This is a genomic window from Massilia sp. H6 (genome assembly GCF_024802625.1).
GTDB lineage: Bacteria > Pseudomonadota > Gammaproteobacteria > Burkholderiales > Burkholderiaceae_D > Telluria.
On sequence record NZ_CP103371.1, the window covers coordinates 3426314 to 3483984 of the forward strand.

The following is a 57671-nucleotide window of genomic DNA, read 5'->3' on the forward strand; positions in this document are numbered from 1 at the left end:
CGACATCGAAGCGATGAAGCGCGCCGCCGAACAGCCGTCAACGGCCAGCCTGAGCTACAGCAAGTGCACTACTTCGCAGCAGAGCACCATCGCCTCGGCAATGGCGGCCGGCACCAACATGGCCAACAGCAGCGACACCTATATGCAGAACGGCGTCATTGGCACCCGCTACACCAAGTGGTTCGGCGCCAACAACAGCAGCCGCGTAGCCACCGTCAAGGCGCACTTCGCCGCCATCAAGGATGCCTTCGCCAACAAGCCGGTGGTGGTCGATTGCGGCTGCAACCAGAATTACTATGCCTACGTGTATCCAACCCAGCCGTACAAGATCTACGTATGCAAGGCGTTCTGGACCGCGCCGATGACCGGCACCGATTCCAAGGGCGGCACGCTGGTGCACGAGATGAGCCACTTCAACGTGGTGGCCGGCACCGATGACCACGTGTATGGCCAGACCGGCGCGGCCAACCTGGCGATCAGCAATCCGGCCCAGGCCGTGGACAACGCCGACTCGCACGAGTATTTTGCGGAAAATACGCCGGCATTGAATTAAGCATGGACCACCCCGTGGTGCGGTGAACCTTGCCGCACCACGGGCGGACGCATCGACTTGCGTCGATATTCCGTATCAACGGCTGAAACCAAAGCGCACCGGCGGCGCCGGACTGTGCTGCACCGCGTCCAGCTGCGCCAGGTCGGCCAGCCACGGCCCGTCGTAGTCGATCTGATAGTTGCCCCGGCCCTGCCTGAAGGCATAGCTTGGGGTGATGTCGATGGTATTCGTGTGCATCGTGTGCGGCGCCACTGGATGGTAATCCTGCGCCGTGAGCGCGCCGCGCTTGACCATCATGCCGGTGTAGTCGAGCGGCTTGCCCGCTTTGCCGCCGACGACTTCGCGCACCTCGAAGCGGCGCCCGGTGAGCTCGTCGCCGGCGGCGACTTCGCGCGGCACGTAGATCGTGCTCTCGCCACCGTTCTCGACCGTCAGCCGCACCTGCACCTTGCCGCCGGTGGTCTCGACCTCGAGCCGGTGGCGTACTGCCGCGTCTTTTTCGACCGCGCCGACGGCACTCACCAGGCCACCGAGTACGAGAAAGGACAGCGGAAGGAAGCGTTTGACATGCATTCGTACTCCTTGAAAGAATATTTCAAACAGACGGCAAAAACGAAATTTTATTTCATGCGCCTATTGCAGGCCTGGCGCCAGGGGTTCCGGCGCCGAGGCCAGGATCATGACAGCAACGCGCCGGTTGCGCGCCTGGTTGACCGGGCTGTCGTTGGGCGCCACCGGCCGCGTCGAGCCATGCCCGATGGCAGACAGCCGTGGCGCCGCAACACCGCCCTCGATGAACAAGCGTACCACGCTGGCCGCGCGCACTGCCGACAGTTCCCAGTTCGACGGATACTGCGGCGTCGCGATCGGCAGGTCGTCGGCGTGACCTTCGACCTCGATCCGGTGCGGATGGTCCTTGAGCAGGTCTGCCACCTGGCGCAGCACCTCGCGCGCGTCGCGGTGCAGCACCGCTTCGCCCTGTTCGAACAGCACGCTGGCATTGATCTCGATGCCGATGCCGCGCGCATTTTGCGTTACCCGCACCTGCCCCGATTTCATTAGCGGCAGCAAGGTGGCCGACAGGTTCTCGGCCAGCGCCTGCAAGCGTTCGCGCTCGCGCCGCGCCGCTTCCGCGCGCTTGCGGTTGACGATGTGCGACAGCGGCAGCACCGGCTCCACGTGGGTATTGACCTGCTGCGCCGCGCCGCGTCCGCCAAAGGCGTTGCCCAGCGCGTCGGACAGCACCGCATACTTGCCCTCGTTGACGATCGAGATGGCGTACATGACGACGAAGAACGCGAACAGCAGCGTGATGAAGTCGGCGTACGAGATCAGCCAGCGCTCATGGTGCTCGCCGGCGCCGGAGGATTCATCGTAGCGTTTGCGCGCCATGGGATCAGCCGCGCGCTAGTGGCGCGCGAGCAGCGACGCTACCCGCTCGTCGACTACGCGGGTGTGGTCGCCGCTGGCCAGGTCATGGAAGACTTCGGCCAGGATTTCGTACTGCGTCACCTTGTCCGTGACGATGGCCTTGAGCTTGTTTCCGACCGGGTAGAAGAACAGATTGGCCAATCCCACGCCGTACACGGTCGACACGAAAGCGACCGCGATGCCCGAGCCCAGGCGCGCCGGATCCGACAGGTTTTCCATTACATGAATCAGGCCCAGCACGGCGCCCAGGATGCCGATGGTCGGCGCGTAGCCGGCCGCTGATTCCCAGATGCGCGCGGCCTGGCGCTGAGAAAATTCGTAGGCGTTGATCTCGCTCTCGAGCAGGCTGCGGATCTTGTCCGGATTGATGCCGTCCACTACCAGGCGCAAGCCTTTCTGGATGAACTTGTCCTTGGTCCCCATGTACTGCTCGAGCGAGAGCAGGCCATCGCGGCGCGCCGTCAGGCTCCACAAGGCGATCTCGCGCGAGAGCTTGTCGCGGCCCGACTTGGGCGGAAAGAACACCCAGCGCAGCATGCGCAGGCCTTGCAGGAAGCTGCGGGTTTCGCTTTGCAGCAGCACCGCGCCAAAGGTGCCGACCACCACAATGGCGAAGGCGGCCGGCTGGACCAGCGACGCAAAGCGTCCGCCATCGAGCGTGTGGCCAACCAGGATGCCCGCGAGCGCGAGCGCGAGCCCGGCTACGCTGGCCCAGTCCACAATTGCTCCTTGAGTGAGGCACGCAGCCGCGACACCGCCTGGGTGTGCAGCTGCGACACGCGCGATTCGCTCACGCCCATGACCGCGCCGATTTCCTTCAGGTTGAGTTCTTCTTCGTAGTACAGGCCCATCAGCATTTTCTCGCGCGGCGGCAGCCGGTCGATGGCGTCGATGACGGCCTGGCGGAAGTCGGTATCGAGCAGCGCCCGCAGCGGATCGGCATCGTCCACCGCATAGCGGTCGAGGAAGTTGTCGCTGCCCTCGTCGGCATGGAAGTCTTCGTAGTACAGCAGCTGGTGGCCGCCGCCGTCGCCCAGGATGTCCTGGTAGTCCTCGAGCGACATCTTGAGCGACTTGGCGATCTCGGATTCGCTGGCCGGGCGCCCGAGGCGCTGCTGCAGCGCTTCCATCGCGGCTTCTACCTTGCGCATGTTCTGGCGCGTACTGCGCGGCATCCAGTCGCTGCTGCGCAGTTCGTCGAGCATGGCGCCGCGAATACGCAGCACCGCATAGGTCTCGAACTGGGCGCCGTGGTTGTCCTCGTAGCGGTTGATCGCGTCGAGCAGGCCGATCATCCCGGCCTGTATCAGGTCATCAACTTCCACCGAAGGCGGCAGCTTGGCCTTCATGTGGTGGGCAAGACGCTTCACCAACGGCATGTGCTCCGTCAGTAGATGGTTCTTGTCCGTTATTCCCTTGACCGTGTACATGCGCTCGCTGTCTATTCTTTTGTCTATTCTTCTTTACGGGGCTGGTGAGCCAGGGGTTACAAGCCGGACTAGGCCCCGAACTGCGTACCGCCTCCCCGGACCGCCTGCGGCAGCGCGTGCAGCGCGAACTTGCCAGCCAGCTGGCGAAACGCCACCGATGCACCCGCCAGCGGGAAGGCATCGACCACCGACCGTCCCAGGCGCGCGGCGCGGTGCAGGTATTCGTCGGCCGGGAGCGCGCCCATCGAATTGAGCGTCACCGCCAGGTAGCGTGTTGCCGCGGTTGACATATTATCGTATACCACCTTGGCTTCCGCCTCGGTCGCACCGGTCACCAGGATGCCGAACGGGCGGCGGCCGAGCTGTTGCGACAAATGCTTGATCAGCGCGTAGGCATTCGTGATCGAGGTGGCGGACGTCCCGACCTGGACCACGATCTCCGAGGCCGCCATCAGCGGCAGCGGCAATTCGCCGTCCGGCCCGAGCTCGCCGTCTACCATCACGATGCCGGCCTGCTTGACCAGCACGTCGAAGGTCTTGGCCAGGCGGCGCGCATCGGCATCGCCTTCCGAGCGCTGGGCCAGGCCGAGCGAGGCGACCGAGAAGCCCTGCGGGACCGCGTGCAGCACCTGGTTCAGGCCGCACTCCTGGCGCGCCACGTGCGCCAGCGTGGCGGCGCGCTGGATGCCGAGGCGGCGCGCAACGCCATATTCGCGTTCGCAGGCATCGACGATGAGCACCTCGTTGCCCAGCTGGGCCAGCGAGGCGCCCAGGTTGACCAGCATTGCGCCCTTGTCGTCTTCGGGGGTGGCAGAAAGAAAAGTGACGATGCGCGGGCGCGGGCCCTGCAGCATGCGGCGCAGGCCTTCGGCCTGGTCGAAATCGAAACTAGCCAAGGGACACCTCGCGCAGGCTGCGGTCGTTATGCAGGTTGCCCGCGTTGGCGCCGGCAGCGGCCAGCACCAGCGGCAGGTCGGCGTCGGCCAGGGTGTTGCCAGCGGCCTTGCCGCGGAAGGCGCGATCGACCAGCATGGCGCGGTCGGCCAGGTGCAGGTCTTCCGGCACGCGCTGGCCGTTCGAGATGTAGTGCAGGTTCAGCTTCTGGCGGATCACGACGTCGAGCACGTTGCCGATCGAGGCGGCTTCGTCGAGCTTGGTCATGATGCAGCCGGCCAGGCCGCTGCCCTGGTAGGCGCGCACCACTTCGTTGAGGGTCTCGTGGGTCGAGGTCGCGTTCAGGCACAGCAGGCGTTTGACGTCGGCGCCCGATCCGCTGAGCATGGCCACCTGCTCGGTCACCATCTGGTCGCGCTGCGACATGCCGATGGTGTCGATCAGCACGGTGTGCTTGTTCTTGAGCTCTTTCAGGGCAATGCGCAGGTCGGCTTCGTCCTTCACCGAGTGCACCATCACGCCCAGGATCTTGCCGTAGATGCGCAGCTGCTCGTGGCCGCCGATACGGTAGGCATCGGTGGTGATCAGGGCCAGCTTGTCGGCGCCATGGCGCATCACGCAGCGCGCGGCCAGCTTGGCGGTGGTGGTGGTCTTGCCCACGCCGGTCGGGCCGACCAGGGCGAACACGCCGCCACGCGAGAGCAGGTCGTCTTCGTTGGCGATGGTGGTCAGGTTGCGGGCAAGGACGGTCTTGATCCAGCGCAGTGCCTCGGCGGCGTCTTTCGTGGCCGGCATCTTGTCGACCAGGTAGCGCGCCAGCGTCGCCGAGAAACCGGCAGCCAGCATGTCGCGCAGCACCGCTGTCTTGTGCGGCTCGCGCTGGGTGGTGCTGTTCCACGACAGCTCGGCCAGCTGCGATTCCATCATGCCGCGCATGGCGCGGATCTCGCTCATCATGCCGCTCATCTCGGCGGCCGCCGATTCCTTGGCCTGCGAGATCGCGGCGCTCATCATCGACGTCATGGCGGCCATGTCGATGGTGGCTTCCGGGGCCGGGGCGCGGCGGTTGGCGTAGGTAGGCGGAACGACCTCGGCGGCAGCGGCGCGGCGCTCGGGCGCGGCAAACGCAGGGGCAAACGCCGCCGCGGCGCGGGAGAACACCGGCTCCGGGTCGAAATCGTTGTCGAAGGCGCCGAACGGCGGCGGCGTGTCTTCGACGCTCGGAGCAGACAACGAGGCAACGTCATCGTTGTCCAGCGCCAGGATCTCGACCACGCCGTCGACCGGGCGGTTGGACAGGATGACCGCGTCCGGGCCGAGCGCCTCGCGCACCTTGCGCAACGCCTCCCGGGAACTAGCCGCTGTAAATTTCTTCACGTTCATCTTATTCTCCGCACTTCACTGGTCTGTTCTAGGTCTGCTGCAGGCGAAAGCGCCCGTCCATAGTCAGTATTATTGGCGATGCCGTGCGGAAACCATCAGCGGAGGAACGAGGGGAAATGGGTCTATTTCAAATTACAACGAGAGGGGTGGCGCGCCGCCCCGCCACGGCTTACATTGGCACACCCACCAGGCTGGTCACCCGAATCGTCTTGGTTTCGGGAATCTCGTTATGCGACAGCACCTTTAGCTGCGGCACAGCGCGGCGCAGGAAGCGCGCCAGCAGCACCCGCAGCGGGGCCGGCACCAGGAGCACCGGGGACAGGCCCAGCTCTTCCTGCTGCTGGGCGGCGCTGGCTGCCTGCTGGGCGATGGTGTCGGCCAGGCCGGGCTCGATGCCGGCGCCGTCGCCGCCAGTGCCCATGGCTTGCATCAGCAGGCGCTCGAGGCGGTTGTCGAGCGTCATGACGGACAATTCGTTCATGCCCGGGAACAGCTGCTGCACGATCGCACGGCCCAGGCCCACGCGCACCATGGCGGTCAGCTCGTTCGGGTCCTGGGTCTGGGTCGAAAATTCCGACAGCGCCTCGATGATGGTGCGCATGTCGCGGATGTGCACCCCTTCTTGCAGCAGGTTCTGCAGCACCTTCTGCAGGGTCGACAGCGACACCACCTTGGGCACCAGGTCTTCCACCAGCTTCGGGGTTTCCTTGCCCAGATGGTCGAGCAGCGCCTGCACTTCCATGCGGCCCAGCAGCTCCGAGGCGTGGGTCGTAATCAGATGGTTCAGGTGGGTCGCGACCACGGTGCCGGCATCGACCACGGTATAGCCCATGCTCTGCGCCTCGTCGCGCAGGCTGGCGTCGATCCAGGTAGCCGGCAGGCCAAAGGCCGGGTCCACCGTCACCAGGCCCGGCAGCGTGCCGCTGGCCATGCCGGGGTTGATCGCCAAAAACTGCCCGTTCATGGCCTCGCCGGCGCCTACTTCTACCCCCTTGAGCGTGATGCGGTAGGCCGAGGGCTTTAGCTCCAGGTTGTCGCGGATGTGGACCGGCGGCGCCAAGAAGCCGACTTCCTGGGCGAACTTCTTGCGGATGCCCTTGATGCGCTTGAGCAGCTCGCCGCCCTGGGTCTTGTCCACCAGCGGAATCAGGCGGTAGCCGACTTCCAGGCCGAGCGTATCGACCGCCATGACATCCTGCCAGGTTGCTTCTTCGGACTCGGCCGGCGCGCCGGCGCCACCGGCGCCGCCGCCATTGGCCGCGGCTGCCGCTTCCGCCGCCGCGGCCGCCTCCAGGGCCGGTGCTTCCTTGCGGCGCTTGGCGATCAGGTAGCCGCCGCCGAGCAAGATGGCGCCCAGCAACAGGAACACCAGGTTCGGCATGCCCGGGATCATGCCCAGTGCCAGGATGATGCCGCCGGTGATGTAGAGCGCTTCCGGACGGGCCAGCAGCTGGGTGGTCAGCTGGGTGCTGATGTCGTCGTCGTTGGCCACCCGCGAGACCACCATACCGGCCGCGATCGAGATGATCAGCGACGGCAGCTGGGCCACCAGGCCATCGCCGATGGCCAGCAGCGTATAGACCTCGGCCGACTTGGCCACGCTCATGTCGTGCTGCACGACACCAATGATCAGGCCGCCGATGATGTTGATCACGGTGATCATGATGCCGGCAATGGCATCGCCCTTGACGTATTTCGAGGCACCGTCCATCGCGCCGTAGAACTCGGCTTCTTGCGACACTTCCCGGCGCCGCTTGCGGGCATCTTCTTCTCCGATCAGGCCGGCATTGAGGTCGGCGTCGATCGCCATCTGCTTGCCCGGCATCGCGTCGAGCGCGAAGCGCGCACCGACTTCGGCGATACGGCCGGCACCCTTGGTAACCACCGAGAAGTTAATGATGGTCAGGATGATGAACACGACGATACCGACCGTGTAGTTGCCGCCGATCAGGAAGTGGCCGAAGGCCTCGATTACCTTGCCGGCCGCCGCGCCGCCGGTGTGACCCTCGGTCAGCACGATGCGGGTGGATGCGACGTTGAGCGACAGGCGCAGCATCGTCGAGACCAGCAAGATTGCCGGAAACGCCATGAAGTCGAGCGGCTTGACCGTGTACAGCGCGGTTAGCAGCACGATCACGGACAGCGCGATGTTAAAGCTGAAGAACACATCGAGGGCGAAGGCCGGCAGCGGCAGGATCATCATCGCCAGCAGCACGATGATCAGCAAAGGCGCGGCCAGCGCGTTGCCGCTCTTGCTCAGTCCGTTCATCCATGCCGGCAGTCTGATGCTGTTCATTAGTGCAGTGCTCCGTTATTGCTACCTGGCGACGCTGCGCCTGGGCCCTGGTAGGCCGGGTCGTTGGGGTCCATCTCCGGCGGCACCGCCAGCTTGCGCGGACGATCCGGGTACTCGCCGTCGCCGGTCTTGTAGGCGCGCAGCTGGTAGACATAGGCCAGCACTTCGGCCACCGCCGAGAACAGTTTTTCCGGGATTTCTTCGTCGATGTCGGTGTGCTTGTAGAGCGCACGGGCCAGTGCCGGGGCTTCCAGCAGGGTCACCTTGTGTTCAAGACCGAGTTCGCGGATCTTCGCCGCCACCTCGTCGATACCCTTGGCCACCACGCGCGGCGCGCCCTTCTGGCCGTCGGCATACTTCAGCGCCACCGCATAGTGGGTCGGGTTGGTGACGATCACATCCGCGGTAGGGACATTCTGCATCATGCGACCGCGTGCCATTTCGCGCTGGAGCTGGCGAATCCTGCCCTTCATCTCGGGATTGCCGTCCGATTCCTTGGATTCCTGGATCATTTCCTGGCGCGTCATCTTGAGCTTGTCGCCGTAGTGCCACAGCTGCCACGGGCCGTCGATGGCCGCGATCACGCCCAGCGCGCCGGTGATGAACAAGAAGGCCTTGCCCACCATTTCACCCACGTGGGCGCTGCCGGCATTGAGCGGCTCGACCGCCAGGCCCAGCACCGCATCTTTCTGGCCCATGATCACCACCCAGGCCACGGCGCCCACCACCAGGGTCTTGGCGACGGCCTTGAGCAGCTCGACCAGGGCATTGGTGGAAAACATGTTGCCGATTCCCTTGGCCGGGTTGAGCTTGCCGAAATTGGGCATGAAGGCCTTGGCCGAGAACAGCCAGCCGCCGATCAGCAGCGGCGAGGCCAGCGCGACGAGCATGATCAGGCCGGCCAGTGGCAGGCAGGCCAGCAGCACGCCCACCAGGTCGGTCGTGATGCGTTCGATCAGCACTTGCGGGTTAAATACCTGCTCGCGGTCGAGCGAGAGGCCGGAATGCAGGGTTTCGCCGAGCTTGCCGGCCAGGGTGCCGCCGGTGATGTACAGGCCGGCGCCCGCGGTCATCAGGACGGTAAAGGTCGCCAGTTCGCGCGAGCGGGGAACGTCGCCATCCTCACGGGCTTTCTCGAGCCTCCTGGGTGAAGCCGGTTCAGTTTTCTCCGCATCGCTGTCTTCCGACATCCACCGCTCCTGTTGATTACCACCAAGTACAGGATTATCGCAGGTGTTGCCGTACGGCTAGACGTGAAACAGGCGATGAAACACCCTCTATTTACGTGCTTGTCGGCGCAAGCTACGAGCGTCCCTTGCGTGGGCCGGCCGCGAATTCTTCGATCTTGCGGGTTGGCCCCGACACGATCAGCAGGTCGGCACCGCGGATGCGGGTATCGGGCAGCGCATGCTGGAAGTCTTCGTTGGCGCGCTTGACGCCCACGATCGTGACGCCAAAGCGCGAGCGCACGTGCGCTTCGGCCAGCGTCTTGTCGTGCGTGTCGGCCGGCGCGTGGATCTTGGCAATCGCGAAGCCGTCTTCGAACTCGATGAAATCCATCATGCGACCCGTGATCAGGTGGGCTACCCGGGCGCCCATGTCGGCCTCGGGATAGACCACATGGTGGGCGCCGATGCGCTGGGCGATCTGGCCGTGCTCGGGCGTCATGGCCTTGACCCAGATATCCTTGATGCCCAGTTCGGTCAACACCATCAGCGTCATCAGGCTGGCGGCAAGGTCCGAGCCGATCGCGACGATGGCGTGGGAAAAATCGGCCACGCCGAGCTGCAACATGACGTTCTCGTTGGTCGAGTCGGCCTGTACCGCATGGGTCAGGCGGTCGCCCCAGACCTGCACCAGCTCTTCCTTGTGGTCGATGCCCATGACGTCGTGTCCCAGCCGCACCAGCGACTGGGCGACGGCGCCCCCGAAGCGGCCAAGGCCGATGACGACCACACTGTCGCTTGCCGAGAACGCAAACTGCTCTGTGAAAATTCTACCCAACAATTGGATGCTCCTCCGGATAACGATAAGGCATGCGTCTCGCCCCCATGACCAGGGACGTCGCCAGCGTGATCGTCCCTACCCTGCCAAAAAACATCAACAACAGCAGCACCAGCTGCGCCGCCACCGGCAATTGCGCGGTAATACCTGTCGACAAGCCTGCCGTGCTGAACGCCGCGATCACCTCGAAAATCACCTGATCGGTCGGAAAATCGGTCAGGCGCAGCAGCGTCAGCGTGCCGAGCACCACCAGCACGCTGCCGATCACCAGCACCGTGATGGCCTGGCGCTGGGCCGAGGCGCCAACGCGGCGGCCGAAGGCCTCGGTATCGCTGTGGCCCTTCGCTTCGGCCACCACCAGCAGGAACAGCACCACGACGGTGGCGACCTTGACGCCGCCGGCGGTACTGGCGCTGCCGCCGCCAATGAACATCAAGAAGTAGTGCAAGGCCCAGGTTTCTTGGGTCAGGGCCGCGATGTCCACGGTATTGAAGCCCGAGGTACGGGCCGCGGCCGACATGAAGAAACTGTTGAGCAGTTTTTCGCCGACGGCCAGCGGTCCGAGCGTATTGGCATTGTCCCATTCGAACAGCAAGATCCCGAAGAATCCGCCCACCAGCAGCACCAGCGTACCGGCGAGCGTGAGCTTGGTGTGTAGCGACCAGTGGCGGGGATCGCGCAGCCGTAGCCGCAAGTCGTGCAAGATAGGGAAACCGATGCCGCCAACGAGAAAGCCCAGCAGGATCGGGACCAGGATCAGGGCATCGCCCGCATAGCGCGTCAGGCTGTCGGCATGGATCGAAAAGCCGGCATTATTGAATGCCGAGACCGCGTGGAACAACCCGGACCAGGCCGCCTCTTGCCAGTCGAGTCCGTGCCCGAAGCGCAGGCGCAGGCAGAGCAAGGCTGCGATCACGCACTGGCACAGCAGGGTCATGGCCAGCACCACCTTGGCCACGCTGCGCACGTCGCCCAGCCCGAGCGAGCGCGTTTCGGTCTGCGTCATCAGGCGCGTGCGCAAGCGTGGCGAGCGATTCACCATCAGGCCGAGCAAGGTGGCGGCCGTCATCATGCCGAAGCCGCCCATCTGGAACAGCACCATGATGGTCGCCTGGCCGAAGGTGCTCCAGTAGGTGCCGGTGTCGACCGTCACCATGCCGGTGACGCATACCGCCGACACCGCGGTGAAAAACGCCACCATCGGGGGCGCGCCGCTGCCGCCGGCATGCGCCGCTGGCAGCATCAACACGATGGTGCCGAGCAGGATCACGGACAGGAAGGCAAGTGTCACCGCCCTGGCCGGATGCAGGATCGCCTTCATGTCAATGCATGTCCAGCTTGTGCTTCTTGGGCAGTGGTTCGTCGTCGAAGTCCATGGTGTCGGTATCCAGATCGGATGCCAGCGGCGCACCGAACAGTTTCAGCCAGGTAAAGCCGAGCACGCCAGCCACGAGCGACGCGAGCAGAATCGCCATCTTCGATGCATTGATCACCCCCGCTTCGCCCGGGTATGCCAGGTTGGTGATGAAGATCGACATGGTAAAGCCGATACCGCCGAGCAAGCCAGCACCCAGGACGTGCTTCCACGCAAGGTCAAGCGGCAGGCGGCAAATGCCGGCCACGACCGCTGCGTAGCTGAACAGGAAAATGCCGACCGGCTTGCCAAGTACCAGGCCCAGCAGGATACCGGCACTGTTGTCAGACAACAATTCCTGGGCCCAGCCGGCGCCGATCACAATGCCCGTGTTGGCCAGTGCAAATATCGGCAAGATCAGGAACGCAACCGGCTTGTGCAAGGCGTGTTCCAGCCGGTGCGAAGCCGACGTCGGATCGTCTTCTTTCACCGAGTACGGAATCGTGAACGCCAGCAGCACGCCGGCAATCGTGGCATGGACCCCGGATTTGAGCATCAGGAACCACATCAGCGCGCCGCCCACCAGGTAGGGCAACAGCGGCATGACCCGCAGCACCCGGTTCATCGCCAGCAGCGCCGCGAACACCCCGGCTGCCGCCATCAGGTAGACAAAAGACAGTTCTGCCGTGTAGAACACGGCGATCACGACAATCGCGCCCAGATCGTCCATCACGGCCAGCGCGGTCAGGAAAATCTTCAGCGAAGCTGGCACCCGGCTGCCGAGCAGGGCAAGCACGCCGAGGGCGAACGCGATGTCGGTAGCCATCGGGATGCCGATGCCGGCCTGGGTCGCGGTACCGCCGTTCATCAGAAAGTGGATTCCTGCCGGCACGGCGATACCGCCTGCCGCGGCCACGATCGGCAAGATCGCGTTGCGCATGTCGGACAATTCGCCGTTGTAGAGCTCGCGCTTGAGCTCCAGCCCGATGAGCAGGAAAAACACCGCCATCAAGGCATCGTTGACCCAGTGTTCAATGCTGAGGCCGGCAACATAGCTCAGCCAGAAACCGAGATAGTCCTCCCCTACCGGCGAGTTGGCGATGGACAGCGAGAGCAGCGTGCAGGCGATCAGCACGATGCCGCCAGCCTTGCCTGACTCGCTAAATTCCTTGAATGTATTTGATAGGCGTTTTTCGATACGCATGTGTTCTCCAATGGCCCGGGCGCTTGCCGCCGCCGGGCTGGTCCTGATAGAAAATCCAGTGGCAGGCATCACCTGTCGACTGCGGGAACGGGTAGAGCGTCGCGCGCCATCCGGCGCGCAGCGGTTCAAGAGGAATCAATCGAGAAAGGCGACGCCATGGCGCAGCGAGAGCCGCAGGAACCAGCCCGAAACCGGGCGCAGTGCAGACATAGCATATTCATGAGTGACGGCCGTGGAAAGAGACGCGTGGCGGCCCGACCGACGCGCATCCTGTCATGCCTGTGCGGCATGATCACCCTGCCGGCATTATACCCCTGCTGATTGTCAATTGACTACGCGATTGGCGCTGACACCGCAGGCCAAGGTCGCCGCGCAGCCGCTCACCTCTGTCAGGCGTAGACCTCGGCCAGTGCGAACGCCGTACCCTGCCCGTCGCGCGCCGACAGCGCGGGGGCGCCGGCCAGCGGCCAGGCAATCGCCAGCTGCGGGTCATCCCAGGCAATGCAGCGCTCGTGCTCGGGACAATAATAGTCGGTCGACTTGTAGACGAACTCGGCCCCTTCGGACAGCGCCAGGAAACCATGGGCGAAGCCCGGCGGGATCCACATCTGGCGCCGGTTCTCCGCGCTCAGCACATTGCCGGCCCATTGGCCGAAGGTGGGCGAGCCGCGCCGCAGGTCCACCGCAACATCGAACACGCTGCCGGCGATCACGCGCACCAGCTTGCCTTGCGGGTGCCGGATTTGATAATGCAAGCCGCGCAACACGTTTTCGGCCGACTTCGAATGGCTGTCCTGGACGAATTCGACCGGGCGTCCGAGCAGCGCCTCGAAGCGACGCGCGTTATAGCTCTCGAAGAAAAATCCGCGCTCGTCGCCGTGCACACTTGGCTCGAGCAGTAGCACGTCGGCAATGGGCTGGGGGGTGGCGATCATGGTTTGACCAGTTCTGCTATCAACAGGTTGACGTGAAGGCGCCAGTCCGGCAGCGCCAGTCCGAAGGTGGCCCGGAACTTGGCCGTATCGAGCAGCGAATTGGCGGGCCGCTGCGCCGCGGCGCGCCAGCGGCTTGCGGGTACCGCCGCAATGCGCTCCGGCGTGGCCAGCAGTTGGGCACCATGGGCCTGGGCCTGGGCCAGCACGTGGCAGGCATAGGCATGCCAGCTGGTCTGGCCGGCGGCCGCCAGGTGATAGGTGCCCGATAGCGATGGTGCCGCATCGCCCGCCGAGGCGATGCGCTGCAGCGCCAGCGCGGTGGCGTCGGCCAGCAGCTGCGCGCTGGTCGGCGCCCCCACCTGGTCGGCGACGACATCGAATGCCTGGCGTTGCCTTGCCAGCTGCAAAATGGACTTCGGGAAATTGGCGCCCTGCCGCCCGAATACCCAGCCGGTACGCAGCAGGAGGTGGCGCGCACCGCTGGCGCGGATGCGTTGCTCGCCTTCGAGCTTGGTACGGCCATAGACCGAGAGCGGATTGGCCGGGTCGGTTTCCAGATACGGCCCCCCCTTGCTGCCATCGAATACATAGTCGGTCGAATAGTGCACCAGCCAGGCACCACAGGCCTGCGCTTCTTCGGCCAGCACCCCGGGCGCCAGCGCATTGACGCTGTGCGCCAGCGCCTGCTCGGTTTCGGCGCGGTCCACCGCCGTGTAGGCGGCGGCATTGACGATAACCTCGGGCCGCCAGTCGCGCACGCAGGCGCGCAGGGCGGCCGCATCGGCCAGGTCGGCGTCGGCGCGGCCGAGCGCGCGCAACCCGCCTGGCGACGCCAGCGGCGCCAGCGAATGGCGCAGCGCGCCGCCAAGCTGGCCATCTTTACCGAATAACAGGATTCTCATGCGGCACCCGTCACGATGATGCTCATTCGCCACCCACGCCTACGACACCGGGCATCCGCCCGCTCCAGCCGGCAGGCCGTGGCCGCAGCAGCGCTCACAGGCCACGCTGGATGAACGACGAATTCGGCTGTTCGAGCACCCCATCCGGGACCGGCTCGGGATGCTTGACGCGGCCGCGGCGCGCCCACCAGGCCGAGACCACGAAGGCATACACCGACAGGTACAGCAGGAAACTTGCCAGCACGCCCTGCAGCAGGGCGTCGGGCATGTCATGGAAGCGTACCGCCAGCATCGCTGGTACGACCGCAATGATCCATGAGAATGGCGAAACGCAGGCATTGCGCAGCGCCGCGGGCAGCGCGCTGAAATAGCGCGCCGCGATCGCGGTCTTGACCAGGCTGTGCAGGTGCCAGCTGTCCGGATGGCCCGGATGGCGGCGGCACCACAGGCGGCGTCCGATGGTAAACAGGGTTTCAAAGATCGGATAGGCGCAGGCCAGCAGGGGCGCCCATGGCGACACGCCTGGATTGCGAAACACCAGCATCACCGACAGCCAGGACAGCAGGAAGCCGAGCAGATAGGCACCGCCGTCGCCCAGGAACAATTTGCCGAAAGGGAAATTAACAACAAAGAAGCCGGCGGTAACCGCGCACACGATAAAGCACAGCTGCGCCAGATCGGCGTCGCCCGTGTTTTGGGCAATCAGTCCGATCGCTGCCAGGCCGATCAGGACGGTGCCGCTGGCCAAGCCATTGAAGCCGTCGATGATATTGACTGCATTGGCCACGCCGCCAACCGCGAAGGCGGTGAACAGCACCGAAAACGGCAGCCAGGCCAGCAATGCGTCGAGCGGGGCGACGCCGCTGTGCTCGAGGCTGACGCCGGTCAGGGCCCAGCAGCACACACCGCTGGCCATGGTAGCGAGCAGGCGCGCCCGCACCGACACCTTGCCGGTCAGGTCTTCGGCCAGGCCGAACACGAAAGCGGGCATGGCGGCCACCAGCACCGGCAGCAGCAGCCCCTGCTGGCTTTCGGGAAGCGTGCCCAGCACCAGCCACAGCCCGAGCATGATGGCGGCGCCGCCCACGCGCGGCGTCGGGGTGATGTGGAATTTTTGCACGCCACGGGTCGCATCGAGCGAATAGCGCCCATGCCAGCGTGTCGTCAGGACGAGCAGCAGCGAACAGGCCAGCGTAACGGCAAAGCCAAGCTCGAGGCTGGTATAGGAAAAGTTAAAAATACTCATAGAACCACTTTGTTAACCCGTCAATTCTATCGCATTTCATATTCATCAAGGTAGCAGACTGTTACAAGTTGTTTCTCAAGCACGTTTCGCAAGTGCTTGATTGTGAAAGAACAATTAAACGATTTCCGGAGTTTTGATCCTTCGCAAGCAAGCTAGCCGACACTTCTCCTACTATTTCTTCACAAATTTCTACAATTTATTTGTGGAAATATTTTTGCCGGCAGTTCCGGCAGCCAACGAAAGCTGGTCCATGGTTTCCCTACTCCCTCCGCGTGTCGCAGGCCATCTGGTCCTGATGTTTTCCCTGCTCGCCGCGTTCGTTGCGCCCGCCTGCGCCCAGAGCGCGCCGGAACTGGCCGCGCTGCGCGCACGCGCGCTTGCAGCGCAGGCGCGCCAGGCCAGCGCCGAAGCCGAGCGTGCCGAGCTGCTGGCACGGCTGCCCTCCAGCCAGTCCAAGGCCCTGGCCGGCAGCCTCGACACTCGCCAGTTCGGCGCCGCCGGGCTGGTGCGCGCCTTCGACCTGGCACGCGAGCTCGCGACCGACCTGTGCGCCCGCCTGCCCGCAGGGCGCCGGGCCGCGCTGTATGATCCGGCCACCGCCCAGGGCATGGTGGCGGCGCGCATGGTCGACAGCGCCCTGGCCCGCCTGTCGAGCGAGATGGCGGCCAAGAACAAGGAGCTCCAGCGCTACCTCGACACCAACCGGCCACCCGGCTCCGGCCCGGCTGCACTACCGCTGGCGGTCTTCACGGTAGTACCGGCCACCGTGCGCGCCAGCGCCGATCTCGCCGCCCTGCTGCGCAGCAACGTGACCGTTGCCGGCATCGGCTATGGCGAAGGTGCGCGCAGCCTGTTCGCCAGTGCGCTCGCCCAATCCTGCCCCGCCAGCATCAGCGGGCTCGGCGCCGGCTACCTGGGAGAGCTCGACTGGGAGCGCTACGACAAGCTGCTCGGACGGGTCGGGGCGCTGGCCGCGCACCGCGCCGCCTACGCCGGCCGCATCGCCGAGCTGCAGGGCCTGGCCGATGCCGCCAAGGGCGACCAGAAAAAGCAGTTCGCCGCCGTCGTCCAGGCGGCGCTGGCCCAGCTCAAGCTGGTCGACAGCTTCACCGATTCGCTCCAGGCCGGCGAAGCCAGCGAGAAAAGCCCGCTTTTTAACACCGCCCGCCACCTTGGCTACAGCGAGCGCACCGCCGGCAGCCTGGTGCTCGATGCCGACCTGCGGCTCGAAGGCTTGACTATCGTCAAAGAAAACCTGTTCACCGGCCAGCACCTGCGCCTGTCGGGCGTGGCTTTCCTGTGGTATCGGCTGCATGAGCCCGACGGCCAATTGATCCGGGCCGAGGCGCTGCGCCGGATCACCCGGCCGCTTGAAGTCGACCTGCGCGGCTCGAACGCCGCCGACAGCTTCTGGTCCGGCAACTGAGCCGTTTCTACAGCGGCTTGACGGCCTGCTCGATCGCGCCGAACACCGACTTGCCCCTCTCGTCGAGCATCTCGATGCGGATCGTGTCGCCAAAGCGCATGAAAGGGGTACTGGCCACCCCATCGGCGATCAGCTCCAGGCAGCGCTGCTCGGCGATGCACGAATAGCCCTTCTTGCCACCCTTGTTCGAGACGGTACCCGAGCCGATGATGCTGCCGGCCCGTACGTTGCGGCTCTTGGCCAGGTGGGCCACCAGTTGCGCGAAGTTGAACACCATGTCGGTGCCGGCATCGGGTTGCCCTACCAGGTGGCCGTTCCAGCTCGAGCGCAGCGGCAGGTGCACCTTGGCGCCGCGCCAGGCCTCGCCCAGCTCGTCGGGCGTCACCGCCACTGGCGAGAAGCTGGTGGCGGGCTTGGACTGCACAAAGCCGAAACCTTTCGCCAGCTCGTCGGGAATCAGGTTGCGCAGCGAGACATCGTTGGCCAGCATCAGCAGGCGGATCTGGCCATGGGCGACGTCGGGCGTGGCCCCCATCGGCACGTCGCCAGTCACCACCGCCAGCTCGGACTCGAAGTCGATGCCCCATTCTTCGTGCGCCAAAACAATGTCGTCAGTCGGTCCCAGGAAATCGTCGCTGCCGCCCTGGTACATCAGCGGGTCTTCCCAGAACGAGGCCGGCATCTCGGCCTTGCGCGCACGCCTTACCAGTTCCACATGGTTGACATAGGCCGAGCCGTCGGCCCACTGGTAAGCGCGCGGCAGCGGCGCCATGCAGCGCGCCGGCTCGAAGTCGAACGGACGGCGCGCGCGCTCTTCGTTCAGGAGCAGGTACAGCTCGCGCAACTGGGGCGCGATGAAACCCCAGTCGTCGAGCGCGGCCTGCAGGGTTGGCGCGATACCGTCGGCAACCTGGGCAGTCTTGAGGTCGCGCGCGACCACCACCAGTTGACCGTCGCGGCTGCCGTCCTTGAGTGTGGCCAGTTTCATGACGGGCTCGACACGTGGCCGCCGGTGGCAACCCGCCCTTCTGATCTTGGGGCCGTCATGCTAGTACTTGAGAATGACCCCGGCGCCGACGCTGCGCTGGAAATAATTGTAGTCGATCAGGCTTTGGCCATATCCCGAGAATACGTTGACATAGCCCTTGAGCGGTCCGGCCAGCGGGAAACCCCAGCCGAGCTCGGTCGCTCCCTTGTCGGTGTGCAGGTTGCGACGCAACATGGCAGAGAACTCGTGCCCTTCCAGGCGATAGGTACCGCTCAGTTCGGCGTGACCCATGTAGTCGAGGATGTCCGGGTTGTTGTCGTCTTCCAGCGACTCGCTGACGCGTTTCCAGACGCGTGCACTGATGCTCAGCGGGCCGCGCTCCAGGCCGACCTGGGCATAAAAGCGGTTCCAGCTGCGCGACAGGCTCGACGACTGTCCATTCGACTGGTGACTGAAGCCCAGGTTCAGGAATTTCACGTTGGTGCCGAGAACACTGAAGTTCAGCGGCGTCACCAGCATCACTTCGGGCTGGTAATTGGTCTCGCGGAACGGGCTGGACAGTTCGCTGTTGGTGGCTTGCCAGAAGCTGTTCTGGGTATAGCCAAACCACAGGTCCACCGGCAATTCAAACGCGGTCTCGATCACTTTCATCTTGAAGCCGAGCTGGAACTCCAGTTCGGCATGCGAGAGGTCGCCAGTGAAATCCTTGGCGCGGAACGGCTTGTACGGCGCTTCGTTCGGACGGTAGCTACGGTTCGCGATCAGGTAGTTCGGATTGTGTGGACGAAACAGGAAGGTACCGCGGCGGTGCCTGTCGGTGAGTTCCCAATGGTTGTCCATCGTGTACTCAGCGGCGGCCTCGACTGTCGGGTCGATCGATGCCGACGCGTCGGGCCGGGTTTTGTCCGGGAAGGCGCTGACCGGCACCACAGGCGCAGCCACGACACCGGCGTCGGGCCCGGGCGCGGCGGCCAGGCGGTCGAAGCAGGCGAGGCGCTCGGTCGTGTCGGGAAGCTGGGCGCAGCTGCTCAGCTGTGCGGTGAGGGGCTGGGCGGTGACCGGGAGGGCGAACAGGAGCGGCAGCAATGCTGCTGGAATCGATTTCAATTGCATGGAAGTTTTCTATGAGAACAGCGGTACGGCCGTGCTGTCACCGCGCGGCAGCGGCGACATCACGGATAATCCCGGGTAGTTTCGCGGAAACGACGGTTTCGTGTCGCACGCACCACTGCGGTGCAGCAAGATCGAGTGCGCTAGTCAGGGCACCAGCAAGGCCAGCTGTTCCGGCTCCAGGAAACACCACTCCCCTTCGGCCAGGCCGAGCGATTCGAGCGTCAGGGCGCCGATCTGTGAGCGGTGCAGTGCGGCGCAATGGTTGCCGGCAGCGGCCAGCATGCGCTTGACCTGGTGATATTTACCTTGCTCGAGCACGATCTCGAGCAAGTGTTCGCCGCGCTGTACGCAAGAAACGGCCTTGAGCGGCGCCGGTTCGTCGTGCAACTGCACGCCTGCCAGCAAGGAATCGACCAGCTCCTGGGTCACCGCTTGCGCCGTCGTCGCCTGGTAGACCTTGGGTACATGCCGCTTGGGCGACGATTGCGCGTGGATGAAAGGACCATCGTCGGACATCAGCAGCAAGCCGGTGGTGTCGTGGTCGAGCCGGCCCACCGGTTGCACCTCGCGCCAGGTAAATTGCTCTGGTAGCAAGGTCAGCACGCCCGGGTGGTGGCTGGGCTTGCGCGAACACTCGAAATTGGCTGGCTTGTACAAGGCCAGGTAGAGGTGTTCGCGATAGCGCCACTCTTCGCCGAATACCGTCAGCACCAGGCCGGCGGTATCGAACGACGTCTTGTAGTTGTCTTCCAGCGTACCGTTGACCAGTACGTCGCCATCCTCGATCAGGGCACGACAGTATTTGCGGGTGCCGAATCCCTGCGATTGCAGGAGCCGGTCCAGGGAAAGTTTGCTCATGGGGCGCCACTTTACCAGAACCGGCAGGGTCGACAAAGCCTGCCCTTTACGCGTGAGAGATATAGTGGCCTGGCTGATTTTCGATGCGTCGGCACATTTGACAAACGTCAAACTTCGGAATTTTCCTATTGATAGACTTCAATACGTTAGGAATCCGCCTAACGGCCCGAGGAATCTTTACAGTAGAGCCCTCGCATCGAAGAACAGGACATGACCGTGCATACCGACGCGCAACTGACCAGTGGACCACTTCCTCCACAAAAAACAACCGTGGAACAGCTCGGCATCGCCCGCTTCCACGCTTCTGGCCTACTGGCCCAGCTCGCCCTGTCGCGCTGGCAGCACGGGGGCGACAGTCCCCACCTGCATCCGGGCGTGCCGGCCTTGCGCGCGGCCCACTACCACAGCGCCCAAAGCGATTTCCTGGCATGGCTGGAAAGCGGCGGCCTTCATGCGGCCGAGACGGCACCTGGCCGGTCGGCACCTGCAAGCCTGAGCGCCAGTGCAAAATGAAAACGACGGCCGAGGCCGTCGCTTTCATTCCCTGAACAGGAATACCACTATGAGGAATTGAATTCTCTCGAAGCCGCACGCTTGGTGCAGTTGGGGAGCGTCTGTCAGTTCAAGCGATCACCCACCTCTGGAAGTGTGTGGCCAGCCTGCGCCGCAAGTCGCTATCCACAATATAGAACAAGTAACGCCAGATGCAAGCACAATCTCAACGAAGCTGTGGCACCGCGCCGCGCAAGGTGGCACTGACCGCGCCATTGCCAACGGAAGCACCGAACTTCTTGAGCACGCGTTCGGGCAAGCCTTCGTGGGCCGTATAGTCGACGATGTCCTCGGCCTTGACGATGTCGCGCGCCACGGTATCGACCGTACCGTAGCCGTCGGCCAGGCCCATTTCGACGGCTTTCGCTCCGCTCCAGTACAGGCCCGAGAAGGTATCTTCGGTTTCCTTCAGGCGCTTGCCACGGCCGGCGCGCACCACCGTGATGAATTGCTGGTGGATTTCGTTGAGCATCGCCTGGGCGTGCGCCTTGTGCTTGTCCGACTGCGGGCTGAACGGATCGAGGAAGCCCTTGTGCTCGCCAGCCGTCATCAGGCGCCGTTCAACCCCCAGCTTATCCATGGTGCCGGTAAAGCCGAAGCTGTCCATCAGCACGCCCACCGAGCCGACGATCGATGCCTTGTTCACGAAGATGCGGTCGGCCGCGGACGCAACGTAATAGCCGCCCGAGGCGCAGATCTCGTCCACCACCACGTACAGCGGCTTGTCCGGATAACCCCGCCTGAGGCGCGCGATCTCGTCCACGATGATGCCAGCCTGCACCGGACTGCCGCCGGGGCTGTCGATACGCAGCACCACCGCGGCCGAGCCGGGATCGGAAAAGGCCTTGTTCAGCGAGGGAATCACGGTATCGGCCGCGCCGCTGCCTTCTGCTTCGATTTCGCCGTTAATTTCGATCAACGCGGTATGCCGTCCCAGGTTCTCGTCGCCCCCCAGCCCGAAGGTGGAATCGAAATAGGTCAGCAGGGCGACAATGCCCAGTATCAGGAAGCCCAGCTTGAAGAAGATGCCCCAGCGGCGCGCCGCGCGGCGTTCGCGCACGGTGGCAAATACCAGCTTTTCCAGCGTCTCGCGCTCCCAGTTACTCGCGGTCGGGTTGGCGGCAAGCCGTTTTTCGGCTGGAAGTTCGGCTTGATGATCGTGACGCGTCTGTTCGCTCATAGAATCCGTTTCAAAACTACCCTGTACGGGAAGATGCACTGTCTCCGGCCGCTTGCACCATATCGTCCGGCTGCCACCAGATGCCGCCGTCGCGCTCGATCACGCCGATCGGCCGCAGCCGCCCTCCGCGGCACGGGCCGCCGACACAGCTGCCGGTGTCCGGCGCATACATCGCGCCATGGGTCGAGCACATCAGGTACTGTCCGCCCGACTCGAAAAAATTGCCCTGTGACCAATCGAGTTCGATCGGTACATGGGCACAACGGTTCAGGTAGGCAAATGGTTTACCGCCATAACGTATCACAAAGCCGGTGGTTGGGTGCCCGTAGGCAATGACAGGAAAGCGCATGCCCTTGCCGGCATCGACCAGCGCAGCCGCTTCGCACACGAACACACCACCTTCTTGCACCATCTTTATGCGTTCTCCAGCAGCCAGTCGTGCAGCTCAGGTATCGACTTGGCCGAGAACAATGGTCGGCAGGCCTGCAATTGGTGCACCGGGTGGGCACCAAATTCGACCGCAATGCCAAAGGCACCGGCGTTTTCCGCCATCAGCAGGTCGTGGGTGGTGTCGCCGATCATGACGGTGCGGCGCAGCACCTGCCCGAGCTCGCGGGTCAATTCCTGCAGCATCGCCGGATGCGGCTTGGAGAAGGTCTCGTCGGCACAGCGGGTGGCATCGAAGGTGGACAGCAGGCCGGCCGCGTTCAGCGAGCGGTTCAGGCCGACACGGCTCTTGCCGGTGGCCACGGCCAGAAAATAGCCTTGTTGCTTCAGTCCACTGAGCATCTCGCGCACGCCCTTGAACAGCACCAGTTCGTGGTCTTTGGTCAGGTAATGATAGCGATAGCGTTCGACCATGCGCGGATACATGGCCGGCTCGATGTCCGGCATGACGGCCGCCATCGCCTCGAGCAGGCCGAGGCCGATCACATGCGACGCCGAGGCGTCGCTCGGCACTGGCAGGCCCAGGTCGCGCGCTGCCGACTGGATGCAGCGGACGATCGTTGCCGTGCTGTCCATCAGCGTACCATCCCAATCGAAGACGATCAGGTCAAATTGCTTTCTTGGCATTATTGTCGGCAGTAGGCTGCCATTTCCTTGGGTATTAAAGGGTGGGCGGAACTACGCCCACGGTGAAATTTAAAGAGTAATTCGGCGTGCCAGGCGTGCGCGATGCGCTTGAACCCGGCTGCCGATCCCTGGCAATACGGTCGATCATGCCACGGACTGGCCCAAGCTTACCAAGAAACGTTCGCACTCGGCAGGCAGCGGCGCGCGCAGCGTCATCTGCTGGCCGCTGTCCGGATGCGTGAACGTGATCTGGTGGGCGTGCAAGAACATGCGCTTGAGCGCGCCACGGGTGGCGCTTCCCTTCTGCAAGGCCTTGTTAAACGGGAAATCACCATATTTATCGTCACCCAGGATCGGGAAACCGCTCGATGCCAAGTGCACCCGGATCTGGTGCGTACGGCCGGTCTTGAGCTCGGCCTCGAGCAGCGCGAATTCTTGCCACTTGCGCTTGAGGTTGAAAATGGTATGCGATTCCATGCCGCCGGCCTGCACCACTACGCGCCGCTCGCCGTCCGCTGTCGTGTATTTATGTAAAGGTAGCTTTACATGTTGGCGCTTGTTGATCCAGTCGCCATGCACCGCCGTCAGGTAGCGTTTGTCGGTATGGCCATCGCGCATCTGCTCGTGCAGGTTGGTCAGTGCGGAACGCTTCTTTGCCAGCAGCAGCAGTCCCGAGGTCTCGCGGTCCAGCCGGTGCACCAGCTCCAGGAACTTGGCCTGCGGCCGCGATGCACGCAACTGCTCGATGACGCCATACGACACGCCCGAGCCGCCGTGCACCGCCACGCCGCACGGCTTGTCGATCACGAGCAGGTGGGCATCCTCGAAGACGATGGTAAATTCAGCGCCGGGCGCAACCTGGGCGCTGCTCTTTTCAGCGATGCGGATCGGCGGGATGCGCACCATATCGCCCTCGACCAGGCGGTACAGCTGGTCGATACGGCCCTTGTTGACCCGTACTTCGCCGGAGCGCAGGATACGGTAGACGTGGCTCTTGGGTACGCCCTTGCAGATACGCAGCAGGTAGTTATCGATGCGCTGGCCGGCTTCTTCTTCGGAGATGGTCACGAACTGCGCCTGGAGTGCTTGCTGTGATGAAGGGGGAACAACATCGTTTTGTCTTGCCATTCGCATTGTCTTCCCAGAAATTCTCTCTAAGTCCTTCATTTTGAATATATAATCGACAGGCGGCGGTCAAACCTCTGCTGGTGTAAGAATTAAAACGATATTTTACACAGGGGCGCGCTCCATCGGCCCCGCCAGAGTGCAAATCGATGGAAAAAACGTGTACGCACATTCAGGCGCGAATCAGGGTTGCACCTGCAGTTGTAATCGGGTTGCGCGCGTGGATGCAAGATGGAATTGTTTGGACTTATAAGGATAAGTACCGGCAAGCCGCCTGTTGGGCGGCTTGCCGGTTGATGGTGTCGATAACGCTTGTCGTTGTGGCCCGACCCGATGGTGGCTTCACCTGAAGGCTTGAGAGGATGGGCTGATTGATCGGATCACTGCGCGGACTGATGCAGGCTGATCGATTGCCTCGGTATCAAGGTCCTGGTTGTTCGCTGGCTCAGGTCTGGCTCGTTGTTGCACACCGCCTCGCTGTTTGCGCCGTGCCCACCCCAACGTGGTGGCAGGCGCAGGCAGTTGCAGGTTGCGGCGTGCGTAGGCAATGACGTTCGGCTCCATTTGCGCCCTGTGCGGCACCGACGCGTAGCGTCGGCTTGCCCCATTCCCGGGTATTCCCCCCTCCAACATTCTTTCTCCGCGTACATTCCCCATGTACTTAAGCCACGTCTAACCGACGCGGCATGACACGGCCCCCGGGCCGCGGAGTTTATAAAAATGAAACGCATGTTGTTTAACGCTACGCAGCAAGAAGAGCTGCGCGTAGCAATCGTCGATGGACAGAAACTGATCGACATCGACATCGAAACAGCCGGACGAGAGCAGCGCAAGTCCAATATCTACAAGGGTGTCATTACCCGCATCGAACCTTCCCTCGAAGCCTGCTTCGTCAGCTACGGCGAAGACCGCCACGGTTTCCTCCCCTTCAAGGAAGTTGCCCGCACTTATTTCCGTGACGGCGTCGACGTGCGCAACTGCAGCATCAAGGAAGCGCTGCGCGAAGGCCAGGAAATCATGGTCCAGGTCGAGAAAGAAGAGCGCGGCAACAAGGGCGCAGCCCTGACCTCGTTCATCTCGCTGGCAGGCCGCTACCTGGTCCTGATGCCGAACAACCCGCGTGGCGGCGGCGTGTCGCGCCGTGTCGAAGGCGAAGAACGCCAGGAACTGCGCGAGACCATGGACAAGCTCGACCTGCCGCAAGGCATGTCGGTAATTGCCCGCACCGCCGGCATCGGCCGCAATGTCGAAGAACTGCAGTGGGACCTGAACTACCTGATGCAGCTGTGGCGCGCAATCGAAGGCGCCGGCAAGTCGGCCGGTGGCGCCTTCCTGATCTATCAGGAGTCGTCGCTGGTGATCCGCGCGATCCGCGACTACTTCCAGCCCGATATCGGCGAAGTCCTGATCGACACCGACGACATCTTTGACCAGGCCCAGCAGTTCATGAGCCACGTGATGCCCGACATGGCCCATCGCGTCAAGCGCTACAGCGACGACGTGCCGCTGTTCTCGCGCTTCCAGATCGAACACCAGATCGAGACCGCCTACGCGCGCACCGTGCCGCTGCCATCGGGCGGCGCGATCGTCATCGACCACACCGAAGCGCTGGTCTCGATCGACGTCAACTCGGCCCGCGCCACGCGCGGTTCGGACATCGAAAACACCGCCTTCAACACCAACTGCGAAGCCGCCGACGAAGTGGCGCGCCAGCTGCGCCTGCGCGACCTGGGCGGCCTGATCGTGATCGACTTCATCGACATGGAAGTGGCCAAGAACCAGCGCGAAGTCGAAACCCGCCTGAAAGACGCCCTGCACCATGACCGTGCGCGCGTCCAGATGGGCAAGATCTCGCGCTTCGGCCTGATGGAACTGTCGCGCCAGCGCCTGCGTCCGTCGCTGTCCGAAGGCTCGCATGTGACCTGCCCGCGCTGCTCGGGCACCGGCCACATCCGCGATACCGAATCGTCGGCCCTGCAGGTGCTGCGCATCATCCAGGAAGAGGCGATGAAGGAAAATTCGGCCGCGATCCACGTGCAGGTGCCGGTCGATGTCGCCGCTTTCCTGCTCAACGAGAAGCGCGGCGAAGTGCTCAAGATCGAGAGCCGTCACCGCATCACCGTGATCCTGATCCCGAACAAGCACCTGGACACGCCGCATTACAAGCTCGAGCGCATCAAGCACGACGACCCACGCCTGGAAGACGCGCACGCCAGCTACGCGATGGCCGAATCGGCAGACACCGACATGGCCTATGCCAAGCGCCAGAAAGAAGAAGCCAAGCCGCGCCAGGAAGCCGTCGTCAAGACCATCACCCCGGCCCAGCCGGCCCCGGTGGTCGACCGCAGCGAAGCGGCCAAGCCAGTCAAGCCGGTGGCTGCCGCCCCGGCCGCGGCACCAGCCCCGGCCCCTGCCGAGATCAGCATCTTCGCCCGCATCCGTAACTTCTTCATGGGCGAACCGGTGCCACCGGCGCCGACTCCCCAGCCGACCGTGGCTGAAAAGCCAGCCGCCGCATCGACTGGCGAGCGCGGCGAGCGTGGCCAGCGCGGCCGCAACGGCAGCAGCCGTGGCGTCAAGGGCGGGCGCGACCGCAGCGAACGCGACGCTAACGGCAAGCTCGACGAGACCGTGAAAGCCGCGGACCTCGAAGGCAAGCCGGCACGTCCGCCGCGTCCGCCACGCGAACCGCGTCCACCGCGCGACGCTGGCGATGCCGCCCAGGCTGCACCACGGGCCGAACGTGGTGAACGTCCCGAGCCAGCCGAGCGCAAGGAACGCGCGCCGCGCCAGCCGCGTGAGCCGCGTGAGCGTGGCGAACGCAGCGCTGTCCAGCCGGTCGAAGCCAAGGCCGAAGAACTCAAGCTGCACGCTACCCCGGCGCCGGCACCGGTGCCGGTCATGCAAGCCGATCTGTCCACCAGCACCCCGCACGGTGACGTGCTCGAGCACGCGGTGAAGGTCGCCTCCGCCGGCCCGGCCAGCGACGAACTCGACGCCGACGGCGACGAGCCGCGCCGCCGCCGCCGCCGTGGTGGCCGTAACCGCAACCGCCGCGACCGCGACGGTGTCGAGGGCGAAGGCGCCGACGGCGTCGAAGGCGCACCGGCCTTTACGCCGGTCGCCGACGAAGAAGCCGCTAAAGTAGCTGCCCAAGGCCGTCCACCGAAGGCAAAGCAGGCCGCGGCATCGACCGAGCCGGCGCCATGGGCCTTCCCAACCTCCGCTTCGATCGCCGCGGCGGCCACGGCCAAGGCGCAGGCCGCCGCACCAGCTGCTGCTCCTGCTGCTCCTGCTGCCCCTGCGCCTGCGCCTGCTGCGGTTGCCGACGGCGCTGCCGCGCCAGTGGCGAGCGCCACCGGCCAAGCCGGTGCATGGGCCTTCCCGACCAGCGCGTCGGTAGCGGCTGCGCAAGCTGCGGCGGCTCCCGCGGAAGAGGCGGCGCCGGCACCTGCTCCTGCACCTGCTCCTGCACCTGCTCCTGCTCCTGTCGCTGCTCCTGTCGCTGCGGCTCCGGCACCAGTGGCCGCTCCAGCGCCAGTTGCCGCCGCTCCGGTTGCCGCCGCCCAGGCACCGGTCGACATCGACGATGTCCTGTCCAGGGCCGGCCTGCAGTTGGCCTCGACCGACCCGGAAAAGCTGCGCGCCGCCCAGGAAGCTGCTGCCCAAGCCGCATCGACCCAGCGCGTTGGCCGCGCCCGCAAGCCGGTGGCAGCACCGGTGGACGAGCCGCTGATCCAGGTGGATACCTCGCGCGAATGAGCATCGCTGTGTAAAGAATGGTAAGGGAAGCTTCGTAAGCTGAACCCCAAAAGTTGGACACCAACTTTTGGGGTTTTTTTATGGCCGGTACCTACCTATGGCGGGTACATATCGGTGCGCGAGCCAGGGAAATGATGAACCGTGTACCATCCCCAATCGCCTTAATCTAAACCCGTCCTGAAAATTGAAAGATCCTGGTAAATGAGTCGTAGTCTTGCTTTTCTTCAGGGCGGTGGTCAGATGGGCGAGCGCATCCGCCAGCACGACTGGGCGTCCACTGCCTTGGGTAGTCCCGAGACATGGCCTTGCAGTCTACGCAGTGCCGTCGCGCTGATGAACCGGATTGCCCAACCAGCCTATCTGGCCTGGGGACCGGACCAAATCTCGTTTTACAACGATCGCTACCTCCCTATTCTTGGTAGCAAACATCCCATGGGCCTCGGACAACCCGCGCATGCGTTGTGGGCAGAAATCTGGGACACATTAGGCCCACTTAACGAAGCAGTGCTCGGCGGGGAGTCACTCTATTTCGAAGAGATGCCGTTTACGCTCGACGGCCAGGAAAGTGGACAACGCTGGTTCAACTTTAGCTATACGCCACTTCTGAACGATACGGGCGAGATTGCCGGCATCTACTGTCTGGCTCTCGAAACCACGGAAAAAGTACTCACCGAAAGAAAAATGCTTGCAAGCCGGCAAGCGCTATACCGTCTCAACCAGTCGCTCGAACAGCAAGTCAGCGAGCGCACCCAGGAACGCGACCGCTTGTGGCGCAATACACAAGACGTTCAGGTCGTAATCGACGTCCAGGGTATTTTCACCGCCATCAATCCTGCCTTCACGTCGATACTCGGCTGGCTGCCTGAAGAGGTGCTGGGCAGGTCCGCGTTCGATTTCATCGTTCCCGACGACGACGCATCGCAAGGAGCGCTGCAACATGCCCGTCAAGAGAACTTGCAGACGTTCCAGAATCGCTATCGTCACAAGGATGGCGGCGTTCGATGGTTTTCGTGGGTTGCCACACCCGAAGCAGAGTTGATCTATGCAAGCGGTCGGCACATTACGGCCGAGAAAGAACACCTGCAAGCTCTCGCATCTGCCGAGGAAACCTTGCGCCAGTCGCAGAAAATGGATGCAATCGGCCAGCTGACCGGAGGGCTGGCCCACGATTTCAACAATCTGCTTGCAGGAATCGCAGGGTCCCTGCAACTGATGCAGATCCGTATGCAGCAAGGCCGGTTCAATGAGTTTGAGCGCTACATTGCAATGGCCCAGGGTGCATCCAGGCGTGCGGCTGCGTTGACACATCGTCTTTTGGCATTTTCACGCCAGCAGACGCTTGTGCCCAAGCCAACCAATGTCAACCGACTCGTCGCGGACATGCACGAGTTTATCCAGCGCACCGTCGGGCCCAGCACGCCCATCGAATTCGTTGGCGTGTCGGATGCCTGGACTACCATTGTCGATGCATCGCAACTCGAAAATGCACTGTTAAATCTCTGTATCAACGCCCGCGACGCCATGCCCAACGGTGGCCGCATTACCATCGAAACGGCCAACAAATGGATGGATGAACGGGCCGCCAAGCTACAATCCATGGCCGAAGGCCAATACCTGGCATTGTCCGTGAGCGACACTGGAACTGGCATGTCGAAAGAAGTGATCGCTCGCGCCTTCGATCCGTTTTTCACCACCAAACCCATCGGTCAAGGCACGGGACTTGGATTGTCAATGATCTATGGATTCGCCCAGCAATCCGGAGGTCAGGTGCGGATCTACTCTGAATTAGGCCAGGGAACAACCGTTTCCATTTATCTCCCTCGCCACCATGGTAATAGCATAGAAGAAACCGTCGCGTCCGAGATAAGGACTTTGCAGCGCTCGGCGCAGCTGGCGACCGTGCTGGTCGTCGACGACGAGCCAACCGTGAGAATGCTCCTCGTCGACATTCTCAACGATCTCGGTTATGCCTGGATCGAGGCTGAGGACAGTAGCGCAGGGCTCAAGATCTTGCAGTCCGATGCGCGGATTGATCTGCTCATTTCGGACGTGGGCCTGCCCGGCGGCATGAATGGCCGTCAGATGGCTGACGCGGCCTGTATCTCGCGGCCAGACCTGAAGGTACTGTTTATTACCGGTTACGCGGAAAATGCCGTGCTTAACAATGGTTATCTGGCTCCGGGAATGGCAGTCCTGACCAAGCCATTCTCGATCGACGTCATCGCTGACCGAATCCGTTCGATGATTGAGTCAGGTGCCAGCTCCGTGAGCGAGTAACACGTCTACCTGGCTCCACGACTGCAACCACAAGATCGTTTTATCCGCTTTTTTTCTTTACGGCGGCAGGTCAGCGTCAGCATTGCTCCTGGTGAGCAATAAACGGATGGGTTACGATCGCCCCATGCAAGCCTGTCCTCCCCTTCCCCTGCGCACCGCCCTGCTCTACTGGCTCAAGCTCGGCTTCATCAGCTTCGGCGGTCCGGCCGGCCAGATCGCCCTGATGCACGCCGAACTGGTCGAGCGGCGGCGCTGGATTTCCGAACAGCGCTTCTTGCATGCGCTGAACTACTGCATGCTGCTGCCCGGACCGGAAGCCACCCAGCTGGCGATCTACATCGGCTGGCTCCTGCACCGCACCGCGGGCGGCATCCTGGCCGGGATGCTGTTCATCCTGCCCGCGCTGCTGCTGCTGATCGGGCTGTCGTGGATCTACCTGGTGTGGGGCCACCTGCCCGCCGTGACCGGCATCATGAACGGCATCAAACCAGCGGTGGTCGCCATCGTGATCGCGGCGGCCTGGCGCATCGGCACCCGCACCTTACGCAATGCGCTGCTGGGCGCGATCGCCGCGCTGGCCTTTATCGGCATCGCCGTGTTCGGGCTGGCCTTCCCAGTGATCTTGCTGGCCGCGGCGCTGGCAGGCGTCATTGGCGGGCGCCTGTGGCCGCAGCGCTTCCAGCCGGGCGGCGCCCACGCCGCCAACCGCCGGCACTACGGCCCGGCACTGATCGACGACGATACGCCGACACCCGGACACGCGCGCCTCTCGCTGCCCCACCTGCTCAAGGTGGCGCTAGGCGGCATCGGGCTGGCGCTCGCGGCCTGGCTGGCGCTGGCCGCGCTGTACGGAGTGGACAGCACCCTGGCCCGGATGGGCTGGTTCTTCTCCAAGGCCGCCCTGATGAGCTTTGGCGGCGCCTACGCGGTGCTGCCCTATGTGGTGCAGGGCGCGGTCGGGCAATACGGGTGGCTGAGCGCGGCGCAGATGATCGACGCCCTGGCGCTGGGCGAGACCACGCCCGGACCCCTGATCATGATCGTCGCCTTTGTGGGTTTTGTCGGCGGCTGGACCGGGGCGCTGTTCGGCCCGGGGGCACTGCCGCTGGCGGGCGTGGCCGGGGCGCTGGTCGCGGCCCTGTTCACTTTCCTGCCCTCGTTCGTGTTCATCCTGGCCGGCGCACCGCTGGTCGAATCCGGGCGCGGCCAGGTCCGGTTTACCGCGCCCTTGACCGCGATCTCGGCCGCCGTGGTCGGGGTGGTGGCCAGCCTGGCCGTGTTCTTCGGACAGCATGTGTTTTTCGCCGGCGGCGCGCCGCAGCCGGCGGCCATCGGCATCGGCGTGGCCGCCAGCATCGCCCTGCTGCGCTACCGGCTCGGGCCGATCCCCTTGATCGCCGCCTGTGCGCTCGCGGGGCTCGTGCTATCGTATTGGCATGGCTGAAAAAATCATCATGATCAACGACTTGCGCTCACCGCAGCTGGCAGTGCCGGCGCAGCGTGATGCGCCCACCGGAACACTGCTCGACGCCCGCGGCAGGCCGCTCCACGACCTGCGCATCTCGGTCACCGACCGCTGCAATTTCCGCTGCGTGTACTGCATGCCGAAAGAAGTGTTCGACAAGGACTATGCTTATTTGCCGCAGGGCGACCTGCTCTCTTTCGAAGAGATCGCGCGCGTCGCCCGCATCTTCATCGGCCACGGCGTCGAGAAGATCCGCCTGACCGGCGGCGAGCCGCTGCTGCGCAAGAACCTCGAACGCCTGGTCGGCATGCTGCGCGCACTGCCCACCCCGAGCGGGCGCGCGCTCGACCTCACGCTCACTACCAACGGCTCGCTGCTGGCGCGCAAGGCGCGGGCCCTGAAAGACGCGGGCCTGGACCGCGTGACCGTGTCGCTCGACGCACTCGACGACGCCATGTTCCGCCGCATGAACGATGTCGATTTTTCGGTTGCCGACGTGTTGCATGGCCTGGACGCCGCGCATGCGGCCGGGCTCGGACCGATCAAGGTTAATATGGTGGTCAAGGGCGGCACCAACGATGGCCAGATCCTGCCGATGGCGCGCCATTTCAAGAATTCACCCTTCATCCTGCGCTTCATCGAATACATGGATGTGGGCGCCTCGAACGGCTGGAACATGGATGAAGTCATTCCTTCGAGCGAGGTCATTCGGCGCATCGGCGCCGAACTGCCGCTGGCGCCCGCTTCGGCCAACTATGCGGGCGAAACCGCGGCGCGCTGGCGCTATCTCGACGGCGGCGGCGAAGTGGGCGTGATCTCCAGCGTCACCCAGGCTTTCTGCCACGACTGCTCGCGCCTGCGCCTGTCGACCGAGGGCAAGCTCTATACCTGTTTGTTCGCCACCCACGGTCACGACCTGCGCGGCCTGCTGCGCAGCTCCCGTCCGGACGCCGACCTGTCCGCCGCCGTCGCCCAGCTCTGGCGCGCACGTGCCGACCGCTATTCGGAAACGCGCACCATCGATGCAACGCGCCTGGCGCCCGGCGCAAAACGGGTCGAAATGTCGTATATCGGCGGCTAGCCCGGCAAACTCGCAAGGACAAACACATGGACAAGAAACTCATTACAGGACTGATCCTGGCGGGCGGACGCGGCTCGCGCATGGGCAATGTCGACAAGGGCTTGCAGCCCTTCCGCGGCAGCACCATGGCGCAGCACGTGATCGACCGCCTGCTGCCGCAGGTCGGCTCGGTCATGGTCAACGCCAACCGCAACATCGACGCCTGGCTGGAACTGGCAGCGCCGGTGTGGGCCGACGAAACACCCGGTTTCGCCGGTCCGCTGGCGGGCCTGGAAGCCGGGCTGCGCCACTGCGTGACCCCGTGGCTGCTGGCGGTGCCCTGCGATTCGCCCTTTCTGCCGCACGACCTGGCCGTACGGCTGGCCGCCGCAGCAGAAGACGCCAACGCCGACCTGGCCTTTGCGGCCACCCAGGAGCCGGGCATGCGCGCGCAAGCGCATCCCGTGTTCTGCCTGGTCAGGGCGAGCCGGCTGCCGGTGCTGTCGCAGTATCTCCTGGAGGGCGGCCGCCGCATGGACGGCTGGTACAAGGACCTGAAGGCGGTCGAGGTGCTGTTCGACGACCTTGACGCTTTCCGCAACATCAACACGCTCGAAGAGCTGCACGGCCTGGACGACACCTTGCCGCCGACGCTGGCGAAGGTGACCAGCTGCCTGGACGGCTACGACCCCGACGCGCTGCCGGTACGCGACGCCCAGCGCATCATCGGCGACTTCGTGCAGCCGGTGCGATCAGTCGAAAAAGTCGCGCTGCGCTCGGCCCTGGGCCGCGTACTGGCCGTGGACGTTATCTCGCCGATCGACGTGCCGGCCCACGACAATTCGGCGATGGACGGCTTTGCCCTGCGCGGCGCCGACCTGCGCGAGGACGCGCCAGTAAGCTTGCGGGTGATCGGCACCGCCCTGGCCGGCAATCCATCCGGCCTGGTTCCGGTCTCCGGCCAGTGCGTGCGCATCATGACGGGCGGCGTCATGCCGGACGGTTGCGACAGCGTGGTGCCGCAAGAATTCGTCAAGCACGATGGCGACAGCATCGTGCTTCCCGCCGGCGTGATCCGGCCGGGCGACAACCGCCGCTTCGCCGGCGAAGACCTCAAGGCCGGCAGTTCGGCCTTGAAGGCTGGCCGCATCGTGCGCCCCGCCGACCTGGGCCTGCTGGCTTCGCTCGGCATGCCCGAGGTGGCGGTGCAGCGGCGCCTGCGCGTCGCTTTTTTCTCGACCGGCGACGAGCTGCGTTCGGTCGGCGAGCCACTCGGTGAAGGCTGCGTCTACGACAGCAACCGCTACACCATCTACGGCATGCTCCAGCGCCTGGGTTGCGATGTCATCGACATGGGCGTGGTGCGCGACGATCCGGATGCGCTGGAACAGGCCTTGCGCAGCGCCTGCGAGAACGCCGACGCGATCATCACCTCGGGCGGCGTCTCGGTCGGCGCGGCCGACTACACCAAGCAGGTGATGGCAAAACTGGGCGACGTGACCTTCTGGAAGATTGGCATGCGCCCCGGACGCCCGCTGGCGTTCGGGCGCATCAAGTCGAACGGCCGCAGCGCCTTCCTGTTCGGCCTGCCCGGCAATCCGGTGGCGGTAATGGTGTCGTTCTACTTCTTCGCGCGCGAAGCGCTGCTGCGCATGATGGGCGCCGAGGCTCCCCTGCCGCTGTTGCGCGCCCGCTCGAGCGTGGCGATCCGCAAGAAGCCCGGCCGCACCGAATACCAGCGCGGCATCCTGGCAACTGGTGCAGACGGCCAGCCCGAAGTGCGCATCACCGGCTCGCAGGGCTCCGGCATCCTGCGTTCGATGTCCGAGGCCAACTGCATGGTGGTGCTGCACGACGAGCAGGGCAATGTCGTGTCGGGCGACATGGTCGACATCATCCCGTTCGAAGGCTTGATGTAGCCAGCCGCCGGGTTACTCGTCCTCGTCGCTGCGGTCTGCGCCGAGCAACAACTGCGCGGCGTCTGCGGGCAATGCCTCTACCGACTTCAGTTTTTTCGCCATCACCCGGCTGCGCGTCTCGGCGTTTTCGATGTTCTTGGCGGCCTTTTCGAGCGTCGCCCTGGTGGTAGCCAGCACGTCGCCAAACTTGGTGAACTCGGTCTTGACCGCGCCCAGCACCTGCCACACTTCGGACGAGCGCTTTTCGAGCGCCAGCGTGCGAAAGCCCATTTGCAGGCTGTTGAGCAGCGCCGACAAGGTCGACGGACCGGCGATCGACACCCGCAGCGTGCGCTGCAAATCGTCGGACAGGCCGGGGCGCCGCATTACTTCCGCATACAGGCCTTCGGTCGGCAGGAACAGGATCGCAAAATCGGTGGTCTGCGGCGGCGAGACGTATTTCTCGCAGATGGTCTTGGCCTCGAGGCGCACCGCCCGTTCGAGCTCGGCCCCGAAACGCGCTACGCCGTCGCCATCGGCACGGTCGGCCGCTTCCAGCAGGCGCTCGTACTGCTCCTTGGGAAACTTGGCGTCGATCGGCAGCCATAGCGGCGGTCCGCCGTCGACGCTGCCCGGCAGCTTGATGGCAAATTCGACGCGCGCGCCGCTGCCGGCCACGGTCTCGACGTTCTTGGCGTACTGGTCGATCGTTAGCACCTGCTCGAGCAGCATTTCCAGTTGCACTTCGCCCCAGGTGCCGCGGGTCTTGACGTTGGTGAGTACGCGCTTGAGGTCGCCCACCCCGATCGCCAGCTGCTGCATTTCGCCCAGGCCCTGGTGCACCTTTTCCAGGCGCTCGCTCACCTGGCGAAACGATTCGGTCAGGCGCGTTTCCAGCGTAGCGTGGAGCTTCTCGTCGACCGTCTGGCGCATCTCTTCGAGGCGCTTGGCATTGTCGTTCTGCAGGTCGCGGATCTTGGTTTCCAATGTGCCGCGCACTTCGAGCATGCGCTGCGCATTCGATTCGGTCAGGTTCGACAGGGTCTGCTGCAGCGTGTCGGCGAAGCGCTTGAGCGCGCGCGCCTGCTCCTCGCGGCTGCTCCCCGACTGCAGCTGCATCTGCTGGCGCATGCTGTCGAACTGCTGCACCCCGGCGGCGTGGTACTGGCCCATGTGGCCCGCCATTTCCTGGCGCGTGGCCTGGGCGGTCGACTGCAGCTCCAGGCGCAGCTCCCGCTCGAGGCGTTCGAGGTGGCGGCCGTCGCCGGCATTGTCACTGGCCTTGCGGGCGCGCTGAAGCAGCAGCAGCTGCAGCGCAATGATGATGATTGCAGCCAGCACGATCAGGAGTTCGATAATTTCCATGTCAGTCGGCCTTGTTGCGCATCCAGTCGGCCGTCTGGTAGAACGACTGCATCAGCCGCATGCGCAGCGCTTCGTCGTAGCCCAGGTCTTCCATCGCCCAGGCCATCGCGCGCAGCCACTGGTCGCGCTCCTGGGTGCCGATGGCAAAGCCCAGGTGGCGCGCGCGCAGGCGCGGGTGGCCGTGGCGTTCGACGAACAAATCGGGGCCGCCGGTCCAGCCGGACAGGAACATGAACAGCTTCTCGCGCGAGCTGTCGTTGGGGGTCGGGTGCATCGCGTGGATGGCAGCGAATTCGGGCTCCAGCGCCATCAGGTCGTAGAAGCGGTCGACCAGTTCGCGCAGGCGCGCGGCGCCGCCCATCACGTCGTACAGGATTGGGGTTTCAGACATGCCGACATGATAGCGCGCCGGGGTAGGCCCTGACCACCCCGGCGCCCTGCGCGTTGCAGGCCCTTTACGCTTCGCGCAAGGTCTGCAGCGGCGGCTGGCGCAGCACGCCGCGCAGCCCCAGCCAGCCGCCCAGCAGCGCGCAGGCGACGCCTATCGCCACGCCGGCCAGCCACACGCCCGGCTCGAAACGCCACGGAAACTTGAACACGTATTCGGCCAGCGCCCAGCCCATCGCCGCTGCGCCGCTCGCGGCCAGCACGCCCGAAACGCTGCCCACCAGGATGAACTCGATACGCTGCGCCGTCGCCAGCTGTCCCTTGGTGGCGCCGAGCGCGCGCAGCAGGCCGGCCTCGCGGGTGCGCTCGGATTGCGAGCCCATCAGCGCCGCATACAGCACCAGCACGCCCGAGGCGAGCGTGAACATGAACAGGAATTCCACCGCCACCACCACCTGGTCGAGCACATCTTGCAGCTGGCGGATGATGCCAGACACGTCGATCACGGTCAGGTTCGGATAGGCGCGCGTCAGGCTGCTGGTCAGGCCGCCCGCCGCAGTGCTCCTACCCTCGGGCAAATGGAAGGCCGTCATGTAGCTGCGCGGCGCATTTTCCATCGCTTGCGGGTTGATGATGACAAAGAAATTGGCCCGCATCGAACCCCATTCGAGCTTGCGCAGGCTGGTCACCTTCGATTCGACCACCAGGCCGCCCATGTCGAAGCGCATCACGTCGCCCAGCTTCAGGCCCAGCGTCTGCGCCAGCTTTTCCTCGACCGAGGCTTCGCCCATGCCGGCCGGCGCACCCGGGGCGTCGCTGAACCACTTGCCGGCCACCACTTCGTTCGATTCCGGCAGCGTGCTCGTGGTCGACAGGTTGAATTCGCGTTCGGCCATGCGGCGCGCCTCGCCGCTCTGGAAGCTGTCGCGCGTGAGCTGCTTGCCGTTGATGGCGGTCAGGCGCCCGCGGATCATCGGGAACAGCGTCACTTCCTTGATGCCGGCGCCCACCAGCTGGCGCTCGACGCCGGGCGCCTGCTCTGGCTGGATATTGATGATGAAGCGATTCGGCGCATCCGGCGGCGTCGCGGTGCGCCAGGCCGACATCAGGTCGCCGCGCACGACGGTGAGCAGCAGCAGCGCCATCAAGCCGAGCGAGAGCGACACCACCTGCACCACGGTCGCGCCGGGACGGCGCTGCAGCGAGGTGATGGCAAAGCGCCAGCCCTGGTGCCGCAAGGCGCCGCGCAGGTGGCGCAGCAAGCGCAGGCACATCCATGCCACCAGGGCAAACAGGCCCAGGCCCCCGAGGAAACCGGCGGCCGTCATCAGGGCCAGCTTGACATCGCCGGCCTGCCACAGCAGCAGCGCCAGGAACACGCCGACGCCCAGGCCATACGTGGCCAGCGCCAGCGGCTGCGGCGCGGCCGCTTCGCGCCGCAGCACGCGGTTGTGCGGCACGTTGCGCAGCTGGAGCACCGGCGGCAGCGCGAAGCCGACCAGCAGCAGCAGGCCGGTGGCGACGCCCTGCAGCGCTGGCAAGAACGACACCGGCGGCAAGTCGGGCGGCAGCAGGCCGCCGATCATCTCCAGCAAGATGAAGTGCGCGCCGAAGCCGACCACGACGCCCAGGGCGCTGCCGGCCAGGCCGACCAGGGCAAATTCGATCAGGTACAGCGCACCGACCTCGTTTTGCGTCATGCCGAGGCAGCGCAGCATGGCGCAGGCGTCTAGATGGCGCTGCATGAAGCGACGCGCCGCCATTGCCACCGCTACCGCCGCCAGCATGGCCGACAGCAGCCCGACCAGCGACAGGAAGCTATCGGCGCGATCGAGCGTGGCGCGCATCTCGGGGCGGCCGTTTTCCAGGGTCTCGATACGCACGCCACGCACGTTGCGGGCGGCGATGTCGGCGCGCAGCCATTTTTCGAACGCGGCCACGGCGGCCATATCGTTCTTCGAGGTCGAGGCCACCTGCAGGCGATAGGTGGCGCGCGAAAAATCGGTGACCAGGCCGGTGGCTGCCAGGTCTTGCAGCGACAGCATCACGCGCGGCGCGAAATTCGCGAACGAAGCGCCCTTATCGGGCTCGCTGGCAATCAGCTGCGCGATGCGAAAGCGTTTGTCGCCCAGCACAATGCTGCTGCCTACGCCCACGCGCAGCGCCGGCAGCAGGTTGGCGTCGACCCAGACCGTGCCCGGCTTGGGCGTGGCGCGGGTCTTGCTGCCGATGGCCCCGCCGGCCTGGACCGGATCGGTCGTGATGCCAAGCTGTCCGCGCAGCGGGTAGCCCGGTTCGACCGCCTTTACCGCAGCTAGCTGGGCAGCCGCGGCATTGCCCTCGCCGGCCTGCGCCATGCTCTGGAAGGTCACGGTTTCGGCCACCAGCAGGCCGCGCTGGCGTGCCTGCTCGCGCCAGGTCTTCTGGATCGGGTCGTCGGCATTGACCAGCAGGTCGGCGCCGAGCAGCTGGTGGGCGTCGCGGTTCAGGCCAGCGCGCATGCGGTCGATGAAAAAGCCGACCGAAGACAGCGCCGCCACGGCCACGATCAGGGCCACCAGCAAAAAACGCAGTTCGCCGGCGCGCCAGTCGCGGGCGGTCATGCGAAGGGACTGTCTGAACATGGGCAGCCTTTAAGAATGGGCAAGGGCCGGGTTGGCGAAGAAGGCGTCGACCTCGGCCAAAAAGGCGCGTTTGCGCTCCGGGTCGAGGAAGGAAGCGGCAAAGCTGTTGTGGGCGAGCTGGCGCGCATGGCCGGCGTCGAGCGGCAGCGCCTCGAACGCGGCCAGGAAATTGGCGTTCATGTAGCCGCCGAAATAGGCCGGGTCATCCGAATTGACGGTGGCCACCAAACCGGCATCGAGCAGCGCGCGCAGGTTGTGGCTGCCCATCACGTCAAACACGCGCAACTTGATGTTCGACAGCGGGCACACGGTCAAGGCCATGCCGTCGCGCGCCAGGCGCGCTACCAGCTCCGGGCTTTCCAGTGCGCGCACGCCATGGTCGATGCGTTCGACCTTGAGCACGTCGAGTGCGCTCTCGATATAGGCGGGCGGCCCCTCCTCGCCCGCATGCGCCACCAGGCGCAGGCCGAGCTGGCGGGCGCGCTCGAACACGCGCGCGAACTTTTCCGGCGGATGGCCAACCTCGGACGAATCCAGGCCGACACCGATGAATTTATCGCGATACGCAAGCGACTCGTCGAGCGTAGCGAGTGCCTCTTCTTCGGACAAGTGGCGCAGGAAGCACATGATCACGCTGGCGCTGACCGGGCTGTCCTGGCAGGCGCGCCAGATGCCGTCGATGGCGGTGCCAAAGGCGACGCCGCGCGCGGTATGCGTCTGCGGGTCGAAGAAGATCTCGGCATGGCGCACATTATCGGCCTGGGCGCGCGCCAGGTAAGCTGCGGTCATGTCGTAAAAATCCTGCTCGGTCAGGAGCACGCTGGCACCGGCGTAATAGATATCGAGGAAGGATTGCAGGTCCGTGAAAGCGTAGGCAGCACGCAACGCCTCGACCGACGGATAGGGCAGTGACACGCCGTTTCTTTGTGCCAGCGCAAAAATCAGCTCAGGCTCGAGCGAACCCTCGATATGAATATGCAGTTCCGCCTTTGGCATGTTTTGCAGGATGTTGCGCAGGTGGTCGTTCAGCATGGTGTTCTCAAGCCTTTTCGCGGTTCAATGGGTCATAGGCGGCCAGTGTAACGCATGCCCGCAAAGCCTTTGCGCCATAGGCAAAAACGGCCCGGCGCGCGGCCGGTTTGTGTGCGCCGCGCGCTGCCCATATGGTGCACTATCGGCGCACCCGGCAAGGAAAAATCCGCAGCGCCGCAGCGCATCGTGCGACGGGGTCCGGATCACGATCCCATATGCTATTGGCGCCACTTCCTGAGTCCGCCTTAGTGCCGGTTAGAGCGATTATCCTCAACTGCATCAAGCACTTACACGAGCAACATCAGTTTTCACGAGACGCTTTGACTTCGGGAACCAATAGGCACATAATAAATTTCACAAACGCAAAAAAAGACCTTCTCCAAGCTGCGGGAGACCGGGCTACCGTCCGGGTCGATAACAACACACCATCGCAGTATCCGCGGCACCGGCCATCCCGGATCCGGGTGCGCGCGACCAACAAGGAGAGAGGCCAAAAAAACCCGGGCGCGAGGCCATCGCCGCCAATGCGGTTGCCGAAACAGTGATCGTTGTTAGCACAGATGTTTGTACATAAAGGACATTCGAAATGAGTATCTTTGACAACTACGCAGCCCGTTACGAGCGCACCCGGGAAGAGGAATATTCCATGTCGGAGTTCCTTCAGTTGTGCAAACAAGACCCCCTCACTTACGCCACCGCCCCGGAACGCATGCTCGCGGCCATCGGCGAGCCAACCCTGGTCGACACCCGCCTTGACCCACGTTTGTCGCGCATCTTTGCCAACAAGGTTATCAAGCTCTATCCGGCCTTCCGCGAGTTCTATGGCATGGAAGAAGTGATCGAACAGGTGGTCTCGTATTTCCGCCACGCGGCGCAAGGCCTGGAAGAGCGCAAGCAGATTCTCTATCTGCTCGGTCCGGTTGGCGGCGGCAAGTCGTCGATCGCGGAAAAGCTCAAGAGCCTGATGGAACATGTGCCCTTTTATGCGATCAAGGGTTCACCCGTAAACGAATCGCCGCTCGGCCTGTTCAATGAACTCGAAGACGGCACCATCCTCGAAGAAGACTATGGCATCCCGCGCCGCTACCTGCGCGCCATCCCGAGCCCATGGGCAGTCAAGCGCCTGCACGAGTTCGGCGGTGACATCAACAAGTTCCGCGTCGTGCGGCGCTACCCGTCGATTCTGAAACAGGTCGCCATTTCCAAGACCGAACCGGGCGACGAGAACAACCAGGATATTTCTTCGCTGGTCGGCAAGGTCGACATCCGCAAGCTCGAAGACTACGCGCAGGACGATCCGGATGCCTATAGCTATTCCGGCGGCCTGTGCCTGGCCAACCAGGGCCTGATGGAGTTCGTCGAGATGTTCAAGGCCCCGATCAAGGTGTTGCATCCGCTGCTGACGGCGACGCAAGAGGGCAATTACAAGGGCACCGAAGGCTTCGGCGCGATTCCGTTCGAAGGCATCGTCCTGGCGCACTCGAACGAGTCCGAATGGAAGACCTTCCGCAACAACCGCAACAACGAGGCCTTCCTCGACCGTATCTATATCGTCAAGGTGCCCTACTGCCTGCGTGTTTCTGACGAGATCAAGATCTACGATAAGTTGATGCACAACTCTTCGCTCGACAAGGCGCCTTGCGCGCCGGGCACGCTGCGCATGATGGCGCAGTTCGCGATCCTGTCGCGTCTGAAAGACCCCGAAAATTCCAGCATCTACTCCAAGATGCTGGTCTATGACGGCGAAAACCTCAAGGACACCGATCCCAAGGCCAAGTCGCTGCACGAATACGTCGACTATGCCGGCGTCGACGAAGGCATGAACGGCCTGTCGACCCGGTTTGCGTTCAAGATCCTGTCCAAGGTCTTCAATTTCGACAATACCGAAGTGGCCGCCAACCCGGTGCACCTGCTCTACGTGCTCGAGCAGCAAATTGAACGCGAGCAGTTCCCGCCAGAAACCGAGCAGCGCTACCTGTCCTATATCAAGGAACACCTGGCGCAGCGCTATGTCGATTTCATCGGCAAGGAAATCCAGACCGCCTACCTCGAAAGCTATTCGGAATACGGCCAGAACATTTTCGACCGCTACGTGACCTTTGCCGACTTCTGGATCCAGGACCAGGAATTCCGCGATCCCGACACCGGCGAGAGTTTCGACCGCGAATCGCTCAATGCCGAACTCGAGAAGATCGAGAAGCCGGCCGGCATCTCGAATCCTAAAGATTTCCGAAACGAAATCGTCAACTTCAGCCTGCGCGCGCGGGCCACCAATGCCGGAAAAAATCCGGCCTGGACCAGCTACGAGAAATTCCGTAGCGTGATCGAGAAGAAGATGTTCTCGAATACCGAGGAACTGTTGCCAGTGATCTCCTTCAATGCCAAGGCAAGTGCCGAGGACGCCAACAAGCACGCCGATTTCGTGGCCCGTATGGTCGAGAAAGGCTATACGCCGAAACAGGTGCGCTTGCTGTGCGAATGGTATTTGCGCGTAAGGAAGTCCTCCTGACAAGGGCGTGGGCGCGCGCCGCGAAAAAACGGCGTGCGCTGCACATGCGATCGCGGTGCGTATTAAGATAGATGTACCGAGATACCGCCAGTGCGTCCGCACAGTATCGGCGGCTCTGTGTGCCGCCACCACAGGAGGCCTGTTTTGACTTACCTCATCGACCGTCGGTTGCAGGGAAAGAACAAGTCAGCGGTCAACCGCGAACGTTTCCTGCGCCGCTACAAGGCGCAAATCAAGGACGCGGTCGGCCGCGCGATCAAGGGCCGCTCGATCACCGATATCGAGAACGGCGAAAAAGTCACGATCCCCGTCAAAGACGTCAACGAGCCCCATTTTGGTCATGCCCACGGCGGCGTCTGGGAAACCGTCAACCCCGGCAATACCGAATATCAAAAGGGTGACCAGTTCAGCCGTCCGCGCAGCGGCGGCGGCGGTCCCGGGCGCGGACGCGCCGGCAATAGCGACCAGACCAACGAGGACGACTTCATCTTCGAGCTGTCACGCGAAGAATTCATGAACTATTTCTTTGAAGATCTTGAGCTGCCGAACATGGTCAAGACCCAGCTAGCCCAGACCATCGAATACAAGAGCCAGCGGGCCGGCTACAACGTCTCGGGCACGCCGTCCAATATTCACGTGCTGCGTTCGCTGCGCGGCGCACTCGGCCGCCGCATCGCCGTGGGCGGCCCGGCCCGGCGCGAACTCAAGCACGCCGAAGAAGAGCTGCAAGCGCTGCTCGACGCCGGCGCCCCCCTCGATGACGAGATGGTGGTGGAGCTCAGGCAGCGCATCCACCACCTGCATATCCGGCTCAACGCTATTCCTTTCATCGATCCCTTCGACCTGCGCTACTCGAACCGCATCAAGGTGCCCAAGCCCAGCACCCAGGCCGTCATGTTCTGCATCATGGACGTGTCCGGCTCGATGGACGAGACCCGCAAGGACACGGCCAAGCGCTTCTTCATCCTGCTCTACCTGTTCCTCAAGCGTGCCTACGAAAAAATCGATGTCGTCTTCATCCGCCACCACACGGCAGCAGCCGAGGTCGATGAAAACGAGTTTTTCCACTCGCGCGAGTCCGGCGGCACCGTAGTGTCATCGGCGCTGCACCTGCTGCAGAAAGTGATTTCCGAGCGCTATGGCAGCGCTGACTGGAACGCCTACGTGGCCCAGGCCTCGGACGGCGACAACTGGGACAACGACTCGGTGCTGTGCAAGCAGATCCTGAACAACGCCATCATGCCGCGGGTACAGTACTACACCTACGTCGAGATCACCGACGGCCCGCCGCAGAACCTGTGGGAACAATATTGCGAGGTAGCCGACCACCACAAGAATTTCGCGATGCAGAAGATCGTCACGCCGGCCGACATCTACCCGGTCTTCCGTGAGCTGTTCAAGAAGCAGCCGAAGTAATAGCGCAGCAACGAGACGAGACGGAGGCACCCCATGCCGAGAGACCCGAACAATCCGCGCGCCCTGCCCGAGCAGTCCGAATGGACCTTCGAGCTGATCGAGCAGGCGCACGATGAAATCAAGCGGGTAGCCAAGCGCTACCACCTGGATACCTATCCGAACCAGCTTGAAATCATTACCGCCGAGCAAATGATGGATGCCTACACTTCGGTCGGCATGCCTGTCTCCTACAACCATTGGTCGTTCGGCAAGCATTTCCTGTCGACCGAAAAGAGTTACAAGCGTGGCCAGATGGGCCTGGCCTACGAGATCGTCATCAACTCGAATCCCTGCATCGCCTACCTGATGGAAGAAAACAGCCTGACAATGCAGGCGCTGGTCATTGCCCACGCTGCCTATGGCCATAATTCTTTCTTCAAGGGAAATTACCTGTTTCGCACCTGGACCGATGCCGACGCCATCGTCGACTACATGGTGTTTGCCAAGAATTACATCGCCGAATGCGAGCAGCGCTACGGCATCGATGCCGTCGAGGATTTGCTCGATTCGTGCCATGCGCTGCAAAATTACGGGGTCGACCGCTACAAGCGCCCGGCCAAGCTCTCGGTGGCACAAGAAAAAGCGCGCTTGAAAGAGCGCGAAGAATATGCGCAGTCGCAGGTCAACTCGATCTGGCGCACCCTGCCGCTGCGCGAAGAGCAGGTGCTCGATGCGGGGCCACTGCGCTTTCCGCCCGAGCCCGAAGAGAACCTGCTCTACTTCATTGAAAAATACGCACCCCTGCTAGAACCCTGGCAGCGCGAACTGGTTCGTATTACCCGCAAGATCTCGCAATATTTTTATCCGCAGCGCCAGACCCAGGTCATGAACGAAGGCTGGGCCACTTTCTGGCACTACACGATCTTGCAAGACTTGTACAAGGAAGGCATCGTCGGCGACGGCTTCATGCTGGAATTTCTCCAAAGCCACACGAATGTCGTCTACCAGCCGCCCGCGACCAGCCCTTACTACAGCGGCATCAACCCCTATGCGCTCGGTTTCGCCATGATGACCGACATTCGCCGCATTTGCGAAGAGCCAACCGACGAAGACCGAACCTGGTTCCCCGACATTGCAGGAAGCGCGTGGATCGAGACGATGGATTTTGCGATGCGCAACTTCAAGGACGAAAGCTTCATCGCGCAATACATGTCGCCCAAACTGATTCGTGATTTCCACTTCTTCGCCATCCTCGACGACGACCGCAGCGACAAACTGACCATTTCGGCGATCCACGACGAACAGGGTTACCGCTATGTCAGGCATAAGCTGGCCGAGCAGTACAATATTGGCAGCCGCGAACCCAATATCCAGGTTTGGCAAGTCAATACCCGCGACGATCGGGCCCTGACCCTGCGCCATACGCAGTTCAACCGCCGCCCCTTGAACCAGCAGGCCCAGGAGGTGCTCAAGCATGTGGCACGCCTATGGGGCTTCGACGTTCGCCTCGAAACCGTGGACCCTGGCGGCCACGTGCTCAGCTTCCTGGAGTGCCGCCGCGAAAAACGCGGACGCTAATGTGAATCTTTCGGTCGTGGTGTTGCCGCAACGACGGCAAGACCGCGACCCTGGCCAGCGGCGGCCATGCCTCGGCTGACCCGACTACTGCTTCACATCACCATTCTTTCCTGGCACTACCCCTGCGCACTACTACCTCCCCCACCCTGATCGACCAGCACCACGCAACTATATTTGCGCTTGGGTGCGCTAACACACTGTTCAAACTGCCGGTTTCCATGTAGTTTTGCTATGCGGCCGTCGTCCTGATGAGTCCAAACGGCGCGAATTTGTACGCATGGGGCATAGCAACCCGCTTTTCGCCTATCACTTTCTGCTATGGGTCAAGCGTGCGCGCGATTCAACTTGCGGCAGCAAACCGATTGCACAAGCTCCATGAGACTGGCTATAGTTTGCAGAAACACCCGATGTTCATCGTACGAAATTTGCTGACTGTCAATTTAGGCACGCATAATTTGGTGAAACCAGTCACTCTGCCTGACGATCCACACATGGAGGAGAATCAAAACAAACAATTACAAAACATCATTGATTTTTGGGCCATGAATGCGCCGGGGCCAACCAGATATAGATGAGCTTGTTTCCCTGTTTTTACAGGCAGATAGGACTGTTTTGGGGATGCAAAAATGTATGCCCAAAAAAGAATTCGTAGGTATAATTCTTTGATGTCCCGCAAGCGGCCCTAGGTTTTTGTCGTGTTGAGTGGGTTTAGTGGCAACAAAAAAGAGTTGGTATTGGAGAAAGATGGCATGAATTTTACGCATGAGAAGAACCCGGGAAAGAATTTCACAGGTCTCGCCATTGTCATCCTGTTGCACGTACTGGTAGCTTGGGCCGTCGTCAATGGCTTGGGCACCCGGATCGTTAACAAGGTAACCGAGGCTGTGGAAACGAAACTGATCGAAGAGGTGAAGCCGCCGCCACCGCCGGATACGCCTCCACCGCCGCCTCCGCCGGAAATGAAGGCTCCGCCACCGCCATTCATCCCACCGGTTGAAGTGCAGGTGCAGACGCCGCCGCCGCCGCAAAATGCGATCACGACGGCAACCAACACGCCGCCGCCGACCACATCGCTGGCACCGCCGGCCCCGCCAGCACCGACTGCCCCTCCGGCACCGCCTGCTCCGCGTGCGCCGAGCCGTACCGAAGCTGTGGCCGACTTCAATACTTGCGCACGTCCGGAATATCCGCGTTCGTCGCAGCGTAACGAAGAGACCGGTACTACGACCCTGCAGTTCCTGATTGGTTCTGATGGTCGCGTGATGGATTCCAAATTGCAGAAGTCGAGCGGCTTCCGTGATCTGGACCGAGCCGCTCAGTCGGCTCTGAGCAAATGCCGATTCAAGCCGGCCATGGTTGATGGCCAGCCGCAACAGGCGTGGACAGCGGTGCAGTACGTCTGGACGCTGGAATAAAACCGAGACAGAACATCGTCTCAACCCTGTGATTTTCGTTGTTATAAGTTCAGCGAACTGTCTATTTTATATTTTTGGAGGAAGCATGTTTAAGAATACCCGTTTGTCCGCTATGCTGGCGGCTGTCCTGTTCTCGGTAACGGCGGCATCGGCCCTGGTCTCCGCACCAGCCTTCGCCGACGCTCCTGCTGCAGGCGCTGTTGCTCCAGCGGCTGACACGGCTGCCCCAGCTGTCGACGCAACTGAAGCACCTGCAGTCGATGCTGCTGCTGTCGACACCGCAGCCCCAATGGGCGACGCCGCTCCTGCCGCAGCTGGCAGCACCGAAGAAGTCCACAACCCGTACGGCATCGGCGCCATGTGGGAAGAAGGCGACTTCGTCAACAAGGGCACCATCATCATCCTGGCCCTGATGTCGATCGGTTCGTGGTACATCATCATCACCAAGCTCATCGATCAGCAAAAGATCATGGGCCAGTCGAAGGATGCTTCGGCCAAGTTCTGGAAAGCCCCATCGATCGCTGCCGGTTCGGCAACGCTGAAAGAAGGCTCGCCATTCCGCTTCATCGCTGAAACCGGCACCAAGGCAACCCAGCACCACGACGGCGCCCTGCTCGAGCAGATCGACCTGTCGACCTGGGTCACCATGCAGATCCAGCGCGCAGTGGACCGCGTTCAGTCGCGTCTGCAAGATGGCCTGTCGTTCCTGGCAACCGTCGGTTCGACCTCGCCGTTCATCGGCCTGTTCGGTACCGTCTGGGGCATCTACAACGCGCTGACCGCCATTGGTATGTCGGGTAACGCATCGATCGACAAAGTCGCAGGTCCAGTGGGTGAAGCACTGATCATGACCGCCTTCGGTCTGTTCGTGGCAGTTCCTGCGGTCCTGGGTTACAACTGGCTGGTGCGTCGTAACAAGTCGGTCATGGAAGACGTCCGTTCGTTCAGCGCCGATGTGCACTCGGTCCTGATCTCGGGTGCCATGTCGACCTCGAACGCCGCCACTGGCGCCAAGAAAGCTGGTTAAGCCATGTCGATGAGTGTCGGCTCCGATTCCGGAGATGAAGATGCCGTGATGTCAGAGATCAACACGACGCCGCTAGTCGACATCATGTTGGTTCTTCTGATCATCTTCCTGATCACCAGCCCGGTGGTTCTGAACCTGCAGAAGGTCGCCCTTCCTGCCGAGTCGAACCAGGTCACCAAGTCCAAGCCGGAAGACGTCAACATCACCATCAACAAAGATGGCGAGATGTACTACAACCAGACGCGCATCGCGAACACGGACGAGCTGTTCAAGTTCCTCGCGGAGCAGTCGGTGAAGCAGCCGCAGCCGGCAGTGAAAGTTCGTGGCGACCAGGAAAGCCGCTACGAAGCGATCGGCCGAGTCATTTACACGGCTCAGCGTGCTGGGATTCAGAAGGTCGGTTTCGTGATCGAACCGCCTGACAGGGGATAACACCCTGTCCGCGAAGTCGAGATCCTCGCGGGTCTTGATTTCGCGTCCGTTGCCCCAACATTTGAAAAGGAAACACCATGAGCATGAACGTGGGTTCGGGCTCCGCTAAAGGAGCCGATCCGGAACCGATGATGGAAATGAACATGACGCCGCTGATTGACGTCCTGCTCGTTTTGATCATTATGATGATTATCACGATTCCGAAGCAAAACCACTCGGTCAACCTGAACATGCCGGTCGGCACCCCGCCGCCATCGACGGTGAAGCCAGTGGTAGTAACGATCGATGTAGACTTCGATGGCACCATCCTCTGGGACGGCGAGATCATTGCTGATCGCGCCACCCTGGAAGCCAAGATGAACGGTGTCGCTGCAATGCCTGACCAGCCGGAAGTGCATCTGCGTCCGAACAAGCTGGTCGAGTACAAGGTCGTCGCCGGTGTCATGGCAACGGCCCAGCGTCTTGGCGTCACCAAGATCGGCATGGTCGGTAACGAGCAGTTCCAGTAATCGACGCATGTTTTGACCAACACGGCAGGGTTTCCCTGCCGTGTCCATTTTGAAGAAGGATGTTTTCAGATGATTAAATTCCGTCTCGCACACCTTGGCCTCGCATTGGCCGCCCTCGGTTTCACCGCTGCCCTGCCGGTAGTCGGTATCGCGCCTGCGCATGCCGCAGTCCTGCGCGCTGAAGTCGGCAAACCACTGCAGCAAGCCCAATCGCTGATGAAGCAAGGCAACCACAAAGGCGCCCTGGCAGCCCTGCGCGAAGCGGATAAAGCAGCCAGGGACGACAACGAGCGTTTCCTCATCGAGCGCGTGCGCGCTTCGGCCTCGTCGTCGGCCGGTGACTGGGATACCGCCGCGCGATCGTTCGAAAAACTGCTCGATTCGGGCAAGCTCAACGCCACTGAGCGTTCGCAATTCTCGGAAGGCCTGGTCGGCATCTATATGCGCGCCGGCGACCTGAGCAAGGCCAACGCCACTATCCTCAAGCTGCTGAAGGACCGTAACGATCCAAAGCTGCGCGCCTACCTGATGCAGAATTACTACAAGCAGGGCAATGTTGCCGCGCTTGAAGCCGAACTGCGCAATGCCGAAAAGAGCGGTCGCCTGAGCGAGGACGAACTCGGCATGCTGGCCAACATCCAGCTCAAGAAGAACGACAAGGCTGGCTATGTCAACACCATCGAAAAGCTGGCGTCGAACTATCCAAAGACCCAGTACTGGACCGATTTGCTCAACCGCGTGCAGGGCAAGCCTGGTTTCTCCAACCGCCTGTCGGTTGACGTATACCGCCTGAAGCTGGCCAACAACCTGCTGAAAAAGCCAAGCGAATACATGGAAATGGCCCAGCTTGTGATGCAGTCGCGGGCACCGGCAGAAGCACTGAAGGTCATCGACAAGGGCTACAAGGCTGGCGCCCTGGGCACCGGGCCGGATGCCGCTCGCCACCAGCGTCTGAAAGACCTGGCCGAGAAGAACCTGGCCGAGCAAAACAAGAATGTCGCGTCCCTGGAAGCCGAGTACCGGGCAGCCAATGACAACGACGCGCTGGTGGGTCTCGGCTATGCGCTGGTCCAGGCTGGCCAGGCCGACAAGGGCCTGAAGATGATGGAGAGCGCTATCAAGGCCGGCGGCCTGCGTCGTACCGACGAAGCCAAGCTGCGCCTGGGCGAAGCCTATGCCGCGGCTGGCAAGAAGCAGCAAGCCATCAGCACCTTCAAGACGGTCAGCGGCAAGGAAGGCACCGCCGACCTGGCGCGCTACTGGATCATGGCAATCAACCGCCCGATCGCCTGATCAGGCAAGCAGTCATGAAACGCCGCCTGTTCGCAGGCGGCTTTTTTTTGCCCAAGCACGGCGTGCAGCGTGCACATTGCTCGACAGCGGCTCCACCCTTCGTTGCTGTGCAACATCCGAGTTACCGTATAATCAGCACTTCGCGCCGGAGCGGCCGGCTGCGCAACTGGAACCATTAATGAAGGTATTTCGCGGACTTCCCAACGACAGGGCGCGCGCGCCATGTGCGCTGACGATCGGCAACTTTGACGGTGTCCACCGCGGCCACCAGGCATTGCTGGCCCAGGTGCGCGGCGCCGCCGCATCGCTCGGGATCGAAGCTGCGGTCATGACCTTCGAGCCCCATCCGCGCGAATATTTCGCCCAGCGCAGCGGCGACCTGTCGAAAGCGCCGGCACGCATCGCCAACCTGCGCGACAAGCTCAGCGACCTGGCCGACTCCGGCATCGACCGCGTCATTGTCGAGCACTTCAACGAACAGTTTGCCGCCCAGACCCCGCACGACTTCGTCAAGCAGGTGCTGGTCGACGGCTTGCACGTCAAGTGGCTGATGGTGGGTGACGACTTCCGCTATGGCGCCCGGCGCCTTGGCGATATTGCAATGCTCGAAGCAGCCGGCCGTGAATTCGGCTTCCAGGTCGCTACGCTCGGCGCCGTCATGCACGGAGAACGCCGTATCTCTTCCTCGGCCGTGCGTGAGGCACTGGCGCAGGGAGACTTTGCCGCTACCCAGCAATTGCTGGGTCATCCCTACACGATGTCGGGGCATGTGATCCATGGCCGCAAGCTGGGCCGCACGCTCGGTTTCCCGACCCTGAACCTGCGCGTTGCCCACCGCCCTGCCGTGTCCGGCATCTTCGTGGTGCAGGTGCATGGCCTGGCCGACCAGGCCCTGCCGGCAGTGGCCAGCATCGGCGTGCGCCCGACCGTCGAAGACGCCGGCCGCATGCTGCTCGAAGTGCACGTGTTCGACTACGACGCGTCCGCCTATGGCAAGCTGGTACGGGTCGAATTTCTGGCCAAGCTGCGCGACGAAGAAAAATACATCGACCTGCCCACCTTGACCACCGCGATCGAGCGCGACGCCGTGCAGGCGCGCGCCTTCTTCGCCCACCGCAACGGCGCGCTGACCGCGACCGACCGAATTTGACGCTGCCCGCCCCCGCGCGCGCGATGTCCGCGGCCTGGCCGCGACCCTGACCTGTATCCCCTAGAGAAAAACTTATGTCCGATACCAAACCTGTCCAGAACGCCACGCCAAAGGCCGCCAAGAAGCCCGAGAGCAAATATCCGGTCAATATGACCGACACCCCGTTCCCGATGCGCGGCGACCTCGCCAAGCGCGAGCCGGGCTGGGTCCAGCAGTGGCAAGAAAAAAAGCTGTATCACCGTATCCGCAAGGCCAGCGCCGGCCGTCCGAAGTTCATCCTGCACGACGGCCCACCCTATGCCAACGGCGACATCCACCTCGGTCACGCCGTCAACAAGATCCTGAAAGACATGGTCGTGAAATCGCGCACCATGGCCGGCTTCGACGCGCCCTATGTGCCGGGCTGGGACTGCCACGGCATGCCGATCGAGATCCAGATCGAGAAACTGTACGGCAAGAACCTGCCGACCGCCGAAGTGCTGCAGAAGGCCCGTGCCTACGCACTCGAGCAGATCGACCGCCAGCGCGCCGGCTTCATCCGCCTGGGCGTGCTGGGCGAGTGGGAAAACCCCTATATGACCATGGCTTACGGTAACGAAGCCGACGAACTGCGCGCGCTCGGCAAGCTGCTCGACAAGGGATATGTCTACCGCGGCCTCAAACCGGTGAACTGGTGCTTCGACTGCGGCTCGGCCCTGGCCGAAGCGGAAGTGGAGTACCAGGACAAGCGCGACCCGGCGATCGACGTCGGCTTCCCGTTCGCGCAGCCCGAGAAAATCGCGGCCGCCTTCGGCTTGGCCGAACTGCCGACCGCCAACGGCTTCATCGTGATCTGGACCACCACCCCGTGGACCATCCCGTCGAACCAGGCCCTGAACGTCAATCCGGAAGTGACCTATTCTCTGGTGCAGACTGAACGCGACGGCCTGCCGTTGCTGCTGATCCTGGCCGCCGACCTGGCCGAATCGGTGCTGGCGCGCTATAAGCTCGAAGGCCGCACCATTGCGACTACCCTCGGCGAACAACTCGGCGGCCTGCAGTTCAAGCACCCGCTGTATGCGCAAGATGCGTTCTACGACCGCCTCTCGCCGGTCTACCTGGCCGACTACGTCACCACCGACAGCGGCACCGGCGTGGTCCACTCGGCACCGGCCTATGGCCTGGAAGACTTCCAGTCGTGCAAGGCGCACGGCCTGAAGGACGACGACATCCTGAAACCGGTGATGGGCGACGGCCGCTTCGCCCTGAGCCTGCCGCTGTTCGGCGGCTTGAGCATCTGGGAAGCCTCCAAGCCGATCTGCGCCGCCCTGAAGGACGCTGGCGCGCTGTTCGAGCTGAAGATGTTCGACCATAGCTACATGCATTGCTGGCGCCACAAGACGCCGATCGTCTATCGCGCCACGAGCCAGTGGTTTGCCGGCATGGACACCGTTCCGAACGACGGCGGCAAGAGCCTGCGCGAGACCGCCCTGAGCGGCATCGCCGACACCAAATTCTTTCCCGAGTGGGGCCAGGCACGCCTGCATGGCATGATCGAGAACCGTCCGGACTGGACCCTGTCGCGCCAGCGCCAGTGGGGCGTGCCGATGGCGTTCTTCATCCACAAGGAAACCGGCGAGCTGCACCCGCGCACCCCCGAACTGCTCGAGCAGGTGGCCAAGCTGATCGAAGCGAACGGCATCGATGCCTGGCAGAGCCTGGATCCCGCCACCTTGCTGGGCGACGACGCCCATCATTACGAAAAAAACAAGGACACGCTCGACGTCTGGTTCGACTCGGGCGCGACGCACCAGACCGTGCTGCGCGGCTCGCATGCCGAACAGTCAAGCTTCCCGGCCGACCTCTACCTGGAAGGCTCGGACCAGCACCGCGGCTGGTTCCATTCTTCGCTGCTGACCTCGTCGATGCTCAACGGCCGCCCGCCCTACAAGGCGCTGCTGACCCACGGCTTCACGGTCGACGAACACGGCAAGAAGATGTCGAAGTCGCTCGGTAACACGCTGGCGCCGCAGAAGATCTCGGACACGCTCGGCGCCGACATCCTGCGCCTGTGGGTCGCCTCGACCGACTATACGGGCGAACTGTCGATCAGCGAAGAGATCCTCAAGCGGGTAACCGAGTCCTACCGCCGCATCCGCAACACGCTGCGCTTCCTGCTGGCCAACACCTCGGACTTCGAGCCAGGCCAGCACGCCGTACCGGTGGCCGAGATGCTCGAGATCGACCGCTACGCAATCGCCGCGATGGCGGCGCTGCAGGACGACATCGGCGCGCACTTCGAGCGCTACGAGTTCCATCCGGTCGTCTCTCGCCTGCAGAACTACTGCTCGGAAGACCTGGGCGGCTTCTACCTCGACATCCTGAAAGACCGCCTGTACACCAACGGCATCGACTCGCCGGCGCGGCGCTCGGCCCAGACCGCACTGTGGCACATCGCCCAGTCGCTGCTGCGGGTGATGGCGCCGATCCTGTCGTTCACCGCCGAGGAAGCCTGGGCCGTGTTCGCGGGCCCGCAAGCCTATGCGGCCAGCGACGAGACCATCTTCACCCAGACCCAGTGGACTTTCCCGGAGCTGGCCGACGCTCAGGCGCTGCTGGCCAAGTACGCGGCGCTGCGCGCAGTGCGCACCGACGTCACCAAGCAGCTGGAAGAACTGCGCGCTTCCGGCGCCATCGGCTCGTCGCTGCAGGCGGAGCTGGCGATCAAGGCGGCCGGCGACAAGTTCACGCTGCTGGCGAGCCTGGAAGACGACCTGAAGTTCGTCTTCATCACCTCGCAGGCAAGCGTCGAGCAGGTGGCGGACGCCGCCAACGAAGCGGTGGCCGTGACGCCGTCGGAAGCGGCCAAGTGCGAGCGCTGCTGGCACTACCGCCGCGACGTCGGCCACGACCACGAACACGCCGGCCTGTGCGGCCGCTGCACCAGCAACCTGTTCGGACGCGGCGAAACGCGCCGGTTCGCGTAACTCACTCCCTCACGGGGTCCACCGCCATGGCGTTCTTCCAGGACGGCATGGCGGGTCTCGATACAGTCATCATGGCCACCAAAAAGAAACCCGCTGTTCCAGGCATCAAGCCTGTTTATAAAAGTTCGCCCAGCCTGCTGCCGTGGTTTGGCATCGCCCTGGTCATCGTCTTGCTCGACCAGGTCACCAAGCTCACCGTCGAGCGCAGCTTCGCCTACGGCGAGACGCTGCCGATCACCAGCTTCTTCAATTTGATCAAGGTGTATAACCCGGGCGCGGCCTTCAGCTTCCTGGGCGACGCCGGCGGCTGGCAGCGCTACTTCTTCACTGCCATCGGCTTCTTCGCGGTCGGCTTCATGCTCTACCTGATGAAAAAGCATGCCAACCAGCGCCTGTTCTGCTTCGCCCTCAGCCTGCTCATGGGTGGGGCGATCGGCAACGTGATCGACCGCATGGCCTACGGCCACGTGATCGACTTCCTGGATTTCTACTGGCCCGGCGTTGGCCATTTCCCGGCGTTTAACGTGGCGGACATTTGCATTTCGATCGGCGCGGTACTGTTCATCATGGATGAACTGCGCCGCGTTAACAAGTCCTGAGCCGGGCCATCGTCAATAGGGAGGCAGCATGAACATGGACCTCAGGGGCAAGAAAATCGTTCTCGGCTTGAGCGGCGGCGTCGCCTGCTACAAGGCGGCGGAACTGTGCCGCGCCCTGGTCAAGCAGGGCGCCAGCGTGCAGGTGGTAATGAGCGAAGCGGCCACTCACTTCATTGGCGCGGTGACCATGCAGGCGCTATCTGGCCAGCCGGTCTTCACCGACCAATGGGACCCGAGGATCAGCAACAACATGGCCCATATCGACCTGAGCCGGCACGCCGATGCGATCCTGGTGGCGCCCTGCTCGGCCGACTTCATGCGCAAGCTGGCGCATGGTGCCTGCGACGACCTGCTGTCGACCCTGTGCGTAGCGCGCCCGCGCCACGTGCCGCTGCTGGTGGCGCCGGCCATGAATGTCGAGATGTGGGACAACCCGGCAACCCGGCGCAATGTCGCCCAACTGCTTGACGACGGCATTTGCCTGTTCGGCCCCGCGGCCGGATCGCAAGCCTGCGGCGAAACCGGCCTGGGCCGCATGCTCGAGCCCGAGGAGCTGCTTGAAGAACTGATCGCCTCGTTCCAGCACAAGGTGCTGGCCGGACGCCGCGTGCTGATCACGGCCGGGCCGACCTTCGAGCCCATCGACCCGGTGCGCGGCATCACCAACCTGTCGTCGGGCAAGATGGGCTATGCGGTGGCGCGCGCCGCGCGCGAAGCCGGCGCCGAAGTCACGCTGGTGTCCGGCCCGACCGCGCTGCCGACGCCGCATGGCGTGCGCCGCATCGATGTGCTGACCGCCCAGCAGATGCACGATGCCGTCATGGCCGGCGTCGAAGGGCAGCATGTGTTCATCGGCGTGGCGGCGGTGGCCGACTGGCGCGTGCGCAATGCCAGCGACCACAAGCTCAAGAAGGCCGAGGGCAGCGCCCCGCCGCAGCTGGAATTCGTGCAAAACGCCGACATCCTGGCCTCGGTTGCCGCCACCACCTCGCTCTCGGGCTGGCCTTACTGCGTCGGCTTTGCCGCCGAATCCGAGAACCTGGTGAAATTCGGCGCTGCCAAGCGCGAGAAAAAAGGCATTCCCCTGCTGGTGGGCAATATTGGCCCGCAAACCTTCGGGCAGGATGAAAACACCATCATCCTGTTCGACGACAGCGGCCATACCCTGCTCGAGCGCGCCGACAAGCTCACGCTGGCACGCCAGCTGGTCTCCGAAATCGCCAAGCGTCTCGAGCAGCACTCGTTACTCACTTAATTACACAGCAATCGCATGAAGCATATCGATCTCAAGATCCTCGACCCGCGCATGAAGGCGCTGCTGCCGGGCTACGGCACCCCCGGCAGCGCCGGCCTCGACCTGCGTGCCTGCATCGACGCGCCGCTCACGATAGAGCCAGGCCAGACGGTGCTGGTGCCGACCGGCCTGGCCATCCACATCGGCGATCCGGGCTATTGCGCCATGATCCTGCCGCGTAGTGGACTGGGCCATAAGAACGGCATCGTCCTGGGCAATCTGGTAGGCTTGATCGACTCCGATTACCAGGGACAGCTGATGGTCTCGACCTGGAACCGCAGCCACGCGAGCTTTACGCTGCAACCGATGGACCGTCTGGCCCAGCTTGTCATCGTGCCAGTGCTGCAGGTTGGCTTCAATGTGGTAGACGAGTTCGCATCTACCGAACGGGGCGCCTCAGGATTCGGCAGCACCGGCAAACAATAACAAACAAGAACGACACGAGGACAATCATGATCCGCATCCAAGGCTTGCGCCTGCGCCTGCGCCAGGCAGCACTGGGCATCACCGCCGCCGCATTGCTGTCGGCCTGCGCCACCCAGGGCCCGGCGGTCCCGGGCTCGCAGCCAGGCCCGTTCGGCCCGGCGACTCCCGCGGCCGCGCAAGTAACGCCAGAAATGGCGGCGGCAGCCGACACCCTGACCCGGATGGCGACGCTGCAAGACCGCCTGTACAAGGTCGCCGCCCCGCTGCTGATCGATAATGCCGAACTGTGTACGCGCCACGCGCGCAACCTGCTCGGTTTCACCGCCAAGAACCGCCATACCTATCCGGGCCAGTACAACGAGGCCGCGCACATGGTGCTCGGCATGGGCGAGCGCCTGCAGGTCACCAGCGTGCTGGCTGGCAGCGGCGCGGCCAAGGCCGGCCTGCGCCAGGGCGACGAACTGCTGGCCGCGGGCGGCGCGCCGCTGCCGTCCGGCCCGAATTCCCTGACCAAGGCTGGCGCGGTGTTTCGGCCCATCGTCGCCAAGCAGGCAACGCTGCCGCTGACGATCGAACGCAATGGCAAGCCGCGTGAGCTGAGCATTCCGGTCACCCGCGCCTGTGCCTTCGGAATCGAGCTGGGCAATGCCGACAATATCAATGCCTACGCCGATGGCCAGCGCGTGATGCTCACGCGCGGCATGATGGCCGTCGCCGAGAACGACCACGAACTGGCCTATGTCATCGCGCGCACGATGGCGCATAACATGCTGGGCCATGCGACCAGGCAGCGCAACGCCGCCACGATCGGCGGCATCATCGAGAACCTGACGAATATTTCGCCGGACACCTCGATGCTGATCGGCAGCGGCGGCATCAAGGCGATGCCGGCGGCGCTCGACGCCGCAGCCGACCGCCTGGCGATCTACCTGCTGGCACGCGCCGACTACCGCATCGAAGGCGCGGCCTCGTTCTGGAAGCGCTTCGCCGACACCTACCCGGCCACGGTCCTGAACGGCCACACGGCGAACCATCCTGCGCTGGCGCAGCGCATCGCGGCCATCAATAGTGCAGTGGCCGAGGTCAAGGCCAAGAGGTCGGGCAAGCAGCCGTTGACGCCTTAGATCAGGCGCGCGCCCGGCGTGGGCATGCCTCGCGCATATTTTGTATCATGGCCCATCTTCACCACTGGCGCCGTGCACACGGCCGGCACTCATGGACAGTATCGACCTCGATGTACTCAAGACCTGCGACGCCTGG

48 protein-coding genes (2 of these 48 running past the window's edge) are annotated in these 57671 nt (G+C 63.4%); 23 read left to right on the forward strand and 25 right to left on the reverse strand.

From position 1 onward, the window contains the following. On the forward strand, nucleotides 1–553 hold the final stretch of the coding sequence (locus NRS07_RS15400; protein WP_259208449.1) for a M35 family metallo-endopeptidase. 566 nt of this gene lie to the left of the window's left edge; 553 of the gene's 1119 nt are visible here — the last part of the coding sequence; its start codon lies off the left edge, out of view; its stop codon occupies nucleotides 551–553. Between the two features lie 75 nt (nucleotides 554–628). On the opposite strand, the gene NRS07_RS15405 is transcribed toward NRS07_RS15400, so the two are convergent. The 14 genes from NRS07_RS15405 to NRS07_RS15470 all read right to left on the reverse strand — a co-directional run bounded on the left by NRS07_RS15405 (nucleotide 629) and on the right by NRS07_RS15470 (nucleotide 15632). After that, nucleotides 629–1126, reverse strand: coding sequence for a hypothetical protein (locus NRS07_RS15405; protein WP_259208451.1), 498 nt, complete (start codon nucleotides 1124–1126; stop codon nucleotides 629–631). A gap of 60 nt (nucleotides 1127–1186) precedes the next feature. Beyond that, nucleotides 1187–1945 carry a flagellar motor protein MotD gene (gene motD, locus NRS07_RS15410; RefSeq protein WP_259208452.1) on the reverse strand — a complete coding sequence of 253 codons (759 nt, stop codon included), beginning with the start codon at nucleotides 1943–1945 and terminating at the stop codon, nucleotides 1187–1189. Between the two features lie 15 nt (nucleotides 1946–1960). Beyond that, nucleotides 1961–2704: a flagellar motor protein gene (locus NRS07_RS15415; protein WP_259208456.1), complete on the reverse strand. Its 744-nt coding sequence runs from the start codon at nucleotides 2702–2704 to the stop codon at nucleotides 1961–1963. Then, the gene (locus NRS07_RS15420) at nucleotides 2686–3414 is read right to left on the reverse strand and encodes an RNA polymerase sigma factor FliA (protein ID WP_259208457.1); all 729 of its coding nucleotides are present in this window, start codon (nucleotides 3412–3414) and stop codon (nucleotides 2686–2688) included. The genes NRS07_RS15415 and NRS07_RS15420 overlap by 19 nt, the downstream gene beginning before the upstream one ends. A gap of 68 nt (nucleotides 3415–3482) precedes the next feature. Continuing rightward, nucleotides 3483–4310, reverse strand: a complete 828-nt coding sequence (locus NRS07_RS15425; protein WP_259208459.1) for an antiactivator of flagellar biosynthesis FleN protein — start codon at nucleotides 4308–4310, stop codon at nucleotides 3483–3485. After that, nucleotides 4303–5691: a flagellar biosynthesis protein FlhF gene (gene flhF, locus NRS07_RS15430; RefSeq protein ID WP_259208460.1), complete on the reverse strand. Its 1389-nt coding sequence runs from the start codon at nucleotides 5689–5691 to the stop codon at nucleotides 4303–4305. The genes NRS07_RS15425 and flhF overlap by 8 nt, the downstream gene beginning before the upstream one ends. Before the next feature lie 169 nt (nucleotides 5692–5860). Beyond that, complete coding sequence (gene flhA / locus NRS07_RS15435) at nucleotides 5861–7987, reverse strand: flagellar biosynthesis protein FlhA (RefSeq protein ID WP_259208461.1); 2127 nt, start codon at nucleotides 7985–7987, stop codon at nucleotides 5861–5863. Beyond that, nucleotides 7987–9177 (reverse strand): flagellar biosynthesis protein FlhB, encoded by a 1191-nt coding sequence (gene flhB / locus NRS07_RS15440; RefSeq protein ID WP_259208462.1) that lies wholly within the window; start codon nucleotides 9175–9177, stop codon nucleotides 7987–7989. Before flhB ends, flhA begins: the two co-directional genes overlap by 1 nt. A gap of 112 nt (nucleotides 9178–9289) precedes the next feature. Next, the gene (locus NRS07_RS15445; RefSeq protein WP_259208464.1) at nucleotides 9290–9994 is read right to left on the reverse strand and encodes a TrkA family potassium uptake protein; all 705 of its coding nucleotides are present in this window, start codon (nucleotides 9992–9994) and stop codon (nucleotides 9290–9292) included. Then, on the reverse strand, nucleotides 9984–11312 hold the full coding sequence (locus tag NRS07_RS15450; protein ID WP_259208466.1) for a TrkH family potassium uptake protein: 1329 nt from the start codon (nucleotides 11310–11312) through the stop codon (nucleotides 9984–9986). The genes NRS07_RS15445 and NRS07_RS15450 overlap by 11 nt, the downstream gene beginning before the upstream one ends. A gap of 1 nt (nucleotide 11313) precedes the next feature. Then, on the reverse strand, nucleotides 11314–12549 hold the full coding sequence (gene nhaA / locus NRS07_RS15455; protein ID WP_259208468.1) for a Na+/H+ antiporter NhaA: 1236 nt from the start codon (nucleotides 12547–12549) through the stop codon (nucleotides 11314–11316). A 389-nt stretch (nucleotides 12550–12938) separates the two neighbouring features. Next, nucleotides 12939–13484, reverse strand: coding sequence for a dTDP-4-dehydrorhamnose 3,5-epimerase (rfbC, locus tag NRS07_RS15460; protein ID WP_259208469.1), 546 nt, complete (start codon nucleotides 13482–13484; stop codon nucleotides 12939–12941). After that, the gene (gene rfbD, locus NRS07_RS15465) at nucleotides 13481–14386 is read right to left on the reverse strand and encodes a dTDP-4-dehydrorhamnose reductase (protein ID WP_259208471.1); all 906 of its coding nucleotides are present in this window, start codon (nucleotides 14384–14386) and stop codon (nucleotides 13481–13483) included. The genes rfbC and rfbD overlap by 4 nt, the downstream gene beginning before the upstream one ends. Nucleotides 14387–14480: 94 nt before the next feature. Next, a complete protein-coding gene (locus NRS07_RS15470) occupies nucleotides 14481–15632 on the reverse strand; it encodes a glycosyltransferase (RefSeq protein ID WP_259208472.1) in 1152 nt (383 codons plus the stop codon). Between the two features lie 250 nt (nucleotides 15633–15882). Between NRS07_RS15470 and NRS07_RS15475 the strand changes: the two genes are divergently transcribed. Next, complete coding sequence (locus tag NRS07_RS15475; RefSeq protein WP_259208474.1) at nucleotides 15883–17058, forward strand: hypothetical protein; 1176 nt, start codon at nucleotides 15883–15885, stop codon at nucleotides 17056–17058. 7 nt (nucleotides 17059–17065) lie between these two features. Here the strand turns inward: NRS07_RS15475 and NRS07_RS15480 are convergent, their stop codons facing one another. From NRS07_RS15480 to NRS07_RS15490, 3 genes are all read right to left on the reverse strand, one after another. Beyond that, nucleotides 17066–18046, reverse strand: coding sequence for a fumarylacetoacetate hydrolase family protein (locus NRS07_RS15480; protein WP_259208476.1), 981 nt, complete (start codon nucleotides 18044–18046; stop codon nucleotides 17066–17068). A 60-nt stretch (nucleotides 18047–18106) separates the two neighbouring features. Then, entirely contained in the window at nucleotides 18107–19159 is a 1053-nt protein-coding gene (locus NRS07_RS15485) for a phospholipase A (protein ID WP_259208480.1), read from the reverse strand. A 144-nt stretch (nucleotides 19160–19303) separates the two neighbouring features. Then, a complete protein-coding gene (locus NRS07_RS15490) occupies nucleotides 19304–20017 on the reverse strand; it encodes a pseudouridine synthase (RefSeq protein ID WP_259208482.1) in 714 nt (237 codons plus the stop codon). 210 nt (nucleotides 20018–20227) lie between these two features. Here NRS07_RS15490 and NRS07_RS15495 point away from each other — a divergent pair, with 210 nt between their 5' ends. Then, nucleotides 20228–20530 (forward strand): hypothetical protein, encoded by a 303-nt coding sequence (locus NRS07_RS15495; protein ID WP_259208484.1) that lies wholly within the window; start codon nucleotides 20228–20230, stop codon nucleotides 20528–20530. Nucleotides 20531–20735: 205 nt separating this feature from the next. On the opposite strand, the gene NRS07_RS15500 is transcribed toward NRS07_RS15495, so the two are convergent. From NRS07_RS15500 to NRS07_RS15515, 4 genes are all read right to left on the reverse strand, one after another. Then, a complete protein-coding gene (locus NRS07_RS15500; RefSeq protein ID WP_259208485.1) occupies nucleotides 20736–21749 on the reverse strand; it encodes a S49 family peptidase in 1014 nt (337 codons plus the stop codon). 16 nt (nucleotides 21750–21765) lie between these two features. Next, entirely contained in the window at nucleotides 21766–22161 is a 396-nt protein-coding gene (locus NRS07_RS15505) for a Rieske 2Fe-2S domain-containing protein (protein ID WP_259208487.1), read from the reverse strand. A 2-nt stretch (nucleotides 22162–22163) separates the two neighbouring features. Then, a complete protein-coding gene (locus tag NRS07_RS15510) occupies nucleotides 22164–22823 on the reverse strand; it encodes an HAD-IA family hydrolase (RefSeq protein WP_259208489.1) in 660 nt (219 codons plus the stop codon). Between the two features lie 144 nt (nucleotides 22824–22967). After that, nucleotides 22968–23951 carry an RluA family pseudouridine synthase gene (locus NRS07_RS15515; protein WP_259208491.1) on the reverse strand — a complete coding sequence of 328 codons (984 nt, stop codon included), beginning with the start codon at nucleotides 23949–23951 and terminating at the stop codon, nucleotides 22968–22970. 717 nt (nucleotides 23952–24668) lie between these two features. Here NRS07_RS15515 and NRS07_RS15520 point away from each other — a divergent pair. From NRS07_RS15520 to glp, 5 genes are all read left to right on the forward strand, one after another. Beyond that, nucleotides 24669–27710: an Rne/Rng family ribonuclease gene (locus tag NRS07_RS15520; protein WP_259208493.1), complete on the forward strand. Its 3042-nt coding sequence runs from the start codon at nucleotides 24669–24671 to the stop codon at nucleotides 27708–27710. A gap of 201 nt (nucleotides 27711–27911) precedes the next feature. Next, a complete protein-coding gene (locus NRS07_RS15525) occupies nucleotides 27912–29987 on the forward strand; it encodes a PAS domain-containing sensor histidine kinase (protein WP_259208495.1) in 2076 nt (691 codons plus the stop codon). Between the two features lie 124 nt (nucleotides 29988–30111). Further along, nucleotides 30112–31431 (forward strand): chromate efflux transporter, encoded by a 1320-nt coding sequence (chrA, locus tag NRS07_RS15530; RefSeq protein WP_259208496.1) that lies wholly within the window; start codon nucleotides 30112–30114, stop codon nucleotides 31429–31431. Continuing rightward, nucleotides 31424–32533, forward strand: coding sequence for a GTP 3',8-cyclase MoaA (gene moaA, locus NRS07_RS15535; protein WP_259208499.1), 1110 nt, complete (start codon nucleotides 31424–31426; stop codon nucleotides 32531–32533). Before chrA ends, moaA begins: the two co-directional genes overlap by 8 nt. Nucleotides 32534–32559: 26 nt before the next feature. Further along, complete coding sequence (gene glp, locus NRS07_RS15540; RefSeq protein ID WP_259208500.1) at nucleotides 32560–34431, forward strand: gephyrin-like molybdotransferase Glp; 1872 nt, start codon at nucleotides 32560–32562, stop codon at nucleotides 34429–34431. A gap of 12 nt (nucleotides 34432–34443) precedes the next feature. Here the strand turns inward: glp and NRS07_RS15545 are convergent, their stop codons facing one another. The 4 genes from NRS07_RS15545 to NRS07_RS15560 form a co-directional block, all read right to left on the reverse strand. Next, a complete protein-coding gene (locus NRS07_RS15545) occupies nucleotides 34444–35775 on the reverse strand; it encodes a DNA recombination protein RmuC (RefSeq protein ID WP_259208501.1) in 1332 nt (443 codons plus the stop codon). A gap of 1 nt (nucleotide 35776) precedes the next feature. Further along, the gene (locus tag NRS07_RS15550) at nucleotides 35777–36166 is read right to left on the reverse strand and encodes a group II truncated hemoglobin (protein ID WP_259208502.1); all 390 of its coding nucleotides are present in this window, start codon (nucleotides 36164–36166) and stop codon (nucleotides 35777–35779) included. Nucleotides 36167–36230: 64 nt separating this feature from the next. Then, nucleotides 36231–38786, reverse strand: a complete 2556-nt coding sequence (locus NRS07_RS15555) for an ABC transporter permease (protein WP_259208503.1) — start codon at nucleotides 38784–38786, stop codon at nucleotides 36231–36233. Between the two features lie 9 nt (nucleotides 38787–38795). After that, on the reverse strand, nucleotides 38796–39818 hold the full coding sequence (locus NRS07_RS15560) for an adenosine deaminase (protein ID WP_259208504.1): 1023 nt from the start codon (nucleotides 39816–39818) through the stop codon (nucleotides 38796–38798). A gap of 586 nt (nucleotides 39819–40404) precedes the next feature. On the opposite strand from NRS07_RS15560, the gene NRS07_RS15565 reads away from it, so the two are divergent. The 15 genes from NRS07_RS15565 to NRS07_RS15635 all read left to right on the forward strand — a co-directional run. Continuing rightward, nucleotides 40405–42327: a PrkA family serine protein kinase gene (locus NRS07_RS15565; protein WP_259208507.1), complete on the forward strand. Its 1923-nt coding sequence runs from the start codon at nucleotides 40405–40407 to the stop codon at nucleotides 42325–42327. A gap of 144 nt (nucleotides 42328–42471) precedes the next feature. After that, entirely contained in the window at nucleotides 42472–43743 is a 1272-nt protein-coding gene (locus tag NRS07_RS15570; protein ID WP_259208511.1) for a YeaH/YhbH family protein, read from the forward strand. Between the two features lie 33 nt (nucleotides 43744–43776). Then, nucleotides 43777–45300, forward strand: coding sequence for a SpoVR family protein (locus NRS07_RS15575; RefSeq protein ID WP_259208514.1), 1524 nt, complete (start codon nucleotides 43777–43779; stop codon nucleotides 45298–45300). A gap of 749 nt (nucleotides 45301–46049) precedes the next feature. Beyond that, complete coding sequence (locus NRS07_RS15580) at nucleotides 46050–46715, forward strand: energy transducer TonB (RefSeq protein WP_259208516.1); 666 nt, start codon at nucleotides 46050–46052, stop codon at nucleotides 46713–46715. Between the two features lie 85 nt (nucleotides 46716–46800). After that, the gene (locus tag NRS07_RS15585; RefSeq protein WP_259208518.1) at nucleotides 46801–47742 is read left to right on the forward strand and encodes a MotA/TolQ/ExbB proton channel family protein; all 942 of its coding nucleotides are present in this window, start codon (nucleotides 46801–46803) and stop codon (nucleotides 47740–47742) included. Between the two features lie 3 nt (nucleotides 47743–47745). Next, nucleotides 47746–48174 carry a biopolymer transporter ExbD gene (locus NRS07_RS15590; protein WP_259208520.1) on the forward strand — a complete coding sequence of 143 codons (429 nt, stop codon included), beginning with the start codon at nucleotides 47746–47748 and terminating at the stop codon, nucleotides 48172–48174. A 77-nt stretch (nucleotides 48175–48251) separates the two neighbouring features. Continuing rightward, nucleotides 48252–48683 (forward strand): biopolymer transporter ExbD, encoded by a 432-nt coding sequence (locus NRS07_RS15595; protein ID WP_259208522.1) that lies wholly within the window; start codon nucleotides 48252–48254, stop codon nucleotides 48681–48683. A 69-nt stretch (nucleotides 48684–48752) separates the two neighbouring features. Beyond that, on the forward strand, nucleotides 48753–49976 hold the full coding sequence (locus NRS07_RS15600; RefSeq protein ID WP_259208524.1) for a lipopolysaccharide assembly protein LapB: 1224 nt from the start codon (nucleotides 48753–48755) through the stop codon (nucleotides 49974–49976). Between the two features lie 178 nt (nucleotides 49977–50154). Beyond that, nucleotides 50155–51126, forward strand: coding sequence for a bifunctional riboflavin kinase/FAD synthetase (locus tag NRS07_RS15605; protein ID WP_259208526.1), 972 nt, complete (start codon nucleotides 50155–50157; stop codon nucleotides 51124–51126). 74 nt (nucleotides 51127–51200) lie between these two features. Next, nucleotides 51201–54092, forward strand: coding sequence for an isoleucine--tRNA ligase (gene ileS, locus NRS07_RS15610; RefSeq protein WP_259208528.1), 2892 nt, complete (start codon nucleotides 51201–51203; stop codon nucleotides 54090–54092). A 71-nt stretch (nucleotides 54093–54163) separates the two neighbouring features. Then, nucleotides 54164–54691 (forward strand): signal peptidase II, encoded by a 528-nt coding sequence (lspA, locus tag NRS07_RS15615; protein WP_259213276.1) that lies wholly within the window; start codon nucleotides 54164–54166, stop codon nucleotides 54689–54691. A 34-nt stretch (nucleotides 54692–54725) separates the two neighbouring features. Continuing rightward, nucleotides 54726–55946 (forward strand): bifunctional phosphopantothenoylcysteine decarboxylase/phosphopantothenate--cysteine ligase CoaBC, encoded by a 1221-nt coding sequence (gene coaBC / locus NRS07_RS15620; RefSeq protein ID WP_259213285.1) that lies wholly within the window; start codon nucleotides 54726–54728, stop codon nucleotides 55944–55946. A gap of 15 nt (nucleotides 55947–55961) precedes the next feature. After that, nucleotides 55962–56411, forward strand: a complete 450-nt coding sequence (gene dut / locus NRS07_RS15625; RefSeq protein WP_259208530.1) for a dUTP diphosphatase — start codon at nucleotides 55962–55964, stop codon at nucleotides 56409–56411. Nucleotides 56412–56437: 26 nt separating this feature from the next. Beyond that, nucleotides 56438–57535 carry a M48 family metallopeptidase gene (locus NRS07_RS15630; RefSeq protein ID WP_259208532.1) on the forward strand — a complete coding sequence of 366 codons (1098 nt, stop codon included), beginning with the start codon at nucleotides 56438–56440 and terminating at the stop codon, nucleotides 57533–57535. A gap of 91 nt (nucleotides 57536–57626) precedes the next feature. Continuing rightward, on the forward strand, nucleotides 57627–57671 hold the start of the coding sequence (locus NRS07_RS15635) for an XdhC family protein (RefSeq protein WP_259208534.1). The gene runs 963 nt beyond the window's last position; only the first 45 of its 1008 coding nucleotides appear in the window; it begins with the start codon at nucleotides 57627–57629; the stop codon falls past the right edge of the window.

What these genes read in the sequence shown, in the direction of transcription:
- NRS07_RS15405 (WP_259208451.1), bottom strand. Translation starts at nt 1,126, where the DNA reads ATGCATGTCAAACGCTTCCTTCCGCTGTCCTTTCTCGTACTCGGTGGC.
- motD (WP_259208452.1), bottom strand. Translation starts at nt 1,945, where the DNA reads ATGGCGCGCAAACGCTACGATGAATCCTCCGGCGCCGGCGAGCACCAT.
- NRS07_RS15420 (WP_259208457.1), bottom strand. Translation starts at nt 3,414, where the DNA reads ATGTACACGGTCAAGGGAATAACGGACAAGAACCATCTACTGACGGAG.
- flhF (WP_259208460.1), bottom strand. Translation starts at nt 5,691, where the DNA reads ATGAACGTGAAGAAATTTACAGCGGCTAGTTCCCGGGAGGCGTTGCGC.
- flhA (WP_259208461.1), bottom strand. Translation starts at nt 7,987, where the DNA reads ATGAACAGCATCAGACTGCCGGCATGGATGAACGGACTGAGCAAGAGC.
- flhB (WP_259208462.1), bottom strand. Translation starts at nt 9,177, where the DNA reads ATGTCGGAAGACAGCGATGCGGAGAAAACTGAACCGGCTTCACCCAGG.
- NRS07_RS15450 (WP_259208466.1), bottom strand. Translation starts at nt 11,312, where the DNA reads ATGAAGGCGATCCTGCATCCGGCCAGGGCGGTGACACTTGCCTTCCTG.
- nhaA (WP_259208468.1), bottom strand. Translation starts at nt 12,549, where the DNA reads ATGCGTATCGAAAAACGCCTATCAAATACATTCAAGGAATTTAGCGAG.
- rfbC (WP_259208469.1), bottom strand. Translation starts at nt 13,484, where the DNA reads ATGATCGCCACCCCCCAGCCCATTGCCGACGTGCTACTGCTCGAGCCA.
- rfbD (WP_259208471.1), bottom strand. Translation starts at nt 14,386, where the DNA reads ATGAGAATCCTGTTATTCGGTAAAGATGGCCAGCTTGGCGGCGCGCTG.
- NRS07_RS15470 (WP_259208472.1), bottom strand. Translation starts at nt 15,632, where the DNA reads ATGAGTATTTTTAACTTTTCCTATACCAGCCTCGAGCTTGGCTTTGCC.
- NRS07_RS15475 (WP_259208474.1), top strand. Translation starts at nt 15,883, where the DNA reads ATGGTTTCCCTACTCCCTCCGCGTGTCGCAGGCCATCTGGTCCTGATG.
- NRS07_RS15480 (WP_259208476.1), bottom strand. Translation starts at nt 18,046, where the DNA reads ATGAAACTGGCCACACTCAAGGACGGCAGCCGCGACGGTCAACTGGTG.
- NRS07_RS15485 (WP_259208480.1), bottom strand. Translation starts at nt 19,159, where the DNA reads ATGCAATTGAAATCGATTCCAGCAGCATTGCTGCCGCTCCTGTTCGCC.
- NRS07_RS15490 (WP_259208482.1), bottom strand. Translation starts at nt 20,017, where the DNA reads ATGAGCAAACTTTCCCTGGACCGGCTCCTGCAATCGCAGGGATTCGGC.
- NRS07_RS15495 (WP_259208484.1), top strand. Translation starts at nt 20,228, where the DNA reads ATGACCGTGCATACCGACGCGCAACTGACCAGTGGACCACTTCCTCCA.
- NRS07_RS15500 (WP_259208485.1), bottom strand. Translation starts at nt 21,749, where the DNA reads ATGAGCGAACAGACGCGTCACGATCATCAAGCCGAACTTCCAGCCGAA.
- NRS07_RS15505 (WP_259208487.1), bottom strand. Translation starts at nt 22,161, where the DNA reads ATGGTGCAAGAAGGTGGTGTGTTCGTGTGCGAAGCGGCTGCGCTGGTC.
- NRS07_RS15510 (WP_259208489.1), bottom strand. Translation starts at nt 22,823, where the DNA reads ATGCCAAGAAAGCAATTTGACCTGATCGTCTTCGATTGGGATGGTACG.
- NRS07_RS15515 (WP_259208491.1), bottom strand. Translation starts at nt 23,951, where the DNA reads ATGGCAAGACAAAACGATGTTGTTCCCCCTTCATCACAGCAAGCACTC.
- NRS07_RS15520 (WP_259208493.1), top strand. Translation starts at nt 24,669, where the DNA reads ATGAAACGCATGTTGTTTAACGCTACGCAGCAAGAAGAGCTGCGCGTA.
- NRS07_RS15525 (WP_259208495.1), top strand. Translation starts at nt 27,912, where the DNA reads ATGAGTCGTAGTCTTGCTTTTCTTCAGGGCGGTGGTCAGATGGGCGAG.
- chrA (WP_259208496.1), top strand. Translation starts at nt 30,112, where the DNA reads ATGCAAGCCTGTCCTCCCCTTCCCCTGCGCACCGCCCTGCTCTACTGG.
- moaA (WP_259208499.1), top strand. Translation starts at nt 31,424, where the DNA reads ATGGCTGAAAAAATCATCATGATCAACGACTTGCGCTCACCGCAGCTG.
- glp (WP_259208500.1), top strand. Translation starts at nt 32,560, where the DNA reads ATGGACAAGAAACTCATTACAGGACTGATCCTGGCGGGCGGACGCGGC.
- NRS07_RS15545 (WP_259208501.1), bottom strand. Translation starts at nt 35,775, where the DNA reads ATGGAAATTATCGAACTCCTGATCGTGCTGGCTGCAATCATCATCATT.
- NRS07_RS15550 (WP_259208502.1), bottom strand. Translation starts at nt 36,166, where the DNA reads ATGTCTGAAACCCCAATCCTGTACGACGTGATGGGCGGCGCCGCGCGC.
- NRS07_RS15555 (WP_259208503.1), bottom strand. Translation starts at nt 38,786, where the DNA reads ATGTTCAGACAGTCCCTTCGCATGACCGCCCGCGACTGGCGCGCCGGC.
- NRS07_RS15560 (WP_259208504.1), bottom strand. Translation starts at nt 39,818, where the DNA reads ATGCTGAACGACCACCTGCGCAACATCCTGCAAAACATGCCAAAGGCG.
- NRS07_RS15565 (WP_259208507.1), top strand. Translation starts at nt 40,405, where the DNA reads ATGAGTATCTTTGACAACTACGCAGCCCGTTACGAGCGCACCCGGGAA.
- NRS07_RS15575 (WP_259208514.1), top strand. Translation starts at nt 43,777, where the DNA reads ATGCCGAGAGACCCGAACAATCCGCGCGCCCTGCCCGAGCAGTCCGAA.
- NRS07_RS15580 (WP_259208516.1), top strand. Translation starts at nt 46,050, where the DNA reads ATGAATTTTACGCATGAGAAGAACCCGGGAAAGAATTTCACAGGTCTC.
- NRS07_RS15585 (WP_259208518.1), top strand. Translation starts at nt 46,801, where the DNA reads ATGTTTAAGAATACCCGTTTGTCCGCTATGCTGGCGGCTGTCCTGTTC.
- NRS07_RS15590 (WP_259208520.1), top strand. Translation starts at nt 47,746, where the DNA reads ATGTCGATGAGTGTCGGCTCCGATTCCGGAGATGAAGATGCCGTGATG.
- NRS07_RS15595 (WP_259208522.1), top strand. Translation starts at nt 48,252, where the DNA reads ATGAGCATGAACGTGGGTTCGGGCTCCGCTAAAGGAGCCGATCCGGAA.
- NRS07_RS15600 (WP_259208524.1), top strand. Translation starts at nt 48,753, where the DNA reads ATGATTAAATTCCGTCTCGCACACCTTGGCCTCGCATTGGCCGCCCTC.
- NRS07_RS15605 (WP_259208526.1), top strand. Translation starts at nt 50,155, where the DNA reads ATGAAGGTATTTCGCGGACTTCCCAACGACAGGGCGCGCGCGCCATGT.
- ileS (WP_259208528.1), top strand. Translation starts at nt 51,201, where the DNA reads ATGTCCGATACCAAACCTGTCCAGAACGCCACGCCAAAGGCCGCCAAG.
- lspA (WP_259213276.1), top strand. Translation starts at nt 54,164, where the DNA reads ATGGCCACCAAAAAGAAACCCGCTGTTCCAGGCATCAAGCCTGTTTAT.
- coaBC (WP_259213285.1), top strand. Translation starts at nt 54,726, where the DNA reads ATGGACCTCAGGGGCAAGAAAATCGTTCTCGGCTTGAGCGGCGGCGTC.
- dut (WP_259208530.1), top strand. Translation starts at nt 55,962, where the DNA reads ATGAAGCATATCGATCTCAAGATCCTCGACCCGCGCATGAAGGCGCTG.
- NRS07_RS15630 (WP_259208532.1), top strand. Translation starts at nt 56,438, where the DNA reads ATGATCCGCATCCAAGGCTTGCGCCTGCGCCTGCGCCAGGCAGCACTG.